Source organism: Butyrivibrio sp. XBB1001 (assembly GCF_000424505.1).
Lineage (GTDB): Bacteria > Bacillota > Clostridia > Lachnospirales > Lachnospiraceae > Butyrivibrio.
The window spans coordinates 57,672-115,342 of the sequence record NZ_AUKA01000010.1; the positions used below are offsets into that span (position 1 = coordinate 57,672).

A 57,671-nucleotide genomic window follows, 5' to 3' on the forward strand; every position below is an offset into this window, starting at 1 on the left:
CATCAAATCCATCATTTAATCTGTTAGAAACCTGATTTTGCTCTTCCATTAGTTTACCTATAACTTCGTAAATTGCTTTTTCCTCATATTTGTTCGGGTCGTAAAGTCATACTGCTTTTCATGCAAGCATGAAAGCAAATGACCTTCGACCCTATGTTCACATATGTATATGATATACGAATTGCTCCATAACTTCGTTATTCTCGCAATTCTGCAAATATTCGGAAACCGCTAATTTACTTCGTAAATTGCTTTTTCCTCATATTTGTTCGGGTCGTAAAGTCATACTGCTTTACATGCAAGCATGTACGCATTATGACCTTCGACCCTATATCATATACATTATAGCACGAAGGTGATGTATTATACGTTGAGCGAATAATTATTTATCGTAATTTAACAAATGATTTGGGTTGATTGGGGCGGATTTTCAGATACTTCACCCGTGTTGACATATCTTTGGAATATGCTAACGTAAATATTGAAATAAACACGGGTTTTGGCATATCTTTTGCCAAATATATATCCTGGGAGGAGAAATAATGGACTTTTCTGAAATAACTGCCCAGAGCAAGCAGGCCGTAACTGAAATATTAGAAGCTGCCGGCCTTAGAGAGGGCTCTATTTTTGTAGTTGGATGTTCATCCAGTGAAATATTAGGAGATCAGATTGGAACAGCAACAAATCTTGATTCTGCAAATGCTGTTTATGACGGAATAATTCCTGTTATGAAGGACAAGGGAATCTTTGTGGCAGCTCAGTGCTGTGAACACTTAAACCGCGCTCTTGTAGTAGAACGCGCATGTATGGAAAAATATGGATTCGAGCAGGTAAATGCTATTCCTCAGCCAAACCACGCAGGTGGCGCCTTTGCAACTGTATGCTATGAGAGATTTGATGATCCTGTTCTTGTGGAGGACATCAGGCAGAAGGCTGACGCCGGAATTGATATCGGCGGAACTATGATTGGTATGCATATGCACAGTGTTGTGGTGCCCCTTAGAATCTCTCTTCGCAAGATTGGCGCTGCTCCTATCATCTGCGCCCGTCACCGCCCTAAGTACGTAGGCGGCCAGAGAGCTATCTATGACGAGAAGCTGATGTAAGGAAGATAGTGCATGAAATAATTGCATTCTTGTACTTGCATCATTTAGTAGTTGATTTTTTACGAAACATATTGTATGTTTTAAGTGTCTGTACAACTGGCGGAAGTGGATAACCACATGGGAGTACGGATAATAATATTGAATGTCGACCGCCTGGGCAACCGCTTTTAGAGGTATGCTCAGGCGGTTTCTGTTTTATCAGAAACGCTTCGCATCTCCTCTTAAACAAGAAAAGGAGATATACAAACTTATGCAGAATTTAGCAGCAGAAATCGGTAGCACCACTTACCCAGGAAGAGGAATTGTGATCGGCACTACTCCTGATGGCAAATATGCAGCATGTGCATATTTCATCATGGGAAGAAGCGAGAATTCTCGCAACAGAGTATTTGTAGAGGATGGCGAAGGAATCCGCACACAAGCTTTTGATCCATCCAAGATGGAGGATCCAAGCCTTATCATCTACGCTCCAGTAAGAGTTCTTGGAAACTCTACTATCGTTACAAACGGCGATCAGACAGACACAATCTATGATCTTATGTCAGAGGGACAGACCTTTGAGCAGTCACTTAGAACAAGGGAGTTTGAGCCAGATACTCCTAACTACACTCCTAGAATTTCAGGAATCATGAACGTTCAGGACGGCAAGTATGACTTTGCCATGTCAATCTTAAAGAGCAATCACGGCGATCCATCATCCTGCCAGCGCTTCACTTACACTTACGAAAATCCAAAGGCTGGAGAAGGCTATTTCATCCACACTTACATGAAGGATGGAAATCCACTTCCAAGCTATGAAGGAGAACCTACACTTGTAAACATAGAAGGCGACCTTGACAGCTTCACAAACACTGTATGGAATGCCTTAAATGCTGATAATAAGGTATCTCTTTTCACAAGATATATCGAAATTGAAACAGGCAAGTACGAGAGCAGGATCATCAACAAGAACGTCTGAGACATAAAGCAAACAGAAGTTAAATGTATCATTCTATGTAGATGCCAGAAATATCTATCTAGTTTTTTCTGACACTATAAAAAGAAATCACACAAGGAGTAAAAATAATGAACGAGATTCAGTTAAAATATGGATGTAACCCTAATCAGAGGCCATCAAGAGTATACATGGAGAACGGCGCAGATCTTCCTATCGAGGTTCTCAACGGAAGACCTGGATATATCAATCTTTTAGATGCACTTAACGGATGGCAGCTTGTATCAGAGCTCAAGAAGGCAACCGGACTTCCAGCCGCTACCTCTTTTAAGCACGTATCCCCTGCAGGCGCTGCTGTAGGCCTTCCTCTTACAGATATTGAGAAAAAGATCTACTGGGTCGAGGATCTTGGTGAGCTGAGCCCACTTGCAAATGCTTACGCAAGAGCCCGCGGTGCAGACAGAATGTCATCTTTTGGTGATTTCATCTCTCTTTCTGATGTCTGCGATGCAGATACAGCAAGACTTGTAAAAAGAGAAGTCTCAGATGGAATCATAGCTCCAGGCTACACAGATGAAGCTCTTGAAATCCTCAAGGCTAAAAAGAACGGTAACTACGCTGTAATCAAGATTGATGAAAACTATGTTCCAGATGCTATTGAAAAGAAACAGGTATTTGGAATCACATTTGAACAGGGTCACAACTTCATTGAAATTGGCGATGAGATGTTTGAGAACATTGTTACTGAAAATAAGGAGCTTCCAGAGTCTGCAATCATCGACCTTAAGATAGCTCTTATCACTCTCAAGTACACACAGTCAAACTCTGTTTGCTACGTTAAGGGTGGACAGGCAATTGGTATCGGAGCTGGTCAGCAGAGCCGTATCCACTGCACTAGACTTGCAGGATCCAAGGCTGACAACTGGTTCCTTCGCCAGGCTCCACAGGTACTTAATCTCCCATTCCTTGATTCAATAAAAAGACCTGACAGAGACAACGCTATCGACCTCTACATCGGCGCTGACTACATGGATGTTCTTGCTGATGGCAAGTGGGAGCACATCTTCAAGGAGAAGCCAGCAGTATTCACAGAGGCTGAAAAGAGAGCCTGGCTTGATAAGAACACTGATGTTGCTCTTGGATCAGATGCTTTCTTCCCATTTGGCGACAACATCGAGCGCGCTTACAAGAGCGGTGTTAAGTACGTTGCACAGCCTGGTGGATCAGTTCGTGATGACAATGTTATCGAAGCAGCAAACAGCCACGATATGGTAATGGCCTTTACCGGACTTAGATTATTCCACCACTAATTATCATTGATATCAGCTGAAAAGAACAACTTGAAAGGGGCTTCGCCGAATATGGCGAAAGCCCCTTCCTTAATATGAACATGGAACCTATTTTTCATTATCCATTAAGTTATGGATTCTGATTTGGTGCCTCTTCCTTCTGTGTTGCTATATCTACAGCTTCTCCAGCAGTTGTCTGTGCTCCAGTAGCTGTGTCTACAGCTGCTTGTGCTGCATTTTTAGCAGCTTCAGCATCTGTAACATTAGCATCTGCCTCATCCTTCGCTGCCTGTGCATCAGTTACTTCTTGTCCAGCCTGTTCTACAGCAGCATCTAAAGCGTCAAGCTCGCCTTCAGCCTTATCTACAGCTGCAGCTGCTGCTCTTTGATCCATGTCTGCATTTTCAGCAGCTGTTTTCTTTTTGTTATAATCCTCCGTTATTATAGCCAGATTACCTTCTGCTTCAGTTTGGTCTGCCTTTGCATTATTAAGAGCAGTCTGAGCATTTGTAAAATCACCTTCTGCTGCGGAAACATCTGCAGCAGGTGTAACTAAGCCGTCGGTCTTATCTTTTTCTGCTTTTGTTTTATCCTGTGCTCTATCATCAACTACTCCCTGTGCTGTTGTTACGTCTGCGTCACAGTCATCTTTATAATCCGTAGCACTTGCTAATGTAGCTGCCTCATTTGCAGCTGTTTGAGCCAATTCAGCTTTCTTTTCTGTAGCTTCATCAATTTTAGCCTGCGCTTCAGCTTTCTGTTCAGAAGTATACGTTCCTTGAGTATCACCTACAATAGCCTGATTATCATCAATAATTTTCTGCTGTGCATCTACAGCTGCATTTGCCTGATTAACTACTGCTTGCTGTGCTGTAACTGCAGCTGCGGCCGCAGAAGCTTTATTCTGAGCCTTTGTAAGATTTTGCTCAGCAGTTTGAAGCGCTACATTTGCTGCATCTACAGCAGCCTGAAGTCTTGATTCCTCAGCGGCATATGCTGCATTTGCTTCATTTAATGCTATCTGTTTCTGTGAAACTGTAGCCTGTGCTGCTGTGACAGCATCTTTAGCCTGCTGAACTGCTGTTTCAGCTCCTGTTTTAGCTGATTCTGCCTGAGACAGTGCCTGCTGTGTTGCAGTTACCTGATCATTTGCATTGTTAAGAGCTGTTGTTAAATCTGCCAGCTCTGCATTTTTCGCATTTCGTGCAGATACAGCTGCTGTAGCCTTTGCATTTGCTGCAGTTACCGCCTCAGCAGCTTTTCCTGCTGCTGCAGTTGCTGCATCCACAGCCTGCTGTGCAGCTGTTGCAGCAGCATTAGCCTCATTTAAAGCTGCTGTTGCTTGCCCTAATGCTGAAATAGCTGCTGTCTTGGCATTACTGATTTCTTCCGGAGTATTTGCTGCATTAGCTTGCGATTTTGCGGTAGCAGCGGTGCTTGCAGCTGTATTAGCTTTTTGTCCAGCACTTGTTGCTAACTGAGTAGCTGTATCAATCTTATCATTTGCAACCTGATTTGCATTCTGTGCTTCTTCAATAGCTTTCTGTGAAGCATCCTTAGAAGGAGTTACACTCGATCCACCGCCTGAAGATGAATTACTGTCATCATCACTTGAAACTGCATTAGGTGTGGTAGTATTTGTCTCTTCTACTACATTTGATGCAATCACATTCTTTCCTGCGCCTGCTAACTTAGCATAATCACTTCCAGGATTAGTTCTACCTTCAGCTATTCCATATGTAACATAATGGAAATAATATAAAGCATATACATTACCGTAGGCTTTAGCTAAATCCTTATATGCAGCCTTATATAACTTAACATCGAAATTAGCATTTGGTTTTCTGCCTTCAAAAATACCAAAAGTAGTAAAGTGTTTATACAATGCCTCTGGGCTTCCTCCAAAAGCCTTTACTACATCTGGATTATTCTTTGCATAATAAGAAGCATCAAAAATTGCTGCCAAGCCCTTATTTGACCCATATGCTGTCATAGCTTCTTTTAGCATCCCTGCATAATCGGCAACTTCTGACGCATTAGCTGCTCTTCCTTCTTTTTTGCCATAAGTATCATAGTGTGCTTTTAATCCATCTGCAGATAATCCGTAAACAGCCACAACATCAGGATTCATGCTTGCATAAAATGAAGCATTGAAAGGTCCTGCTGCAAAAGAGGTAATAGAAAATGCTGACATAAGCATAACACTTGCAGCACTCGCAATAACTCCTTTAACAGTGTTCTTAGTTTTGTTTTCCTTTTCCCACATCATAAAATAATTTTCTCCTATTACTATGTATTTATGGTTAATATTCCTAACATCCAGCTAGGATGTTATCCATCTTATTGCTTAAGCTGTAGAATGAGTGAGGCAATAGGTCTGGCCGTTTTCTCCTAGAACCTTGCGTTCGTATGAAAGTCAGCCAACCAGCTCCTCATTCGCAGCATTCGTTTTACGCAGGTTGAACCTCCCGTTCGTGTGAAACACCCAATAGATTGAATAGGCAATGAGTAAAACTGGTATTGACCATTGCTAATATATCTCAAAGGAGTTTCTATCATGATGAATGCAGTTGGTATCGATGTTTCAAAAGGAAAGAGCACTGTCACAATCCGAAGGCCGGGTGATGAGGTCATTCTACCTCCCTGTGATGTCCGCCATACCCGTTCCTCTATTGATACTTTGATCAATGAGATCAAGAGCCTTGAGGGCGAAACCAAGGTATGCATGGAGTGCACAGGCAGGTACTATGAGCCTATGGCTACCTGGCTGACAGATGCAGGCCTCTTTGTGAGCACTGTTAATCCGGTACTTATCAAAGACTTTGGCGATGACTCCCTCCGTGCCCCCAAGACCGATAAAGCTGATTCAAAGAAAATCGCACGGTACACGCTTGACCGTTGGACTAAATTGAAGCAGTATGGTCTCATGGACGAAACACGTAACCAACTTAAAACAATGAACCGCCAATTCGGATTCTACATGGATCAGAAGACTTCGATGAAGAATAATCTCATCTCTCTTCTTGACCAGACATTCCCTGGCGCAAACGACTTCTTTGACAGCCCTGCACGTTCTGATGGCAGCCAGAAGTGGGTGGACTTTGTCTATACCTACTGGCACGTCGATTGCGTGGCAGGAAGGACGCTTGATGTCTTTACGGAGCACTACCGTAACTGGTGCAGTCGTAAGGGCTATAACTTCAGTGCAGCTAAGGCTAAGACCATCTATGATGTTTCTAAAGACCTAATTGCCGTATTTCCGAAGGATGACGTAACCAAGATGATAATTCATCAGGCCGTAGATCTTCTTAACGCAGCATCCAAAACTGTAGAGACTCTCCGTGCCAAAATGGATGAAACCGCATCCACGCTTCCCGAGTATCCCATCGTAATGGATATGAATGGTGTCGGTCCTACACTTGGGCCTCAGCTTATGGCTGAGATTGGGGATGTCATGCGTTTCGAAAAGCGGGGTTCTCTGACAGCTTTTGCCGGTGTTGATCCCGGTAAAAACGAATCCGGACAATACGCGCAAAAAAGCGTGCACACCTCAAAGAAAGGATCTCCGCATTTAAGAAAGACTCTCTTCCAGATCATGGACGGACTCATTCAGCGATCTCCTGTTGGTGATGCTGTCTATGACTTCATGGATAAGAAACGCGCTCAAGGGAAGCCTTATTACGTTTACATGACCGCAGGTGCCAACAAGTTTCTTCGCATCTACTACGGTCGCGTCAAAGAATATCTGGAATCACTTGAAACCAATGAATCCGAATAATCAATAGCACCCTTCGCTATCGCAGACCGGCATATATGGCGGTCTTGTTTTGACGTCTTAAATTCAACCTGTATAAAATTTTCAAAGTTCATCAATTTCTGCTTGATTTTTTATTTGCAGACTTTCAGAAAATTTACGTTTTTCCGTGTAAAGCAATCCTAACATGTTAGATGTGTAAATGCAACGTGGCATGTTTCATTTATAACCTGTCACGTTGTTGTTGAAACCCCAAGAATACCGTATTTTTGAGTTGTTCTTAAATAATTCTTAAAAAGTTCTAAATAATCTAGCAAAGGGGTTGCAGATGCAAAAGGAATATAAAGATCTTTACAAAAAACTTGGACTAAATATCGCATATTACAGAAAAGATAAAGGTTATTCACAGCTAGAATTAGCAGAGCTGATCAATATCAGCAGAACTCATATGTCAAGAATAGAGAACAATGATTGCGCTGTCTCGCTTGATGTTGTGTTCGCAATAAGCAAGGTCCTCGATGTTCCTCTTTCACAATTATTCACATTCAGATAAATCCTGCTTTGCCATAGAATAAAAAAAATCTGTCTAGCCACAAACCTATAAAAGCTTGTTTTATAACATTTTTATATGCTTTTTCTGCCATTATTTGTCTCTTTCGTCCCATAAGAAATGAATTTCAGGAATTTTATAGGTAGCATTTTGGGGAAAATCGCCGTTTTGATACGTATAAATTTCTTTACATGAAATTTTTATAGGTAGGGCCTTTGAAAACCTGGGCTAAAAAGCAGTATTTTGCATATAGAAGTTAGCAAATCAGCAATCTTATAGGTAGTAGTCGGTCATGAAAATACCGTCACGAAAATGCATCTGCCCAAAATCAAGCTAATATGCTATAATGGAAACGTTTCCGGAACTTATTTCAATAGCTACCATACAATCCATAATGCCGATATACTTGTATTACATGCGCATTATTGTTATCAGAAATTATAAGGCTTACAATGAGTGGTATAGTCTTAGGTATGCAGCAATGAGTGGCTTTATGTTTTTCTGAAAAAACAAAAGCCTATATGTTCCGAGGTTTCTGAAATTTACACGGAGGATGAAATTATGCCAGCATGGTTGAAAGATGCAGTATTTTATGAAATTTACCCACAGTCTTTTAAGGATACTAATAACGATGGTATCGGTGACATAAACGGTATCATTGAAAAGCTTGATTATGTAAAGGAGCTGGGCTGCAATGCCCTGTGGATCAATCCTATCTATGACTCTCCTTTTAAGGACGGAGGTTATGATATAAGGGATTATAAGAAGGTTGCGCCTAGATATGGAACTAATGAAGATCTCTACAGGCTTTTTGGAGAGGCGCACAAGAGAGACATCCATGTGCTTCTTGATCTTGTGCCTGGGCATACTTCTGAGGAGCATCCATGGTTTTTAGAAAGTAAGAAAGCTGAGCGCAACGAGTATTCTGACAGATATGTGTGGACAAACTGCTGGTTTTATGGAATAAATGGCCACCCTTATGTTGGAGGCGAGGCAGACAGAGATGGCACCTACATGCTCAATTTCTTTAAGTGCCAGCCTGCTCTTAACTATGGGTTCCTTAATAAAACTCAGGACTGGCAGCTTTCTCCAGATGATCCTGCTTGTATTGCCACAAGAGAAGCTATGAAGGATGTTATGCGTTTTTGGCTGGATCACGGATGCGATGGTTTCCGCGTAGATATGGCGGATTCTCTGGTAAAAGATGACGATGAGAACAAGTCAGCTACTGGCAAGATCTGGAAGAATATCAGAGAGATGCTAGATAAGGAATATCCAGAGGCAGCAATTGTTTCTGAGTGGTGCAATCCTCAGCAGGCCCTTAAGAGCGGCTTCCATGCTGACTTTTACCTTGATCATCAGGGCAACGGCTATAACACTCTTCTTCGCGATTACGAGACTCCTGGTGGAGATCACTCTTTCCTTAAAAAAGATGGAAATGGCGATATTATGCGTTTTCTTTTGGACTATCTTCCAAAGTATGATGCCACCAAGGAAGATGGCTACATTAGCTTTATCACCTGCAATCATGACACTCCAAGAGCCCGCAGGACTTTGGAATTAGATGAGCTTAAGCTTGCGTGGGCACTTTTCCTGACTCTTCCAGGTGTGCCATTTATATACTATGGTGATGAGATTGGTATGCGCTATTTTGAGCTTCCAACCAAGGAAGGCGGCTACACAAGAACAGGAACAAGAACTCCAATGCAGTGGACAAATGGCAAGAACAAGGGCTTTTCAGAAGCTTCAAGTGATATGCTCTACCTTCCTATTGACGAGTCAGAGGATGCACCAACTGTAGAAAACCAGGCTCAGGACCCTTCTTCTCTTTACAATACAGTTAAGGCTCTTACTGCCCTGCGCCACAAATATGCTGATCTTCAGGCCGATGGTTCCTTTGAAGTCATCTACGCAGAAAAGGAGCAGTTCCCCTTTGTGTACAGGCGTGGAAACCTGCTCATTGCAATTAATCCGTCAGGAAATAAGGCAAACGCAACTCTCTCAGATAAAGCCTTTGTAAAAGAAAAAGATCCTTCCGGCAGTCACTGCGCTTTAAATGAAGTTTACTCCATAGGTGGTTGCCAGATTAGTGGAAATTCCCTTACAATTAATCCACAGTCATTTGCAGTGTTTGAACTTAAATGAAATTGGTCAATACACGAGTTGGGGAGTAGCCGTATGTTCAGAATAAAGAAATTTAGAGTTATCATAGGTTTTATAGTATCAATAATTCTGTTTTTCTTGATGCCTCTTTCTTTTGAGGCTGTTTCTGAACATGGCTACTCTCTTTTTATTGCACCAAAAGGCTCTACTTTCACTTCTCCGCATATCTATCATGAGTCTGTGCTTGATTCTCCATACATCTATCAAGAGTCTGCACTTGATTCCCTGTACTTCTATCATGTATCAGCCGCTTCAAAGAAAGATACCCATGAGCTCACCGCAAGTTCTTTTGCTAAATCTATGAATGTTGGCTGGAATCTGGGAAATTCCCTGGACTCCCACTATCAGGAGCCCACAGGGGATGCAAACCTTGGCCAGGAAACAATCTGGGGACAGCCCAAGATTACCAAAGAGCAGATCGACTATGTAAAGAGCCTCGGCTTTGACACCATCAGGATTCCTGTGTCCTGGTACTATCACACCTATACTGATGCAAACGGAAATCTTCGTGTTCACCCGGACTGGCTTAAGAGGGTAAAAGAGGTAGTGGGCTACTGTTTGTCCAATGACATGTATGTCATTTTAGATTCTCACCATGATGGGAAGATTTTCCACGCAGGGGTCAGTGCCTCTGAGTTTGAGAAGATAAAAGCTGATGTCACTTCTATATGGGGCGACATTTCAATGTACTTTGCAGATACTGACACAAGAGTCATGTTTGAAGCCTTTAATGAGCCTGACAACTACGAGAAATATTGGCAGTTTGGTAAAAAGGCTGCATCTCAAATAAATGAGATGAATCAGCTCTTTGTAAATGTAGTAAGAAGTACAGGAGGCTATAACAGTGAGAGAATCCTTGTTCTTCCGACGCTCCTTGATGGAAATGGAGAAAAATTTCTTGATGCCTTTGTGCTTCCCAAGGACACAGTACCTGACAGGCTTATGGCCACTGTTCACTTCTATCCTCAGTTTTTTGACCAGGGAGTTGAGCCTGTCTTTGCAAGACTTGAGAGTTTTTCAAAAAGAATTGGAGTTCCTGTGATAATAGGCGAATGGGGCACCAAAACAGGCTACAAACCTTCTTCCCTTAGAAGTGTTCACGCGGGAAATTATGTAGCAAGAGCCAAGGCCCACGGACTTAATTGCATTTATTGGGATAATGGCAGCGATTTTGCCATCATAGACAGAAAGAAACTGACCTGCAACCAGGCAATGATAGATGCCATAATGCATCCTGCTGCCTTTACTTCAAACGAAGGAGAAACTTTCTCTGAGTGGAAGGATTTTCTTTTTATGACTGTCGATCAAAGTAGCGGCGCACTCAAGGAAGACCCTAACTGGGGCACGCTGGTATTAAGCCAAGACGGAACAGGTCTTGTGCCTATTCCGGAGGGCGCAAGCACAATGTCCCTGCAGCTTTTGTGCTATGGTGACATGAATACTCATGCCTTCCACTATGTTTATTTCTTTAATAAAAACAATGCACTTGTGGGAAATAAGAACAGTTGGGATGGCTTTACAGATAGCATGATAGAAATCCCAGAGGGGGCTGTAAGTGTCAGGATTGGCATAAACAGCGCCACTAGAAAGACCAAGAAAAAAGAGTACCAGGAGGCTATAAAGAAAAAGACTCTGGTACCCATTGTGAAATTCTACTGAAACTTTTGATTACTAATCACGAATTTCTGAGGAAAATCAGGAATCTATACATTTCCCGCATAGACGTAGTTTAGCTTCTCCCTTGCAACGTCCACCAGTTCATAGATAAGGCGAACTGAAGTGGCATCTCTGTCCATCATTTTAAAACGGGGGAAGAATCTTGAAATGTGAAGGGCGATGTTCTGCCCTATTGTCTGTCCGTCTTTGTCTGTCAGGCCAGCAATCCAGCTGCTAAGCTCTCTCATCTCATCTGGAGTGTCATTTTCTCCAGGGACTATCAGGGTTGTAAGCTCCACATGACAGTGTTTGACAGCCTCTTTTATAAAATCCATCACCATATACCTGTTGCCACCAAGGACATCCCGGTAATAGGTATCTGTAAATCCCTTGAGATCTATGTTCATAGCATCGATATAGGGGATTATCTCATCTAAAACTTCAAGACTTGCCATTCCATTAGAAACAAGCACGTTGACCATGCCCTTTTCATGAACCAGTTTTGCGCAGTCACGGACAAATTCATAGCACACAAGAGGCTCGTTGTAGGTGTAGGCAACTCCGATATTTCCATCTTTTTTATGACTAAAGGCAATCTGTGCAATATCCTCCGGCGTATATTCGTCAGCTCTTTTTCCAAAGGCGTACGCCTCTTCCGACCAGGAAATCTCATAGTTCTGGCAAAAGGGGCAGCGCAGATTGCAGCCAAAGCTGCCGATTGAAAGGATTCTGCTGCCTGGCATGAATCTGGAAAGAGGCTTTTTCTCTATTGGGTCCATGGCCATGCTGGTAATTTTCCCATAGTTAACAGGGGTTACCTTGCCGTCTTTGGTTTGTCTGACGCCGCAGAACCCCAATTTACCTTCCGCTATTTCGCATCTTCTGTAACACACTCTGCAACTTGCCATGGCTGCATCTCCAAACAGTCGTAATATAAGCGCTTGTCATCGCCTCTTCAGTAAATCTACCCCATCAAGAATTGCCTCTATAAGGTTATCCTCAGTATCATATACAAGTTTCAGGGAAAAGAACTTATGGCTCTCGGAGAGCTTACGTAAAAAGATCTTGTCGCCTTCCCAGAGGTTTAAGTCATATATTTTATCCTTGGGCACCCACTCTAGCTTGCCCTCATCGCACTCTTTTGGTTCTCCATCTGGTGCTGTAGCTGTAAAAAGAGACATTAGCTCATAGTCGCCTTTATGTGACACAAATGTCACAAGAGCCCTGAATTCAAGTTCAGAAAGAGGAATATCGTATCCTGTCTCTTCAAAGATTTCTCTTTTTATGCACTCCTCAGGGCTTTCCTCATCTTCAAGATGGCCTCCAACGCCAATCCACTTGTCTTTATTTATGTCGTTCTTTTTGCTGACTCTGTGGAGCATAAGATAATTATTGTCACGTTCCAGGTAGCATAGTGTTGTCAGGCCTTGTCTTCTCATTATGTCATTTCCTTTGCTGTTTTTTATGTATTCTTGCAGGGTATTGTTATTTTGTCGCAGAAAGTCATTCCTTCCGCGAACTTCTACTGATCTTTAAGATGTCTGTAAGGATATCCTTGGTGATCTCCATGTCATTTTCGCAGTCTCTGCTAATCTCAATACTGGACTGGGCAGATGCTGCAACCTCTTCAGAAGTCGCTGAAAGATTGCTGATGGCATCCATAACCTGAGTGTTAGCATCAACGCAGGATTCAACATTATCAGAAATCTTGCCTGCTCTGGAAGTAAGGTCAGATACTTTACTTAGGATTTCCTCAAATTTCTCTCCTGTCTCTGCAATGATTTCGCCCTGCTCATTTGCAGAGTCTACACTCTTTTGCATATTGGCAGATGCAGTGTTTACCTTGTCTATAAGGTCGTCTATTGTAGATGCTATCTGCTCAGCTGATTCCTTGGTATGTTCTGAAAGAGCTCTTATCTCGTCAGCAACTACCGCAAAGCCTTTGCCGGCATCGCCAGCTCTTGCGGCTTCTATAGATGCGTTAAGGGCCAGAAGGTTTGTCTGGCCGGAAATACTAAGGATTGTATCCACTATCTCTTTTACCGTGCCAGCTGACTGCTGAAGGTTAGAAGTCATATCCGCTGTCTCAGCGTTGATTTCAGAAGCTTCATGGGACTTCTTGGTAAGGTCTTTTACCAGGTTGTTACCTGCTGTTATGTTCTCTGTGACTTCATCTGCGTTTCGGCGCATAGCCCTGGACTGGTGAGCAATGTCCTCAAGAGACTTGGTAATATTTGAGTTCATCTCAGTCTGGGTCTGGATAGCCTCTGCAGTATGGGTGATAGCCTTTGATATCTCCTGTGAAGACTCCGCGCTTGATATGACTTTCTCAGAAAGGGATTCCATGGCATCGTTGGCTTCTTCAAGCTTTTCACCAATCTGGATACCAATATTCTTAATTACTTCTGCGTCTTTCTCCTGCTGAGCTGCATTTTCTTCAATTTCATCAATTACTTCTTTATTCTGCTTCTTGCTAAGTCTGGCGTAAAAGATTGCCATAAGCGAGAGCAGAACTGCGAAGATAGCATCTGTCAGCACCGCGATATGCCTGTCTGCAACTTCAACTGAGTATGCGTAAAAGAGAGGAATATACAAAATATTGACAGCCACCACAAAAACTGATGTTGCCAAAGTCAAAACCGGATCCGCGTAGAGAAGAACAAGGATCAAAAGAGCTGGTCCAAAGGCCCACATGTAGGTAATGTGCACAGATCCCAGCATTACTACCAGATAGCTTCCTGCAAGGCACCCCATTAGCAGGTACTTGCCCCTTGTGCGCTTGCTGTACATTACAAAGCTCACAACGGACGCAATGTAGATAAGTATCTGCAAAACAGACATTGAGACTGTATTCATAAATCCCACTCTCTGAGACTGATAGGCAACTGTTGCTATCAGCTCAAAGGCCTGTATTATGCAGGCAAATTTAAAGGCAAGAAGGTTACTCTCATAAATTTGTTTCTCCTGCAGACTCATAGTATCCTCCATTATGATAAATAAACGTAAATTTGAGTACATTATAATTATTTATCATAATTTATGGATATTCTAATAAACATTGTATAAAATTGATAAAATAACTAAAAAGCGATAATCAACTTCTCTTTCTAAATAATATCAGGAAATATTTTGAAATTAACATGCATAGCAAAACGGTAATTGCTGTGTTGATAATATATGGTCTTGGCAGGTGAAAGCTCTTTTCCGCAAGGATCAGCGCTGTCATAAAGGGCATAGGCGGATAATGCAGCACCATTATGTCAAAGCTGCGCCTGCCTATGGACTCAAATGCTTTCGTCCACTCGAATTCAGCAACGATAAGGCTGATCATCAGAATCATCAGTGTTCCTAGGGTTCCTGTCAAAAGAAATAGTGGCGTACTGGGAATATCCAGGGTGTGGAAATTAAACTTCGCATGGAAAAGAATTTCCGACACCGCAAGAATAACTCCGCACATAATGGCTATAAAAAGCCTTCCTGCATTTTTCAGGGATTTAAAATAGGCCCAGTTTCTGCCGATGCACTCTCCCTCTATCAGGAAGAAGACCGTAAGGGGGATCCTGAAAAAAGTTATCAAAAGATATCTGTAAGCGGTATTTTCTGTGCCTGGCAGCATTGCAGATAGCTTTTTAAAAATGGCAATAGAAACTAGCGAAATTGCGCCCAAGGCTAGTAGTACCAATACTCTGCTTTTTCTTTTGTCAAAAGAGACTGCTCTTCTGATAAGGTCATAGACGGTGCGGCCCAGGAAAAGCGCCAGTAAAAACCATATGGGTGCTATTCCCCTTCCTGTAACAAAGGCCAGAAACCGCTCAGAAAGTATGCCTGGCAGCTTGTCCATTTTCCCAGGAATCACGCCTCTTACAAGGATTATTGCAAGAAGATATATGAAACTCCAGATGATATAGGGCACAAATAGCTTTTTTAGGTCGCTTTTAAAGTGGGATGCAGCTCTTTTACCATATATCCCGTTGGTAAGGCCAGTCAGCGCAAAGAACAGGGGCATGTGGAAAAGATATATCACTCTTGCCACTGCAAATTCCGGCGCAGATTTACTTGTAAATTCAATATAAAAATGTCCATAAACCACCAGGATGATGCCAATTGCCTTGGCAATATCCAGCTCTTTTAAGTAAGATGCTGATGACCTGGAGGAAAAGTTAACGGTTGTTTCCATAGGCTATTTCCAGCTTTGCAATAAAATCCTCAAGAATATATCTGGAATCAACGTCAGTATAAATCCTGATCCTTGGGTTGTCTTCTTTGACTGCGGAGGAGGTGTCATCAAGAACAAGGGGCGCCACCGCCTCATGGTAATGGCCGCAGCCCGGGTTTATAGCAATGGCAATGGCCGGAGAATCTCCAAGAGACCAGCTCTCGCCCTGTGTCCAGCCAGCTCCCTCTGAGTTGTTGTAATCAACCATGTTTCTAAAAAGGTGCTGTCCTATCTTGCCACAGGGTGCTATGCGGCGCTGGATCTCGGAAAGTCCGATATTAACTGTAATGTAGACATGGGATGGTACAAGCCATATATTAGTCCCGCTCTGTAGCACGAAATTGGCAGCCTCTATATCATTTACTGAGTTAAATTCTGTGAAAGGCGCTGTGCATGGGGCCTCGCCATGGGTTCCAATCCAGATGACGGTTATCTTGTCCTTTATCTGGGGCTCAACCTGCAGAGCCTTGGCCACATTGGTTATTGCTCCCTGACACAGGATAAAAAGTGGCTTGTCGTCTTCTCTTTTTGCTTCTTTGATAATAAAGTCCACTGCCTCCGAGATTTCTTTATCCTGGCTAAGTGGGCCCTTCTGGCCGTGAAAAACAGGGACTTCTAAAGCCATGGCATCAAGGATAGTCATTATTTCGTCATAGCTCTTTTCCATGGAGCCAGGAATCTTGAAATGCTCAGCAATTATGCCCTTTACAATAAGCTTGGGGCTAAGAAGGGCATGGGCTATCGCGAAGGGGTCATCTGCCTCGCAGGCTGCATCCGTATCCACAATAACTCTGATTTTCTTGTAATCCGGTACATCAAATTCAAATGCCATCTCTTTTCCCTCCAACTATTTCCAAATACTATCCTATAGCAAAATGGCTAATCCTGACAATCCAGAATTAGCCATTTATACTTATGCTACATCGTTATTGAAGCTTACGCCTCTATTGATATCACCCTTGTGATTAACGCCAAAGTCATAATCATTACCAGGAAGGATAGCATTCAAAACAATTCCAAGTAAAGCTGCAATTGCAAGTGAAGTCAGTGTTACAGATATTGAACCAATTGTAAATGTGATACCATCTGAAAAACCAAGTCCTGATACAAGTATTACTGCTGCTACGATCAGATTTCTTGACTTTGTAAAATCAACTTTGTTTTCTACTACGTTACGAACACCTATTGCTGAGATCATTCCATACAAGATAAAGCTTATACCACCAATTATTGCTGTTGGCATTGTACCTATTACATCAGAAATTTTAGGGATGAAACTAACTACTATAGCATATACTGCTGCAAGTTCAACAACCTTGGGATCATATACTTTTGAAAGTTCAAGAACGCCTGTATTTTCACCGTATGTTGTATTAGCTGGTCCGCCAAAGAGTCCTGCTACTGCTGTTGCAAGTCCATCGCCCAGGAGAGTTCTATGAAGTCCTGGATCTTCAACGAAATTTTTATTTGTTGTAGCTGATATAGCAGATATATCTCCAACATGCTCCATCATCGTAGCTATTGCGATAGGTGCCATAACCAAAACTGCTGTAAGATCAAATTTGGCAATCTGGAATGGAGGAAGTCCTACCCAACTAGCTTCTGCCACAGGAGCAAAATTTATGATTGCGCTTCCATCTGCGTTAGTAAAGCCAATTCCATACATTATAAGTGCAACAACATATGAAATCACAACTCCCATGAGGATTGGGATGATCTTGAACATTCCCTTTCCCCATATATTAAAGATAATTACGACAGAAAGAGCAACCAGTGCCAAAAACCAGTTTGCAGAAGCATTTTTTACTGCTAATGGCGCAAGTGAAAGGCCTATACAAATGATGATAGGGCCGGTAACTACAGGTGGAAGGAAATGCATTACCTTTTTTACTCCTACTAACTTAATGATAAGAGCAAGTACCAGGTAAAGAAGTCCTGCAACTACAATTCCACCGCATGCGTATGGAAGCTTTTCTCCATATGTCATATTGGCATATTTACCTGTATTCAAATTAGCAACTGTGGCAAAACCACCAAGGAAAGCAAATGATGAACCTAAAAATGCGGGAACTTTAAACTTAGATAAAAGATGAAATAAAAGAGTGCCAATACCGGCAAAGAAAAGAGTAACCTGGACAGAAAGTCCTTCACCATTGAAATAACCATTAACTATAATCGGAACCAAAATAGTCGCTCCAAACATCGCAAACATGTGTTGCAATCCTAGTAGCGCCATTTTAGGTTTCCCCAACGTCGTGGCATCATAAATAGCCTGTCTTTTTTCTCCCATTTTTTCCTCCTCCAGGATGTATTTAATTTTTTATCATCGATAGTATATCATATACACCAAAAAAAGTATGCTCAGCATCGGATTTTTTTTGCCGGTGCTGAGCATAAAATAAACTACGTAGGAACTAAGTTACAGGCAAGCCTTGATCTTGTCGATCATCTGGCTGTATTCCTCGTCTGTAAGGAACTTCTTTTGAGGATTCATCTCGAATACTCCGCCCCACTCAAACTCGTCCTTGTACTTGGGGACAAGGTGCATGTGAAGATGGCAACCTGTATCGCCATATGCGCCGTAATTGACCTTGTCTGGGTTAAAGGCCTTGTGAATAGCCTTGGCAGCTCTGTTTACATCTGCAAAAAATGCATTTCTCTCTTCATCAGAAATATCCACAATCTCACTAACGTGATCCTTGTAAGCTACGATGCATCTGCCAGGATGGCTCTGCTCCTTAAAAAGAATAAGCTGGCTAACCTCAAGATCACAGATCTTGATACCAAACTTAGCAAGTGGCTCTCCGCCAACACAATATCCGCAATTGTTATCTTTTACCATGATTCCTCCTAAATATAACCTGGCTGGATTCACTTGAATTATCGTACTAACACGTGCAAAATAGCCGGGTTCTTTTGTTCATTGTAACATGTTTTTTAGGCCTATGTGCTATCTGAAAGCAGGTGTGCAACTATTTCCATATTTCTGATTATTTTCGCTTAGCCAGATTCCTCTATGATCTCCAGCTCGTCCGCTGTCACTCTGCACAGATAGAATACCACTTCAACTCCTGCTGCCCTGGCCTCAATAAAAGCCTTGGTAAACTCAGGATCCGTCTCCGTGTTGGGTCTGACCTCTCTGATGCCCTCTCCTTGGATTACAAAGGCAATCCTGGCATGGTACCCTTCTCTTGTCGCCGCAGCAAGCTCTCTTAGGTGCTTGGCTCCGCGCTCTGTTGGGGCATCGGGAAAATAGCCTACGCCATCCCTGAATAAAGTGCAGCCCTTAACCTCCATGAGGTATTTCTCGGATTTTTTCTCCATATAAAAGTCTACTCTTGATTTGCCATACTTGTACTCAGGTTTAATGTATGAGTATTGTTTCTGACTCACAAGATACTCTTTTACCACCTGGTTAGGGGCCTGGGAATCAATGTTGATGATACGGCCATCCTTCTCAACAGCCACCAGGTCATAGGGCGTCTTTCTCTCTGGATTTGCAGCCTTTTCAAGGTACACCGTGCAGCCTGGGATCAGAAGTTCCTTGCATCTTCCCGTGTTCTTAACATGAACAATAAGTTCATCACCCCCGATTTCAACGTGAGCAATGAACCTATTGGGCCTTTTTATGAACTTTGCCTTAGTAATATTCTTATATTTCATATTCAGTCAGTCCATTAGTAGCAATGATAGCATTGTAGGAAAGGGCCACCCATTTGGTCAATTATGAACGAGTCGCCCGGTGCTCTCTGTCAGCCCAGATAAGCGGCACAAGCGTCATCAGCACAATCATAACTCCCGCAAGGAAAAGAGTATTGGTAGGCAGATATTCTGTGAAGCCGTATTCATCTACAAACTCGCCGCTGTTCTTGATGATAGGGTTTGAAATAAGAGGCGCTACTACCATGGGAATCAGCACATAGAACACAATCCTGATTCCCTCAAAGCTGCCTCTTGCATCCTCAGGATACAGGCGCTTGGACCACACCGTGATGGTCTGCAGAAACAGAATGTAGCCTATTCCCACAAAAAGAACTCCTGCCAGAAGATGAGGATTCCATATGGTAGCAGTGTTCACATTCTCAGGGGATACGAAAAGCCCGATGATCAGAAGTCCTATGCTATTAAGTATTATTGCAATGAGGATTATCAGTGATGACCTGTCTGCCCGAATCAGCCTGATTGCTGGAATTGTGGAGAACATAGCTACTAAAAGCCCCACGCCCTCTATAAGTCCCATGGTATCTGCAGTAAATCCCAGATAATAGATCATGAAATTTCCCAGATGTGAGAAATATACGTTAAAAGAAACAAAGTAAACCGCCAGCATGAGATTAACCCACACAAGTTCTCTGTGCTGCAAGTACTCTTTTACATCAAATATGGAAAAGAACTGCTGAGTAAAGGTTCCTTTTTTAGAAGGCTTAAGTCCTGCCACGTCATGCATTCCAAATAGGGACACTATTCCAAGCAGGATAACAAGGCCGCCCATTACAGCAAAGAGCCTCATGTAATTATCATCTGCCCCCACAAGAAGTCCGCCCAGCACAGTTCCTGCTATTGTTCCAATAACAGGCTGAACAGCCAGCGACGCTCCCAGTCCCCCCGCGTTTTCTTTTGTCATATGATCGTTGATCCAGGCATTGTAGCCAATGTCATTGCCCATGGAGCCAAAAAAGCTCATGATGGCATCTGCCGCAACAACTGCCAGCGCAATCCCGGTAAATGCCGTCACATCGCTGTTCCTATGCTTTAAAAACTGCGTCGTTCCAAAGAGAATCGTAAACACGCCCCAGAGGATGTATCCAATTGACACCAGGCTCCGCCTGTTACCCATTCTGTCAGAGACGCACCCAAATAGGAATGTCGAAATTGTGGTTGCCAGCGCCGATATTGCCAGCATCCAGGATATTATCGTCGGATCCTTGGCTATCTTGGCATACACAAAAGTATTAAACCACTGATTCTCCATATTCCAGCACAACTGCCCCGCAAGGCCAAGAAGCCATACCATGGACCAGAAGGTTAGAGTGCTGGTTTTTGAAGTATTGGATTTCATCATTGGATTCCCCCATTTTGAAAAATTGCATTTCAAAACAACGACAACTGTTCATACTCCATTTCTTTTTCCAAAGAATTTCATATTTAATATGTCATACGTCAAAATCTTATTTCGTACCCTCATTATTTTATCCAAGTCCATTAGATGCGAGCACAGAACATGGCTTGTCATAAGTAATCTCCTGTCCATCAACCGTAGTAACTCTGCCACCTGCCTCTTTTACCAAAAGAGCCCCAGCTGCAAAGTCCCATGGAGATAGCCTGAGTTCAAAATATAGCTCCGCCCTCCCTGCAGCTATGCTGCACAGATCAAGAGCCGCTGAACCGCTACGTCTGATATCAAGAGCTTTCTTAAAATATTCAAAAGCCTTCTTGAAAGATTCCTCATTGAGTTCCTCATAATATGGCGACGTTCCGAAAAGAACAATTCCGTTTTCCAAAGGCTGCCTGGAAACCCTGATCTCTTTTCCATTGCAGAATGCCCCCTGCCCCTTCTGGGCCGTGAACATCTCATCAGAATATGGATTGTAAACTACGCCTATACTGGCCTCTCCGTCCTCTATAAGTGCTACAGAAATGCAGCTTTGCTTATAATCTTTGATGAAATTTGTGGTCCCGTCTATTGGATCGACAATAAAAAATCTGCCCTTATCAGAAAATAAAGCCTGCTCGCCCTCTTCCCCGATGAATCCTGCATCCGGCAAAAGAGAAAGCAGCTCTTCCCTTAGGATATTCTCAATCTTCTTGTCATATTCTGTGACAAAATTGGCAGGTCCTGCCTTTTCATCTATTCCAAGGCTCCTCCTGTCCGCACCCAGCATGATAGCTCCGCAGTTTTTTACTATTTGTGTTATGGACTCTAAGGTTGACATTTATTTTTCCTTCTTACTAACGTTCAAATGCTTGAAACGTCTATTACCTACAATTATCCTTACCAAGTAATAACACAAAACTGTCTTGTAAAACAACAGATATGTGTTACTATAAGAATATAAAAAGTGCTACCGATAGACGGTTAGCCCAATATAAACGATAGAAAATTAACCGCTCAACTTACCAGGCTGGGGCGGTTATTTTTGTGTCTTGGAATCATGCTTTCCAAACATGTAACCAAGACTAAAGAAAGTCGCACACAGTGCAAGCACTGCGATCAAGTCACTGATGGTTAGCATAAACAAGTTCCTCCAACAAAGATTTCTCATAAGAGATTTCTATGATTAACGGAGGTCACAGTCCTCCGAGCGAAGGACTAACCGCCTACCGAAAATGGTAGCACAAGGATAATTCTACCAAACATTTGTTCTTTTGGCCATGATTCTTATTTCGCATTATGGCCGGCGAAATATCAAACAATCAGTAAATTCCCAGTAATATCCTGAAATACTCTATAGTCCTGGCAAGTCCTTCCTCCAATTTCACAGTTGGCTCCCAATTAAGTTCCTTCTTAGCTACAACTTGGGGTCAGGCACCACTGTATTATATGTCATCCTTTGAATAACCATTAGTTATTCTCTTAAGTTGACGGTATTTTTACCACAGTGGGGTCAGGCACAAATCTTTGGTATTGCATTTTATATACCTCCTTTTTATTGAGCATCTTTTCCGCCCATTGACATGCTATGGAATACAAGGTTTCCTCCAGATGCAAGTCCCATCACGCAGCCAAAACTTTTTTACCAGAATACTTCTCAAGTCTAAAGAGAAATACCGCCGAAAGCGAGCAAAACACAATTTTCATCACTCCCGCCAGCATCAGCCTCGATGGCGTATCTGATGCTGGAATCTCAAAAAGCTCGTACGCTATCTTAATTGCCGGGGATGCACTCCCCCACAAAACGCAGCAGAAAATTGCTGTTATTACCACTATAGGCGTGTATGTCCAAAGGGATCTTTTTTCTGTCATAAAACCTCGAATCTATTTACACCTGCCAAAAAATTAAAAGCTTTTATTCTTATCAAAACGTGTTTTATCACCAAATAGGAAAGACACAAATCCATAAAGAAGTTAAATCCTATTACTACCATTGGAATTCTTATTCCCAGTATAATCACGATAATTGTACGGCTAAAAACAAGCCAATATCCATTAAGTAAATACAATTGTAAACTATATTTTCCATATTGCTCAAAAGCAGCCTTAATCACATCCCACAAAGAAATCAAATAAATTGTAATGATTCCTAAAAGAGCTCGCATATATTCTACTCCGCATAATTCTATTTGCATTGAAAACAGCCAAAAAAGCAAAGAAACCACAACAATAATAACTGTTTTTTTCTCCCAAATATAGTGGGTTCTTCTCCTATTCCTTTTCTTTATGAAATGTCCTAACTCAAAATAAAACAAATAGTATATTACACGGCTCATCGTGAAACAATCAATTTTGGGGAGAATTAAATGCAATGCCACAAAGACGCTCAACAGTATAAATGTAATAACAAAATGTACACTAATCTTATCTATAACGGGATAAATTAAAAAAATCAAAAACAGTGTGTATAAAAACCAATATTCTCCGCCTTCAAAAACAATCTTCATCAAAGAAGTTCTGATTCCCCGCGGACGATTTACAAGATTTATAAATATTGCTCTCGGAAAAATATCAAAAACATTAAATGCTACATATGGAATCCCAATTCTTTTTATTTTCTTAACTATATACTCACGATAATCACCTTTAAAGGAATAGCAAAAACCAGCGATACAAAAAAAAAGTGGCATATGAACACTAGAAATTAGAACGAATAAATACTCGCATACATTGTTTTGATGAAGATTAATTGGAAAGTATATTATCGAATGATCTAGAATTACTAGCCCAATCGCTATTCCTCTTAATGTATCTATCTGACTATTTCTAATCTTGTTAGTATCACTCATCTGTTTTACCCTATTGATCCTTTATCCCATAACAAATGGGTAAACTTCCCCTTGATTCTTTAATACAAAAACAAAATACCAGTAAAAAAGCAATCCCGCATACATCATAACGCGACCAATAAATTGTGATTTTCCATCATTAGATATGAGTTTGCACATATTTGGGAATACAAAAATAGAATATGCTTCAGGAAACAAAAAAACCCTATAAGCATAGTGACCTTGCCCTCCAATTAGTGCTCCTATCATAGCCAGAAGCATCATATATAAAAAAAAGTAATATTTATAAATATTTATATGTTTCTTCATAACAAGAGCTAAGGCAAGGATAAAAATAGCAGAAAAAATATACATAAATTTACTTTCGTAAAATCCTTCTTTAGATGCCCAAAACAATTTTTTACTAACCAAATACTTATTCAAGAATCCCGGAAAAACATCATTGAGCTTTAGGAATATCTGTCTATAATTCGTACTTATTGTATATATAGCTATAGATATAATTATAATTAAATACTTTTTTACACGTTCCAAATAACTATCGGCTATGAAATACAAAAACGCCATCCCAATTCCAACAACAGCTGATTTATGCAGAAGAATTGCAATGATTTGAATCAGAACTGCATTTAAATATTTTTTTTCTTCAATCAAAGTGACCATATATAACAATGCAGCCATAGCCATAGATTGTCTAACAATATCATATCCCCTTAAATAATAAACAAAAAGAAAACATGCTGTAGACAGCTGTACTGAAACATATTGTCTATAATGCCAGATTGCTTTGAATGTAAAAAAAACAATTATTGCTTCATTTATAAAAAACAACACATGTATGTCACCTATCCGTGACGCCAAATATGTAATAAGTGTATATCCAATTTCAAACCTTCTAACTGTTCTATTTGATAGATAATCAAAAATTGACGTATACTCTTTTGCAATCTTAAACAACGGCTTTTGGTAAGCATCCACATCGCTCCCAATACTTGTCGCTCTCACTCCTGCAACCCCAGATAGCAAAGCTAATGAAACAAACAATAACAGCCATCTTATCTTCTTATCTTCAACTTTGTCTGCCATATCTACCAATATTAGAACGGCAAAAAACGTCAATAAATAAATCACTCTTCACTTGCCCCCGCGAGAATATATGCAATCAGTAATAAATCTTTTCCATTGATTTGCAATCTTAGTAACTGAATAATTACTACGTATTTCAGCACTTCGTTTACGAAATTCCTCTGAAACTTCTGGATTTTTTAACAACCTTCTTACAGCAGTGACTATCGCATCTTTATCCCCAACTGGAACTAATATTCCAAATTTTCCATTCTCTAAGACCTTTCGCGCACCTCCTACAGGGCAGTCTGTTGCTATAGTAGGAACTCCTAATGCCACAGCTTCAAGCATAGCATTAGATATGCCTTCATAATCGGATGTCATAATATAGCAAAACGCATCTTTAATCTCCGAAATCACATTATTTACAACGCCTTCAAATATCACCTTTTCTTCAATTCCTAATTGTCTTACTTTCTTCTGTAATTCCTTTTCCAAATGCCCTTTGCCAAATATATGTAATGATAAATCTGGAAAATCCTGAACAATATCGTAAAAAGCCTCAATTAGTAATGGAATATTTTTTTGTGGTTCTAATCTTGCACAGCAAACAATATGCCTATTTTTCATTTCATTTCCAACCATATCATCGGAAACACACACAGGATTAGCTATCACAGCGCTTTTTATTTTTTTATCGAATAATTTTCTTGCGTCCTCCGTCTGAAAAACCACTCCATCACATTGTGAATACGCCCAGTTTCTACATACTTGTTTTATATAACTATTGGGATATCGTCTAGGATCGTTTCTTTCAGATTCTATTAAAACACATTTTGATTTAATATTTGCTAACGCCAAAATAACATCAGTCCTATATGTAGAAAGAGAAACTACTACATCTGGAGATAATATGATTATCTCTTTCTGTAAAAAGAAATATTCATTTATCATTTCTATATACTTATTTGTGTAGTTTTTTTCTAAATAATGAACATTGATATTATTGGGTAAATCATATTCTACTTCATCTCGAAAAAGAACGCATATATGTATTTCATCATCTATCCTTTTAGAAAATTCCGAGGCAAGAAGAACTGTAACTCTCTCTGCACCACCTCTTAATTGTTCTAACACAAACAATATTTTCATAACACACCTATACTTTTTTCTAAAACAAATAAAAAACACCTTACGGCAAAAGTTTATAATATGCGATCATATTCCTTATTAGTTTTACAGAATAGTATTCTTCCTTATTATCTACAAACATTTGCAAATCCTTATCAGAATAATATAATTCATCAAAATATCTAAAATAGTTTCGATATGTTGCAGAATTTGCGACATCATTATCTATTACGCCAGCCCTCTGAAATAATTGGAGATGTAATCCATGATGTGGTCTATAGCATATTGACTCAGGATTAGAATTCTCAATCAATCTTACTCCTTTGCATAAATCTGGCTGATAACTTGGTAATCCAATTTCAGAGCGTTTAATTAATTCATAGAGAATACTTTCATCATTAATAACACATGGATTCCAAATATTTGATTTCCACTTGTATGTCTTGTCTATCTCATCACACAAAAATTCAATTTCATTACTGACTTTGGGAATATAATCTTTAGGTTTAAAAAAATGCAAACCGCTTAATTGTTTCCATTCCTTCTTGCCCTCAACTACATTTCTTATTGCTGCATACACGCCAAAACTAATACTATTTCGAATAAAACATTTTAGATTTCTATTTTTTCTAATGGTTCTGACAATATTCGAATAAGGAAGCCCTATATAATCACAGTGACGCTGGTGTGCTTCAAACATATTCATTTCTTCCTTGCAAAGAAAGATATCTATATCTCCAATGTAGACCGTATCATATACCATAAGAGACTCGTCAAGAATTGTCCATCGTATAGCCCTTCTAACATAGTTATTACGCAACGCGCCTCTACTTATATTTGTCTTCTTTATGTCTATTATCCTAAATTCTACTCCTCCAGTGTATTTTGACCGAACATCTATTGTTTCTTTATACTCATTAGGTAACTCCTCATCTGAATATATAATAAAATGCGTTCCTGGATAGAGTTTATTAAATGAATATAGATACATAGGAACAAAAGAATAATATTTTTCTCCTCCAAAAACATATCCTATTACACAATTTTTCATGTAATATGTCTCCCAAACATTTTAGTCTTAATACTTTGTAATAACGAAAAAAGTATTTCTTTTTCAGAAACGGAATATACTATAATACTGACTCCTGAGAACACCAGCGTGAACAAAAGAGCATATTCAAACCAAATATAATATGATTTAACAATAATACCTCTAAATAACTTGTTCATAATAAGTGCAAACACTCCAACAACCACTACATCCTCAATAATTCTTTTCCCGAATATACGAACACATCTATTTAGAATATGTTTTTTTAAATATATAACACTTGCAAGCATTCTATATCCTACAGCCAGTAAAGTACCTATTGTCACCCCCACCAATCCATACCTTTGCGTTAATAAAATAGATATTATTACATTTACAAAAAATTCAATAACACAATACATCTGTGTTTCTTTGAAATGTCCTGCCGAAATTATAACTGTTGTATATGGGATTCTAATTATCAAAATGGAATATGATAAAACTATAAGATATGCAAACAGATAATTAATGTAATTTGTATCACTAATCCCCGCTGTATATATCTTAACAAAAGGCACTATCAACATTGCTGAAACACATAAAACCATATTACCTAAAAAATGAAATAACATCTCAAATTTAGTGAATTCTACATTAAGCGTTTCATGTTCTTCAGAAACTATTACTTGCCCAAAGAAACTCTTATAACTGCCTCCAACTGCAGTAACCATCCCCCTAATTCCATTCAGTGGAAAAGTATATACGTTATAGATGGAGATATTTTGCAATGTTGAAGCAAACGTCAAAATAATCGTATCTAAACTAAGAATCAATGTTGAGGCTAAATGTTGTACTAGACCGCTCCATTGCTGGGGGAGCCTGTATTCATTTTCTCCATCATCACTCGTAATATGATATTTTTTTATTACATAAAAATGAAGAATTATCGGTCTAATAAGAAAAACAATCGATGTGATTAGCTTTACAACTTGTATTCCATATTCACATTTTATCGCCCAGCATGTTGCTAACCCATTTGCACAGATTATAACTGTATCAACAATAGAATATATATATATTCGTTGGTCCGCAGCTAATAAAACCTGATCGGTAAGTCCAAACAGATATTGCCCAATCATACTCACCGAGATACTTAACACCAAAGCTACTGAGAAAAAAAACGAATACTTATCAGACCTTGAAAAACCATAATAAAAACATAAGGCCGCTACATATATAACTAAAATTTGCCCTAAAAACCTAAAATACTTCTTTGTAGCAGAATAGATCAATGATATTTCCGAATAATTCCTCTTTACCAACGGTTTATACAAAGCTGCCTGTGCTACAGAAGAGACTCCAAAGTCAAAAAATGTAATTACAGAAAGCATTTGCGTTATAGAATATACGTATCCATTTATTTCAGAACCGTATGTTTTCAAAATAAGTCTAGGAATCAATAACCCAAATATGACCGCCGCTATTTGATGCACTACAGAAAAAATCACATTGTTTCTTAGTTTTCTTTTCTCAAGGGTCATTTCTCTCTATATATCTCCTAATCTTCAGGCAGCCAAATCACAATGACATTCCATTTCTTTTCTCTGCTTATCTCTTTATCCCAAACCTAATCAAAATCCTCCTAAGCATAGAAAAAAAACATGAACCAAAAGCAAAAATATTTTTACCAAAATAAGAAATATTCGCAAGCATTCTTTCATACTTGGGGGCATCTTTATCCTTTGCCACTGTATCTCTATACTTCAATATTTCTCTCCAAATAAGATCTGTATCCTCCTTGAATTTGTATGCCTGCCCTATTACTATCCTATTAATTCTGAACGCCGCACAAGAAGCAGGATTTGTCAATTGGCGGTTTTTCGATGTAATATCTTCAAACAAACTCCTTGAAATATCAATGCAATCCAGTTTTTTTCTGGTATATCGTTCGTTCATTATACTGTCACTTCGGTATCGATAAGCATATAATGCTCTATTAGTAAATGCCATTTTCACACTTTTTTGTATAAACTTATATGAAGTCGCAGTATCTTCAAAATACTTTCCTTCAGGAAATGGAATACTCATTACCAATTCCCTTTTATACATTTTCAATACTGCCCCAGTAATAGTAGGTCTCTGATAGCATAACTTTCTCAATGCTTCAATACTATCCAGCAATTCCACTTCTTCGTGTGCATTTCTCACATTTATTCTGTCCTGTATTATTTTTTCATGCCCTTCCCAAAAACAAATTGCTTTGCAACAAGACATTTCAACTGAAAATGAAACTAACGCGTTATACAACGATTCAACAAACAAACAAGAAATAAAGTCGTCTCCATCAACAAACGTGATATACTCTCCCGACGCTATTTTCACCCCTTTATTTCTTGCTGCTGATAACCCGGAATTCTTTTGACTAACATACTTTACTCTACAATCTTTTCGTGCAAATAGCTCAATCAGATTACCCGTTCGATCAGTAGACCCATCATTAACGATAACTATCTCTATATCTTTATATGTTTGTGCAGAGATGCTCTCTAAACATTTCAAAATATACTTTTCAACATTGTATGCAGTTACTATAACGCTAATAAGCATTTTCTACCTCTATGCCAATATCCAAATCCTTAAATAATCTCCTATAAGCCTTTTCCATTGCATTTACGTTATATGTCTCAATAATCGACTTACGAGAATTAGCCCCCATCTCCATAATTATTTGAGGGTTTTCAAACGCACTTTCAATATGCTTAACATACTCATCGACTTTGCTACATACAAATCCATTTACACCATTCTTTACAACATCTCTGTTTCCATCTACATCGCTTACAATGCACATTTTTCCGACATACATTGCTTCTAAAAGAGCTATTGATAATGATTCCCATTTTGATGTAAATACCAAAATGTCACTCATCATTATTCTCGCCACAGCTTCTGGCCTTGATACCCATCCAGTTATTTCTACATTATCACTATTTAATTCATTTTCTAAAGGGCCACCACCTATCCATACAAAATGAATATCTCTCATTCTTTTTGCCACTTCATTAAAAAGGGCCGGATTCTTCTGGTATACCACCTTGCCAATCATACATACAGTTTTGGCTTTCGAGCTCGTTATCTGTCCTCTCTTTATTAATTTCTCAGCCTCATCTGTAATTTGATCCATTTCATTACAGTTAATCCCATTAGGAATGCAAATAGCAGTTTTGGCTACACCTTTACTAGCTTCCAATTCACTATCTATATCTGCTATTGTAATTACCCTTTTTCTATCAGAAATTTTCTCTATAAACTTATAAAAAGCTCTCTTCTGTTCACTACAATTTTCCATCAAAAAGCTATATGCGTGTGGAGAATACAGAATCCTATACTTATTACTATCAATAGCCCATCTCCCTATCACGCCGGCTTTAGTTGAATGAAGATGAATCAAATCAGGCTTAACCTTCTTAACAATTCTTTTAACATCTAAAAAGGCCTTTAAATCATCCTTAGGTCTTATCTCTCGTGTAAATCCATTTACCTTTATAAATTCAACCTTTTCATCAAATTGTTTTCTAAAATCCGCAGGTGTTTCAGGTCGTGTAGAATAAGCCACAACAACACGATAATCCTTTACTTGCCATGCGCATAAATTCTTTACATAGTATAAAACTCCACTTCCTAAACATTCTGTTATATGTAGAATTGTTTTCATTGAATAAGCACCTGTATTAAAACAAATGATTTTCGCCAAACATATGCAAAGTTCAATCACGGGATTGCATAAAGAACTGTTTCCGAAATGCTTCGCGAGTGATGTCTGACAAATAGTTTGTAGTCTTGGTTAAGTTCTTTAACATATGGAATAATGTCCAAATAATCAGCATTGCTATGATATATACATATCGCTAATTTAGGCTTGTTTCGTCTAATCGTCTCTGCCGCACCGCGCAACGCATCAAGTTCAGCACCCTCGATATCCATTTTGATATATGTTGCGTCACTACATTCTTTTATTCCATCGATAGGCACTAACTCTATCTGATCAGTTCCTGTTGCTTCTTGAGTTGTCCTAGCATAAGCACTTTCTCCTGTAAGATAAACACTCTTTTTGCAATCGGATACTCCTGCCTCAATCATAATAATTCGTTTATCCTTAGAGAAATAATTGCTTAATAAATTAAAATTTTCATGTTCCGGCTCAAGAGCAATTATTTTTTTTATTTTGATATGCTTTTTTTTCGCTACAACCAAAAAATTATTAATTGTATCACCAACAAAAGCACCACAATCCACAAACACCTCGCCATCATTGATATTCAAGAAATCATCAACAAAATACTGGTCCATTAATGAATAAATATTCTTTTTCAGTGGTAATTTTTTTATCCTATATTCTATTAATGCCAAATATATATCTCTACTTTTCTCATCAGAAAGCATCATTAGGTTACTATCTATACTGGATTTCTTATTTTGAAAAAAATCCAAACTAGTCATATTAGTTGTATTATCATTTTCATACTTTCTGCTAAAAAAATAATATGCAATTTCTTTTTCAATTCCTTTTCTTACCAAAAAGCAATTAATTTTAAAAAAAATTGGATTGGTATACATTTTATGATATAGAATACTTAGTATGTTCATATTAGTTATGCTTTCTCAAAAATCATTCAACTTTTATCTTGCCAACTATGTTTATTATCAGATCAAAACAATATTTGTCCTGTTAATTGATACTATATAGATTAATTATAAGCCATATATTGTACTTTTCATAGAAAAAAGCGTAGATTTTGTACCAATTCTACGCTTTTAATCTCATTTTATTCAGTTCTCTCAATGCTTTTAATTCTCTTTAGGTTCTTCATTCTCTAAGCTACTGAGATAATCGTCAATCGCCCCTCTAAAATCTTCTTTCAATTCCTTAAGTGTTTCACCTTCGTATGAAACAATATCATTAGTGTTTTTCAAGTTTTGAACATGCCCATATAAAATATCTTCCTGCATATCAATCTCGATGCTACCTATATATCCTTTATATTCAAGTACATTAGATATATTATTCAAATCAAGCCCTCCTTCTGCAAAAACAAGATTATATCCTTCACCGCATATCCTTTAAAATAGCAGTAATTATGTGGTTTATGAAATGCTAATCTGGCACCGCTTGGCGAAATCAGCATACATCTTGATCCGCTACCTTTTTGAGAAATGGAACATCCTAGCTTCGATGAAAGACTTCTAAGTTCAAAATAAGTGTAATCTTTAGGGACAGATAATAGTCTTTCTATCATCTTCTCTTTTGTTGACATAGTCTAATTATACTCCTTTCACAAATCATACGCATTCTTATCCATAAAGTACTCATGGTTGGAAAATAGCCATGCCTAGAGTTTTAATCGAAACAGTGCATTAGACACACCATTTGCATGACCGCTTGCTCAGAAAGAACAAGTAGTGAAAGGATATCATTTGCCAGAAAGGTTGTAAATGGCCTTAGAACAATCTTTAATAAATCTTAAGAAGTTTACTGTATTTCGAACAACATAGAAAAAGGGCAGCCAACTGGCTACCCTCTAATTCACTATTTCTTTTACCTATGATCAATATGCTCCATCCTTGCCAAATACAGCAGGAAATGTTCTGAAGATAAGTTCTATGTCCTTAAGAAGGCTCATATCCTCGATGTACTGAAGATCGAGTTGAACCCAGCGGTCCCATTTGATCTTGGCTCTGCCGCATACCTGCCAGTAGCAGGTAAGGCCTGGCTTTGCGATGAGGCGTTGCCTTTCGTAGGCATTGCACTCTTCCATCTGGTTGTAGAGAATAGGCCTTGGACCTACTATCGACATGTCACCTTTAATGATATTCAGAAGCTGAGGGAGCTCATCGATTGAGTATCTTCTGATAAATTTACCAACATGGGTAATTCTTGGGTCATTTTTAATCTTGAAAGCATGGCCTGTCTGCTCGTTCTGAGCCTGCATACGCTCAAACTGGGCTTCGGCATTTTTGTACATGCTACGGAATTTATAGATTTTGAAGGGCTTCATGTTCTGGCCTGCGCGAATCTGTGTAAAGAATACAGGGCCGCCATCTTCCAGCTCAATTGCAAGGGCTGTCAAAAGAAATATCGGGGAAAGTAATATCAATGCGATACTTGCAGCCACAATATCGAAGGCTCTTTTTGTCCACTTATAGATATTGGGCTTGTGGTCAAAGATTTCCTGATAATTAAGCTCAATTATCTTTCGTCCAACGACCGCATTGCTTAAAGATTCTGCCCTTAATGTTGCTGTTTTTGCCATATCATAACCCCCTCATAGGTTGTGAATGAGTCTCTAACAAATATATCGGCATATTGTATGAAAATTTAACAGTCAAAACTAAATTTGTTTGATTTTTTCTGAATTTCAGCAATTTTCAGGAAGTCAGTTGCATAAAAACTGCGCAATGTTCCATTTACATTTTATCAATAATACGATTATTCCACTAGTTAAATAATTATTAAATGAATATTTACGCATTATAAAAGCGTAGACTCTTTTGGAATCTACGCTCTTGCCATTCTTATAAAGCTTTTACTTTCAGCAGTTTTTCTTTTACCGCCTCTTCTATAAAGCTATTTAAAGATTGCTGCTGTGAAAATGCATATATAGCTGCTTGCCTATGGATATCACTTCCAATTCTAACATTCAGGCTCCCTTTGAATGCGACTTCCGGCTCTTTTCCTTCTTCTGCACATAATCGCAGATAATCATCTACTGCATCATGAAAATCCTGGACTAATTCATGTGCGTTTGAGCCTTCATATGATATCAATGACCGTATCCCCTGTACTTTTCCAAAGAAAACTTCGTCCTCTTCGGAAAATTCCACGCTTCCTACATACCCTTTATATAGCATTGTGTTTTTCATAGTAATCCCTCCTGCTCTAGCAAACTGATTACCTGTTTCATTTGATATACTTTCAATTCCTTCTGCGGATGAGGTTTATGCATGGTAATCTTGACAGCGCTAAAAGTCTGCCTAGTAGCTTATCTTTTTGACTCATTTCTTCTCCTTAAGTATATAATTTTCTAAACTATTTTGCAACTATTTTTAGTTGCATATCAAAGTGGGATTGCCAGCTAGTAAACTAAGCTGTGGGCAGAAGATTTTCGCCCCTGTGCCTGAAGGGCACAATGATTAGTCTATCAGGAAATTCTTAAGATTTACCATCGAAATTTATTAATGTTTTATGTATGTCAAAATTTTGATTTTTTATAATCGTAGTAAAAGCGTAGACTCTTTTGGAATCTACGCTTTTGCTAGTTTTATTATTCTGAAAATTATTTAACCTTCCTATTTCCCGCAAGCACTTCTCTATAGTCCTCAAGATTTTTCTTGAGGAGGTTAGGAATATCAAGCTCGTACGGGCACTTTGAGAGGCATGCGCCGCAGTGGATGCAGTCGTCAATCTTGTTCATCTCTGCCTGCCAGTAATCATTTAACCAGGAATCGCTTGGAGCGCGGCGGAGCATGAGGATCATGCGGTTGCACTGATTGATCTGGATGCCAACGCTGCAAGGCATGCAGTATCCGCAGCCGCGGCAAAAATCACCCATAAGGTCATTGCGCTCTGATTCGATAAATGCGCGGATTTCGTCATCCATAACCGGTGTGTTATCCATGTAGGAAAGCCACTCATCAAGTTCAGACTCTCTCTGGATTCCCCAGATTGGAACCAGGCCATCAAACTGAGAAGCAAAGGCCATAGCTGCCTTGGAGTTTGTGATAAGTCCGCCTGCAAGTCCTTTCATGCAGATAAAGCCTACGTTGTTCTTGTTACAAAGGTGGATAAGGTCTATTTCTTTTTCCGTAGCAAGGTAGCTCATAGGATACTGAACAGTTTCGTAGAGGCCAGACTCAGCAAGTTCAACGGCGACGCCGAGCTTATGCGCTGTACCGCCAATATGTCTTATCTTGCCCTGCTCCTTTGCCTGCTGCATACATTCGTACATGCCTGAGCCGTCGCCTGGTTTCCAGCACTGTCCCATAAGATGGAACTGATAGATATCAATATAATCTGTTTTCAGCTTTGCAAGTGAAGTTTCAAGATGCTGCCAGAATTCTTCTGGTGTCTTGGCTCCAGTTTTGGTAGCGATTATTATGTCTTCTCTTTTTACATAGCCATCTCCGAAGGCTGCGCCAAGCTTCTCCTCACTGTCGCTATATGCTCTTGCAGTGTCAAAAAATCTCATGCCTCCATCGTAAGCTTTTCTAAGTATCTTAACTGATTCCTCAAGGGAATCCCTCTGGATTGGAAGGGCTCCAAAACCGTTTTGGGGAACGCATATGCCGGTGCGTCCAAGTGTGACATTTTTCATGATGAAATCTCCTATGTCTATGAAAACTCCAAAAATGATTATTGGTGACAAATCGGTATCTCTTTTTTCATTGTAATGCATAGCGAGCAAATGTGGTAGTCCTGCATCATTATGATCATTTCTGTGATGCAGGGCGTACGATAATTCCAATTTTGCATCACTTGTCGCTGGGATTGTCATGCAAAACACTTGATTATTTTTATTCTGCATCACTTGTCGCTGAGAATGTCATGCAAATCACTTGATTATTCTTATTTTGCATCACTCGACGCCAGACTTGTCATACAAATCACTTGATTATTCTTAATTTGCATCACTTGACACTGAGATTGTCATGCAGAACACTTGATTATTCCAAATTTGCATCACTTGACGCCCGACTTGTCATGCAGAACACTTGATTATTCTTAATTTGCATCACTTGACACTGAGATTGTCATGCAGAACACTTGATTATTCCAAATTTGCATCACTTGACGCCAGACTTGTCATGCAGAACACTTGATTATTCTTAATTTGCATCACCTGCTGCCAGACTTATCATGCAGAACACTTGATTATTTTTATTCTGCATCACTTGACGCCGGACTTATCATGCAGAACACTTGATTATTCTTAATTTGCATCACCGGAAACAAGGCATATGCCACCCTGGATACATATCTTTTTTACATAGCCCTATTCTGAAAAGTCTGCTGAGTTCTAAGCTGGTTAACATATGTCTGATTCTGTGGTGTATAGCCAAGAAGTACCTCAGGGTTTCTAGCGCTTATAGTAGCAAAAATCTGATTCAGCACTTCTTCCTTGCCTCTTGCAGCTCCTGGCATATCAGCAATAGATACTGTTGAAAAATCTTTTTTCATAACCTTCATGTTGGTCAGGGTTGGCACCATATTTGTTCTCTGGTCATATCTGTATGCCCACAAAATATTGTTGTAAGGAACTATCTCCAGTCTGTTTCCAAGGCTCACTATGCAAGTAGAAGTCAGGAATACTCTACATTTCTTGATATATACAGTCTGTGGGCTATAAAGCTCATTGGTAATATACTGAGCCTGATACTCGCTAAGTCCATTTAAAGCTCTGTTGTAATGATAAAGTTCTAATCCTGCAGCTATTAGTAGTATCAAAGCAAAGATACCCACAAAGACTCCGCCGAGATATAGATTGCTGCTAAACTCTGTGCCTCCATTAGGATTAATGGCAACACCTGCAAAATAGGTATCAAAGTCTTCTCTGGTAATGATCTTATCAGGATCTGTTTCGCCTTCATTATAGGCTTCTATAGCGAATTTAATAGCATCTTCATCATCTATCTTTTCGATAACACCTACAAGATCATAATAGCCATCGCTATCTATGCCAGCTACTATTTCTTCATAGTTGCTTTCAACCGCTTTCATGATATAAATTTCATCACCGTCAGAAATAAAATAATAGCTGGGGCCTTCATCATAATATGCAAATTCATAGGGCTCTGTGGTGATTTCCACATATGCATAAATGTCATCTTCAAGTTTCTGTTCGTTATAAGCCTGTCCAAATGGGATAGCTTCATACATCTTATTTTGATTCCAGTAATAGCCTCCCACAAACATTGCAATTGTTACAGCTGTCAATATTGCGCCGATGATCACTCCGGCAAGTTTCCCGTTATAAGCCTTTTTAAAGGCTGGATGATCAATTTTATTCATTCTAGTTCCTCCCCAAAATATAATTCTTCCGAACCAAGTATCATCTTGGCTAAAATGATCTTCATTTTTTCTTGGACTGCAATTTTTCAGCGATGACGCATACTAAAATCATAATTCCAGCGAATATCAGTACTCCCCCTCGCATGGTAGCATAATATATTGGTTTTATTGATGTTTCAGCTGTTAATATTGCGATTATTCCAAGTATAATTGCCATTACAGCAAATACTACGTATAACCAATTGCTTTTCTTGTTTCCCTTTTTCATAATAAAGTCCTCCAATCGCACAAACGTTAAAAATATATCACGTTTCGTCCATCATATCAACAATACGCATCCGTTTTATGTTGCATGCTTAGGAAAAAAACAATCCCATGGCTTAACATTTGATCGAGTAAAAGACGGCTAGTCTTCCTACTCGTCTGCGAGCCGCTGGTCAGCTTAGCTGACATATTTCATATCAGCAGCTCTGCAAAATAAGCCATGGGATCTTTTCATATTTCTTTATGTTTGATTAGCCAACATATTTTTCAAGAGTCTTTCTAACTGCGCCAGTTCCTGCAATGAGCTCTACAAAGTAGCTGACAACTCTGTCTGCAAGGCCTACTTTTTCAAGGTCAACTCCAAAGATTGTTGCATCCTTAAGAAGCGGAAGAACCATAGCTTTGACTTTTGCCTCATCAGTTTCGCCAAGCTTTATATCTTTTACGAAGGCCTGAGCCTTTTCCAGAAGTGGATCTGGGCTTAGGTCAAAAGAGTTTCCGTTGTCATCAAGGCCCATAAGATAGCGGAGCCATCCTGCATAAACAAGAGGAATAAGCTTAAGATCCTGCACATCGAGCTTATCAGAAGCAGCATAAGCCTTAATTGTCTCGCCAAATCTGATCGGAAGCTTCTGTGAAGTGTCGCAGGCGATACGCTGTGGTGTATCTGGCATGAACACGTTAGGAATACGCACATTTACTACAGTGTCAATGAATTCCTGTGGTTTAATAACGCCAGGATCAGTAACAACAGGAAGTCCCTCAACGTAACCGATTGTCTTAACGAGTTTAACAAGTGTCTCGTCCTTCATTTCGTCAGAAATCTTGGTAAATCCAAGGATACATCCGTATACAGCCAGTGCTGTGTGAAGAGGATTAAGGCAGGTGCAAACCTTCATGCGCTCAACCTTATCCACAGTTTCTTTATCTGTAAAGATCACGCCTACCTTCTCAAGAGCTGGTCTTCCATTTGGGAACTTGTCCTCAATTACCAGATATTCGCTCTCCTCAGCGTTTACAAAAGGGGCAACCCAGGTCTTCATTGAGGTTACAACTGGCTCAAGCTCCTCAACACCGTCGTTTTTGAGGATTTCGTTAACGCTTTCGTCTGGTCTAGGTGTAATCTTGTCGATCATGGACCATGGGAAGGATACTAAAGACTCGTCCTCTATATATGACAGGAAGCCTCCATCTGCCTTGCCGTTTTCAGTCCATGCCTTGGCAAAAGAACTTACGGCAGCAAATAACTTATCCCCATTGTGGGAGCAGTTATCTGTGCTGACCATGGCAATTTTCTTTTTACCTGCAAGATATCTTGCATACAAAAGAGCTGAAACCTTACCGATGTAGCTCTGGGGTTTCTCCGGACCATTCTCAAAATCCGCTGCAACAGCTGGAAGGGTTTCCCCTGCGCCGTTTACAAGGCTGTAACCTTTCTCTGTGATGGTGAAGGTTGCAAGCTTTAGCGAATCTGCGGAAAAGATATCCTTAAGACGCGCAAACTCTTTTTCATTGTTAGAATCCAAAATGCAAGACTCTGCAATGCTCTCTACAACAGACTTTTCAACGTTTCCATCAGCCTTTAATGTAACAAGGATAGACAGATCGTCGTGTGGTCTGTACATCTTTTCAATGATTTCATAGTCAAAGCCCTCAACTACCGTTATTCCCTTGCTTGCAAAGCCTTCCTCAAGCATCCTCTGTGAAAGATTTGCCTGAAATGCTCTAAAGATGTTGCCCGCGCCAAAGTGCACCCACTCTGGATTTGCCTTGGTTTCTTCTATCATTTTATTTCTGTCAAAAGAAGGAACAAAATAGCCCTTCTCTTTCCAGGAATTATTGTTTTTTAAACTTTCATAATTGAGTTTCATTTTATAATATCCTCTTTTCGTTATTGAACTTATTCTCAGCGTTTCCCGCTTTTGCAGCGTACAAAGTAGGCGGCGTAATTAGCTGTTTTCCACCAGAATGCACTGGTTTATTCTTCTATCACACTCCGCGCTGATGTGATTTCTCAATAGCTTCCCAAAGTCCGTTGATGTATGTTGCACCAAGTGCTCTGTCATAAAGGCCATAGCCTGGCATAGCAACTTCGCCCCAGATCATTCTGCCGTGGTCAGGACGGATAGGGCCGTCAAAGCCTGTCTCATAAAGTGCCTTAACTATCTCGTACATATCAAAGGTTCCATCTGATGAAAGATGTGCTGACTCCTCGAAGTTTGTAGGAGAGATAAATCTAAGGTTTCTTACATGTGCAAAGTGGATTCTTCCTTCAAGGGCTCTGATCATGTGTGGAAGGTCGTTCTCAAGGCTTGTTCCATAAGAGCCTGAGCAGAATGTAACACCGTTGTGTACATCATCAACAGCCTTCATAAGCTTAAGGATATTCTTTTCGTTGTTGATGATCCTTGGAAGTCCGAATACTGACCATGCAGGATCATCTGGATGAATAGCCATCTTGATATCATATTTATTACAAACTGGCATGATTGCCTTGAGAAAATAAACGATATTCTCAAAGAGCTTGTCCTCGTCGATTCCTTTATAGATTTCAAAAAGCTCTTTTACATGAGCCATTCTCTCTGGCTCCCAACCTGGCATTACAGTTCCGTTTGTGTCGCCAGAAAGTGATTCGAACATTTTCTCAGGATTGATGGCATCAACTGCTTCCTGTGTGTAGGCAAGTACTGTTGAGCCGTCAGCTCTTTTCCTTGCAAGTTCTGTTCTGGTCCAGTCAAATACTGGCATGAAGTTGTAGCACACCATGTGGATATCTTCCTTACCAAGATTTTCCAGGGTGTCAATGTAGTTCTGGATGTGCTCATCTCTGTCTGCTGTTGCAGCCTTGATAGCATCAGATACGTTTACAGACTCGATACCTGCGATGTGCATATCCTCTGCAGCTACATCTGCCTTGAGGGCCTTGATTTCGTCCTGAGTCCAGAGCTCGCCTGCCTGTTTATTATAAAGAGTTGTGATAACTCCCTTTACTCCTGGGATTTGTCTGATCTGCCATAGTTTTACTGTGTCGTACTCTTTGCCGTACCAGCGAAGTGTCATTTCCATGTGATTGTTCTCCTTTTGTGCATAACTGCTATTGTCCCCCACAGACCTGTTTCTTCTGTAGCTTTGTAGTTGCAGAAGTGCTTGTCGTTAGCATATTTCTTTTTCAATAACACTTTACTTTTTTAGGGAGGGATTTGGAATTGACGGTCTTGTTTCTTATATTGCAAAAGTTGCGGTGCGCAGATATAATTATGGCTGTAGTTTTCCTGCAGGACACCTATAAAAACATGGGTTTCTACGATTTTATATGCTTTTAAGGCAGCTATAACTACAAATGTTACTCCAACTAGTCCACAACCAGAAGGATCACAAGATATGAAAAACAAGCTTCGCTCATCTTTTAACTCCAGACAGTACATGCTTTCCTCTGACTTTGAGGTGTACTACTACTCTGACAAGAATTTCCGAACACTTCAGCCACATGCCCACGATTACTATGAATGTTACCTCTTTCTAGAAGGGGATGTGACCATGGAAATATTTGGAAATCGCAATTTGGCTAAGGATGAAGATAATTCCGGAAAAGAAAGTGCTGCCTCCAGAAAGGGGCAAGATGATTTCCACAATTCATCAAAAGTCCAGCAATACAAAATGACCCCGGGGGATCTGATGATAGTTCCTCCAGGGGTTTCGCACCATGCTATAATGCACGAATCAGATGAATACTATAGACGATTTGTCTTTTGGATCAGCAAGGACTGCTGCAATAGTCTTATAAAAGAATCTGTTGATTACATGTACCTTATGCAGAGAGCGGAAGCCTTCAAGAAATACATCTATCATCTGGCTCCTGCTCAGTTTCATCAGGTGGAATCTAAGTTTCTGCGTCTCTTAGAAGAGACAAGTCAGGACCGTTATGCCAGCGATGCATTTCGTCATATCTGTCTTTGTGACCTAATCCTGACTATCAATCGCATAATCTACGATGAAGATCACAATAATGCTGGCAGCGATGAACTGACTCTTTTCCAGAATATCCTAAGCTACGTAGAAAATAACCTTGAAGAAAGCCTTAGCCTCGATGATGTAGCTGGGCAGTTTTTTGTCAGCAAGTATTATGTTGCACACCTGTTCAAAGATACTCTGGGCATCTCGCTTCATCAGTACATAATAAAAAAGAGGCTTTCAGAGTGCCGTGATGCCATAATAAGTGGAAAGGGCATCACCAGCACGTATGAGCGCTTTGGTTTCCGCGACTACTCTAGCTTTTTCAAAGCCTTCAAAAAAGTATACGGTATGTCTCCCAAAGAATACCAGAATATTTACATGAATAAGCTCCCTACATGAATGAGTTTCCGCTGATCAAGCACTCTGACATCTGCTCAGAGCGTCACATTCAGCCCTGAAGGCCATTGGACTGTCTGATCATATCTTCTACAACGATGTCGTAGATCTCACCAACTGTATTGCAGTATTCAAGCACCTTCCAGGGCTCGTTGGTATGGAAGTGGATCTTAACAAGATCCTCATCTCCTGCTGCAATAAGTGAATTGCCCTCGAAATTCTCTGTGATGTAATCTGAAATCTCGTCCTCATCAAGATCCTTGTCTCTGCGATCTATGAGAAGCTGAGTATCATAGCGATACGCAAACTGATCGTCCTCTGCATCAATACTGTTTACTGCCATTGTTTTGTCCTCCATTCTTTTCAATTAGCAAGTTATATAAAGTCTGTTCTGTGTGGAATTCCTTCATAAGGCTTTCCACTTCATCAAGGGCCTTTTGTCTTGCGCCCTTGGCGCCCATTGGCTTCTTGACGGCCCTTATCAGGATGTTCTTGGGAGTATGGGCGAAGTCTACAAACTCAAGAAGCTGCGTTCTGTAGCCCATATATTCCAGAAGATTTCCTCTTATGGCATCTGTAGCCAGGGCTGCAAATCTTTCTTTTATTATTCCATACCTGGTCAAAAGAGCTAGATCATCGCTTTCTATCTGCTTGTTAATCTCATGCTGACAACAAGGCACGGAAAAGATCATCCTGGCATTCCACTGCACTGCGTTATACAGGGCGTAATCGGTGGCTGTATCGCAGGCGTGGAGCGTAATTACCATATCCACATCAAATGGTGCCTTATAACCATTGATATCCCCAAGCTCAAAATGCAGATTCTCATAGCCGTACTTCTGAGCAGCCTGATTACACTTTTTTATCACATCTGCCTTAAGGTCAAGACCTATAATGTTGGCGGTAATGCCCTTTATCTCAGTCAGATAATAGTACACCACAAAGGTAAGGTATGACTTGCCGCAGCCAAAGTCTATGACGTTTAAATGCTGAAGCTTCCCGCTGTCTATCTCATCATCAAGAATTTCCAAAAAGCGGTTTATCTGCCTGAACTTGTCATACATGGACTTTACGACCTTGCCATCTTTGGTAAAGACGCCCATATCGACAAGCGGAGGGACATCTGAACCCTCGCTGATGATATAGTTCTTTTGCCTGTTATGGGAAGAACTGGTCTGGACCTTTTCCTCTGCCTTCAGGGCTCTGCGCTTGGTGCTAAGTTCGCCCTTTTTAGACAAAAGAAATATGTATTCATAATTATCAGTCCAAAGGCTCATCTGCCTCATCTCAAGGTCAGTTATGATTCCTTCAATCCGGCCTGCAAGGTCAGATGCGCTCACATTCTCGTGAAAGACCTGCTTCTGAGTGTACTTGGAAATCTGATAACTGCAGTTTTCGACAGACTTTTCGCTGCAACAGGAAGCATTGGTATTTCCTGATGTTCCAGTCTTGGCAGCTTCAGCATTCTTGCCGTCCTTGCCTGCAATCATCTGGATATCTATTTTCCTGTACTCAGATGATTTTGACTTGGGCTTACTGATTATTCCCCTTAGAATAACCTCTTCTTCAATTATCTTTTCTATTTTTTCTCTTATCACTACTTACAATCCTATTCCTTAAATCAAGACAGGGCCTCTATCTCGTCAATGATGCTGCCGATGTAGTCGATGGTATCTAGAAGAGCTGCATCAGTTGTTACATCAACGCCTGCCATCTTGGCAAACTCAACAGGAGTTACGCTTCCGCCAGCTTTAAGAGTCTTTTTCCAGTCATCTACTGCGCTCTGGCCTTCACGTCTGATTCTCTTCATGACCTGAGTTGCAATTGTAAGGCTTGCGCTGTAGCTGTAAGAATAAAGTCCCATGTAGTAATGTGGCTGGCGCATCCAGGTAAGTTCACAGCCTTCTGTAAGCTCAACTTCATCGCCCCAGAATTTCTGCAGAACACCCTTAAAGATCTCATTTAAAGTTTCAGCAGGAACTGACTCGCCCTTATCAACACGCTTGTACACTTCTCTCTGATAAGCAGCCTCTAAAAGGTGGGTTACAAAGTTGTGGTAGTAGGTATTTGAAATCTGAGAAGCAAGTACCCATCTGCGGAAGCGCTTATCCTCTGTATTCTTGTCCTTGAGATACTCAGCCATGAGAAGCTCATTTATTGTAGAAGGAGCCTCAACCACGTACTGTGAGCATTCGTTGTCAAAATAGCTCTGATGCTGCTGGCAGTTGTAGAAATGTCCAGCGTGTCCCAGCTCGTGAGCAAGGGTAAAGACATCACTCATTCTCTCATTCCAGGATAAAAGAATATATGACCCCTTCTGGTATGGGCTTGCACAGAAACCACCTGTTGATTTACCAACGTTCTGGGCAAAATCAATCCATCTCTCGTCGTAAGCTCTTTTAAGCATTTCCTGATACTCTGGGCCCATTATTGAGAGTCCGTCAAGAATATACTCCTTTGATTTCTCAATAGTAACCTTTGGGTTGTATTCTGGATCAAGAGGAAGCTTAAGGTCTGCGTAGGTCATCTTATCAAGGTTATGCGCTTTCTTGATAAGTCTTGCATATTTCCTCATGTGTGGAGCAAGCTTTTCCATGATAAGGTCAATCTGACGATCGTACATTTCCCTTGTAACCTTCTGGGAAAAGAGAAGGTGATCAAATACACTGTCAAAGTGTCTTATCTCAGAAAGTATCTTCTCAGAACGAACTCTTGCGCCGTACTGAGCTGCTGTAGTGTACATGTAGTCTCTTAATTTCTCAGAGAAAGCCTTAAATGCAGCTCTTCTGACTGCTGTGTCCTCTTCATATTCATAGTCATCCTCAAAAAGAGAATAGCCAAGCGGATATTTTTTTCCATTGACCTCAAAGTCAGGGAATTTCATGTCTGCAAGCTTGGTCTGCTCGTACATCTGATAAGGAGCGCTTGTTACCTCCTGCATTGAAACAAGAGTAGCCTCTGTCTCTGCACTCAGCATGTGTGGTTTAAATCTAAGAACGTCCTCAAGATAGTTCTTTGAGATAGTAGCGGTATCAATAGCCTCTTTTATCACATTTTCAGGAGCCTGAGCTATTTCACTGTCGATAAAAGAAAGCCTTGCAAGCTCCTTCATGTACTCACCAATTACAAATGCATCTGTCCTGGCATTTTCTGCGTCTGTATAATCCACTGAAAGATTGAGATTTGAGTAATTTGATACGTGATCTACCATGATCAGAAAATCATTGTACTTTGAAAGGCACTCATTTATTGTCTTACTGTCAGTGAGCTTTCCTTTGTAGTTTTTCTCAATCTCTGCGCTAAGGCTCTTTAGAGCATCAAGCCCTGCTTTCATATCTTCTTTTGTCTTATAAATTCTGGAAGTATCCCACTTTAAATTCTCTGGTACTTCACTTCTTTTCTTTAATGTCTCTGCCATCTGGTCTCTCCATTCGTCTCATGTTCTATTATCAAAAGAATTGACTCCTGCAGCATACACTGTATGAGCATTGTTCAGCACTCATATCTGTTTGCGCCGCAATATCATCCCAGTGCATCCCTGTAGATCTTCTCTACCGCTGCCGCATCAAGTGGTCTGATACGGGATAATTTTACAGTATCATTCATTGTAGCATCAAGTGAAAGAGCCTTCAAATCCTCATCAGTAGGGTTAACACCCAGCTCTTTAATGCTTGTTGGCATCCCAATTGATCTAAAGAAATCAACAGTCTTCTCAATACCTTCAAGAGCAGCCTTTGTGTCATCTTCTTCTGTTACATTCCAGACCTTTCTGGCAAATCTTGCAAATCGGTCTGTAGCGCCCAGGTAAAGCTCTTTTGCCCAAGAGCCCCAGACAGCTGAAAGTGAAGCTCCGTGAGTTGAGTCATAGCGGGCTGACAGCGCATGTCCCAGCTTGTGAACTGAAAAGTCCTTGCCGCGGCCAACCTCTGTAAGGTTGTTGTGGGAAAGACTTGATGCCCAGAATACTTCACACATTGCATCGTAGTCTGAAGGGTTTTCCACAATTATCTTTCCGTTCTTTATCACAGTGCGAAGAAGTCCTTCTGCAATCTCATCTGTCATGTCGCACTTGATTCCCGGAATAAAGTACCTCTCCATGGTGTGCATGCAAATATCTGTAACGCCTGCTGATAACTGGTTCTTTGGAAGTGTCATGCCAAGCTCAGGATTAACTATTGCAAATCTGCAGCGGTTAAAATCAGTGTTGATACCGGCTTTTTTGCCAATTGCTTCGTTGGTGAGGACTGCAGAATCGCTCATCTCGCTTCCTGCAGCGGCAATTGTAAGAACTGCGCCCACTGGAAGAGACTTTGTAAGGGGCACCTTTTTAGTCCAAAGTTCCCACAGGTTCTGGTCCTTGTTGGCTGTTCCGTGGGCAATTGCTTTGGCAGTATCTATGGCGCTTCCGCCGCCAATACCAATTATTATATCTGCTCCAAACAAAAGAGCTTCCTTTATTCCTTCCTCTGCATGAGCAAGAGTTGGATTTGGCTTGGCTCCGCCAAATTCCTTGTATTCAAGGCCTGCTGCCGCAAGAGATTTCTCTACTCTTTCAAGGAGTCCGCTTTTAATTACGCTACCTTTTCCAAAAACAAGAAGCGCTTTCCTGCCATATTTAGCTGCAGTTTCTCCGGTATTTTCCTCAACGCCTCGTCCGAAAACCACTTCTGTTGGTGTATAAAGTTTGAAGTTTTCCATCTCCTGTTCCTTTCTTTTATTACTTTGCTAATTTCACACGATAAAATTTCGCCTCTGTAACCATCTTTTACAGCTTATATTTCACATAAAATTCCATCATTCCGAAGAACTCTCTGACGCAGTAGTGTATACCCACTGGGAAAAGAGTTCGTGCAGGAACTGAGTACACATTTTTGTAGCCGACCTCTCTGGCAATTGACATAGCGCGAAGTTCATGGAAACCATTAGTCACAATTCCTACAGATGCATCAGCATCGCCTATTATCTCAAGGCTGAACTTGAGATTCTGCTCTGTGTCAGCTGACTGGTCCTCCAAGATAATGCGGCTCTCATCAATCCCATAAACTTCTGATAGCCTGCGCTTTGCAGCCTCTGCTTCACTGATATCCTCATGTCTTCCCTGTCCGCCAGAAGCCACAGCCTGTGTGCCTTCATTTTCATTAAGGTACTCTGCTGCCTTCTCAATTCTTGCTTTAAAAGGATTTGAAGGCTCAGTTCCACGAAGTCCCGCTCCAAGAACAATGATATAATCAAGGTTCTCCTGTGGTTTTGCCGTCATGGCACCAATTATCCTTACCTCAGTAACAATGAATATTCCAAGGCAAAGTGCAAATACTACCCTGTATATCCATTTAAGTGCCGCAGGAATCTTTATCTTTTCCCGGCCCTGGAGCCTAGCCTTTATCATCCCTACTCTGGCAAAAGAAAAAACGGCTATGAGGATCCATATCCAAACCCAGGAGAGCTTCGGGCCTCCGCCATAGGCAAGGCAGGTAAAGAAATACAGAACTGACCACACTCCCAGAACAAAGTACAGGTAAAGGCTGATCTTGGAAAATGCAATGCCCGCCTTACTCATATGCCTTGCAGTGGAATTAGCATCATCACTACCAATATTTTCCATTGGTCTTGTCAGTTTCCCAAGTCCCGCATATCTGCTAGTCTTATCTTTATATGTCCTATAGTCTTCTCCGTAAACTTCCTCAAGGAATTTTTCCTCCTGAAGGATCTGCAGATGAAGCATCAATATAGCCCAGACAGTTACTGCGCATAGGACTGGATTACCAAACATAAGTAGTATTCCAAGGTACACAAGATCAAACCCTAAAAATGCAGGATTCCTGGAATACTTGTAAATGCCTGCGGTAATGAGATTTCTTTTGCCTGTATCTGTCTTGGCAACTCCCGCTCTCCAGCTGTCCTTCATGGTCCAGACAGCCATCAGGAACACAAGGTCCCCAAGGAATGCCAAATGCATGCCAATTACCCTGAACATGATGGTGAACATGCTCCTGCCATAGGCTATTGAGATAACCTCTGTAATAGGTGCTGCGATTGTAGCAATCTTCATCACGGCTTCGATGTAAAAGCCCCTGTCGTGAACCTTACTTTTGGCTATCTGATTAGTCACTATGCCCTTTTGCCTCTGCAAAAGCATCTTGGCGAAGTAAATTAAATAAAAAACAGCAATGAAAAATAAAGCAATTAAGCGATAAGTCATTTTCTAGTACAATTCTCCCGTCTTTTTCATACCATTACTGGCTTGTGATCATGCGATAGGAAGCGTCAGCTCCGCATGGGGCTCAGCTCACTATGTCTGCGAAAGTAGCCCTTATAAGAGAAACAATATCACCTGGTGCTACTTCTATCTGATAACCAACCTTGCCGCCGCTGACAAAGATTTTCTCATAGCCCTCTGCTGTCTCATGTATAAATGTGGGAAACTGCTTTTTCATGCCAATTGGAGAGCATCCGCCGTGTACATAGCCTGTAAGGGGCAGTAGCTCTTTTTGCTTTATCATGCTGACAGCCTTCTCGCCTGCTGCCTTGGCAGCTTTCTTAAGATCAAGTTCTGCCTGTACCGGAACTACGAATACATAGTAGGCCCCGCTCTTGCCCTGGGTTACAAGGGTCTTGAACACTTTCTTAGCATCCTCTCCTAGTATCCCTGCTATTTCTTCACCAGTAAGTGTTGCGTCCTGCTCATATGTATGGCTCTCATACTGTATTTTCTTGCCATCAAGGACACGCATCACATTCGTTTTTTCTTCTTTCTTCATCTCTTTTGCTCCAATTTCTCTGTATCTTACTGTCTTAGAGTATCACGTTTTGGGAAAAGAAAAAAGAAAAAGCCAGACAGTGCGAACTATCTCCGCAATGTCTGACTAAAGATGAACCGTTGACTCCGTCCCTAGTACCATTTTGGCTTAGAACGTATATGTTGCTACGTACTCAGTCTGCTCTGGAAGTGCAAGACCAGGGTCTTCTACAGAAAAGACTGGCTTTCTTCCTTCTTCTGTTAACTGGGTTTCAAAGTGGTATAGTGCTATTCCAATATCTATCTTCTGAAGGTCATAGTCAGGAGTCTGAAATCCCTTGTCCTTCTTTTCAAAGAAGTGCGCCTTGTTTCCATCAATGACGATTCTCCAGGGCTGCTTGTTAACTGCAGATGGTGCAAGTCTTACTACTTCAAGGTCGTCAAAAAGGCCATGGCTCTTAGCATAGCTTTCTGTCATTGGAGTGTCGAAACTTCCAACATAGAAGAGCTCTTCGAATTTGTATCTTGTATCTGCCTTTACACCTTTTCTCACAAGAGTCTCTTTTACAGTCATCTTTTTAGCTGGGGTTCCAAGAGGGCTCATGCATGGCATGATCTCGCCATCTGTAAGGCCTGAAGCCTGCTCAAACTTATCTCTTGGCATTGTTCCGCCAATCCATACATTGCCAAGTCCCAGCTCCTGAGCCTTCATAAGAAGCTTTTCAAAGCTGTAGCCGTAAGCTTCTTCTGCGTGCTCCTTCTTGGTTGTTACGGCGCTGACATAGCATTTTTCACCAGAAAGAACAGGGCTTGAAAGCTTGTTCTTATCTGCATCAAGAAATACAAATCTAACGTCAACACCATAGGGGTTTGTTATGTCCTTGGCATAGCTTACCAGTGCCTCAAGGTCTTCTTTTTTAGGAGCTGAGCCATCAAAAGTTCTGACGCTTCTGCGCTCTTTTACAAGGTTTAAAAAGTTACTCATTGTTTTTCCTCCACTTAGTCAAATCCCACAAGGATTATTATTCACACTTCTTCGCATATATAGATTTTCTTTTCCCTTAGCCATGAAAGTGCATTTTTCTCATCAGTAAAATCAGTGCCTGCTGCCTTATTAAAGGCCTCAAGGTCAGTAATTTTGGCCATTATCACAGGATTATCAGGGAGAACTTCTCCGCTACCTAGCTTTCTTAGTTCATCCTCTCTTTTCATCCTGCGAAGGTAGGCCTCATCTCTTATGCAGTAAACGTCATTCTGAGACTTTATCCTGTTATAGTCTGTTTCTTTTTCCTCCGAAAAATCGCATATCTTTTCAAATCCCATCCAGGAATAAATAGACTCATCCACAGGCAAAAGAAATACAAATGGAATATGTTCCTTTTGTAAAAGCTCAAAGGTCTTTTCAAAGACTCTACTCATGTGGCCCTTATGGCGCTCATTTTCAGTGGTAGCCACGGCGACAATGTAGTAGCTTTGTACAACACTCCTACACATGTTCATCTTATAGGGATTAAGATGCAGCATAGATACTATTTTGCCGTCCTCAAGGCTGACGATAATCCTGTTATCAAGGCATTTTTCTTCATAGTAGTAATCAACAAATACCTTGGGATCGTCGAAGGCTTCCTCATAGAGGGGCCTCGTTTTTTCTTTATCCGTAAGTTCTATTATCATAAGATAACCGCCTATTTATATCTGACATAGGTTAGTAAAATCCATTACATGCTGTCAGCTTTTTCAATAACCCTATATTTTCTGGCATAACCTACAGGGTTATAGCTCTCTTTAGCGTGTCTAAGTCCCTCCAGACCCATGTCGTCTTCTCTGTTGACAATCCTGGCATCTTCATAGGAATTTAAAAGAAACTGCTGATTTATGACCTGATATATTCCAGGTATTTCTGAGTTGGCTTTTTCAATACTGATAACTGCCATCTGCTCTCTACTGTTGTATGAACCTATCGTGAAGGCTTCCAGCATCTCATCTATGAAAAGACCGCCAACTCTGAAGGTTACCTTGTCACAGTTTCTAAGGATGTCTATTACTCCGTCTTTCTCTACGATAAGCGTATCCTTACTGTCCACGCCCTCTGAAAGTCTTATTTCAACCCATTTTTCCATGAATTTTTCAAGGAAGTATTCGTCCATACAGCACAGGGTCTTGTATTCCCATCTGCCTTCATATTCCTTCATGAATTTGTTCACCAGGTTTCGTTTTTTCTGGAATTTCTTGCCTGCAAGGGTTCTAAGTTCCTGTGCATCGTAGAGGTAGTCCTTGAAATCAGTTTCCTCCTCTATTACAAAATCCGGATCATCCATAAGTCCCAATGCATTCAGGGCATCTTCATCAGCAAGGTCTATCCTTAGCGGTGCATTTAATTCTTCATTGAAGTAACTTCTAAGGAGTTTGAAATACTTAGGAAGATCTTCCGCACTACAATAGGGCATTGCTGCAAAATAGCCTTTTTCATCCTTCATAAGGATAAGAGCTGCCTCTTCCTCAAGATAAACCTTTGTATCATAAAGGTCTTTCCAAATATATGTATCTAAAACCGTGCTATCGCAGGTCTTATTGTCCCTAAGGGCATAAATTCTTGATAGCTCTGCTGCTTCTTCAAATACTGGTTTGTGGAAAACAAGTTTTTTATCCATAATATCTCCAACTATTTTTACAGTAAAAGAAAAGTCTTTCTTCTACTAGTGCGCTGAATTGTTACCTGTTCCCCAATCCAAGAAGTGCTTCAACTTCATGTCTTTTTTCATACAGTACGCATCCTCCTGCGTGGTCATCAAGGAGTGTACCTTCGGTCTGAAGAGCTTTGAAAAGCTTGGAATTCATAGCCTCTCGAAGAGATGTCTCTTTTACGTTTATATCTGAATATGGTGAAAAAGGACATGGCTCTGCGCCGCCGTGAGAGTTGATATGGAAGAATCCTCTTCCTGCCGCGATGCAGCCTCCTGAACTCTTCTCATCGCCAGGGAAAGAAACAAATACCATCTCGGGATGCTCTTTTCTGAGCCTTGCAATCTCGCTCTTTAGATATTCTCTTTCTTCATCCCCAGGTGCAAGGCTAGCTGCATCATCTGTAACCGGAACAAACTCAACAAAAATAACTGCCTTGCAGCCCTTTGCTGAGAGCTTGCCGATAAAGTCCTCGGATGAGACGTCTTTTAAATTTTCTGTGGTGACAGTTACTGAAGCACCATAGATCAAGCCACGGCTGTTAAGCTCATCCATGTTTGAAATAAGCTTGTCGTAAACGCCTTCGCCGCGCCTATTGTCTGTTGCCTCTTTTTCACCTTCGATACTCATGATTGGTACAAGGTTTCTGTTCTTGTCAAAGAGATCGAAGTACTTGTCAGCCATGTATGTTCCGTTTGTAAATATAGGGAAAAGAATATCCTGCCTCTGTCCTGCTGCCTCGATGACGCCCTTTCTAAGAAGTGGCTCACCACCTGCAAGAAGGATAAAGCTAACGCCCAGGTCACTGGCCTCATCGAATACCTTGAGCCACTCTTCATCTGTAAGCTGGCTTACAGGCTCTGTATCCTGTGTTGCGTTGTTGCATCTTGAGTAACAGCCTGCACAATGGAGGTTACAGCTACTTGTAATGCTGGCGATGAGAAATGGTGGAATATGTTCCCCTTCTGCCTCTAATTTAGCTCTTTTCCTGGAGGCTGCCTTGGTGGCAAGGGCAAACTTGGCCATATAGGCACTTTCCCTTGGGTTCTTAAGAGTTGCCTTTATGGCGTCAGAAACTACTCTCTCAACCCCATGTGTCATATATTCCTGAATATCGAATTCTTTATCCATGGTATGTTCCTTTCCTATCACCGTTATAACTTCTTGTGGACTTAATCAGAATATGTCCACAAGAATCTATAGATTTTTGCCATTTTATGTCAAAAATCTTGGATTGCTCTTATATTGATGCGTTTTTACGATTCCATGGATAAGATTATACCACATTTTTGATTTATTGCAATTGGATTGTTTACAACCTGTTAAATTATTAGTGGAAGGAAACAACCTTGTCGTAGTCGTAACCCCTGTCTGGAGTGAAGCTTCTCTTAGTAAGTGTAAAGTACACAACGCCATTTTTTCTAACAAGAATCTTTATGAGTGTCTCGCTATCATCAGCCTTCACTACGCTGCTCTCAACAAGGGGCCAGGCTGCGCTCTTTATAAGCTCAGTCTCTTCTCTTGTTGGATATGCTGGCTCGCCAAGGTCATGCCAGAGTTTCAGTGGGTTACAGCAAGTTTCATCAACAGTCTTGGTCACGAGAGTATATTCTTCTGCATCCTGCCTGCCAGATGTATCCTGTCCTGACTTGTTTAGCTTTTCTCCAAAGGCAAACGAAATCTCTTTTACCTGATCTTCCTCATCAATATTCCAGAGAATTCCAGAGTAGCCTCTATCACTCTTAACAATTACAGCATTGTCATCTCTATATACGCAGTCCTGGCTAAAGAGTTTAAGCTGCTTGAAGAAGTAGAAGGTCCAGAAGGTGGGCTTTGGGATATTGCCTGCTGCCACCATGCCAAAACCGCCGTGGAATAGTGAGTTTTGAACTCCCTGCTCTTCAAAGACATCGCCGAATGTCCAGTAAGAATAAGCTTCGTTCACATCTCCAAGGCCTGACAACTGTCTTGCAAGATAAGCTGCATTGAGGTTAGTGTCATGAATGACGCCTCTTGGAGTATAGGAGGTGCTAAACTCTGTGAGATGGATGGGAAGCCCCTTAAACTCTTCATAGGAATCAACAATATCTCTTGTAGACTGAAGGTTTTCAAAGCGCATTTTAGAATCTTCAAGCTTGGAGTAATCGTAATGACCGATTCTCTCTGGAAACTCTATTGTGTAGTGGTGTCTCGTGATCCTGTCTGGGCAAATTCCCTCTTTTTTGCAAAAGTCCAAAAAGCCCTTTATCCACTCAGCATCCCTAACGCCGCAGATTGCGGGACCGCCGACCTTGAAGCGGCTGTCGAAGGCCTTGATTGCAAGAAAAGTTTCCTTGAATAATTTGAAGTATTCCTCCATGTCTGCCTTGTACCAAAAGCCTGGAAGATTAGGCTCATTCCAGACTTCTATAGGCCAGGATGTAACTTCCTGTCCGTAGCGGTTTTTCAGGTGTTCAAGCAGTGCGATTACCATATCTGTCCACTTCTTGTAATCCTTGGGCGGAGTGGTATTTCCTTTCCAATAAAAGATAGTCTGGGTGCCGCTCGCAAGCTTTTCTGGCATAAAGCCAAGCTCAAGATATGGGCGGATTCCCAGCTCAAGAAATCTATCAAAAATTCTATCAATGTAGGTGTAGTTGTACTCTACCTTGATCTTGCCATCTTCCTCATACTCCTGATAAATAGCCACGTCGTCTGAAAATAGACCATGGCCTCTGATATAAGAAAAGCCGATCATGTCCTGAACAAATTTAAGTTCTTTTAGATATTCCTCTGTAAGAGCAAGGCCAAGTCGGCCTGTTCCTACGCAGTAGTCAACATTGTTATTGAAAGTAGTTTGATTGTTTGAGTTTACAATAATTTTCCCCACTAGTTTCTCCTCTTATTCTGTTTTATCAAGAATATCTTATCATTTTCTGTCCCATAAGCATGGCAGATATTGCTCTTGTTAATGTACTTGTTGCTGTCTTTTATATACCATTCTATCGCCTTAGATAGTAGGAAATGATGAGTGTTTATAAGTGCCTTTTTTCTGCTATCGCCATAGAAAGTAGTAGATTATAAGTGTTTATAAGTGTCTTTTTTCTGCTGTCGCCATAGAAAGTGGTAGATGATAAGTGCTTATAAGTGTCTTTTTTCTGCTGTTTTCATGCCGGAGATATTTTATCTATATTGCGTGCAGTTTTTACTATTGTTTTCGGCTTTTTACAAAAACAGCAGTAAGGCAAATTTTGCACTACTGCTGAATAACCATTTCTCAAGATTTTTTAGTAATGCTACGATTGCAATTGTTTAGGATTTTCGTGCATTTTCTTGAAAAATCTGTCAAATCATATCTAATTTGAAGGATAAAACAAATATAAGAGGCAAATTCTTTAGATACATCCGCTTATAATACTGCTCAGCACCCATGATGTTACTATAAAAATTCCTTTTTTCTGATTCTAGCAGTAGTGAAAAAAATAGGCTACTGCTAAGTTTCTGAAATGCGTATTGCAGCAGTAAAAAATGTGCGTAATATTGGCACATTATTATCGCCGCCTTTTTTGCTGTCCTTATCACCATCCTTATTGCAGTCCTTATAACCATTCTTATTGCAGTCCTTATAACCGTCCTTTTTGCAGTCCTTATTACCGTCCTTATTGCTGTCCTTACCGCCGTCCTTAGTTCCCCACATTAGGCACTAAATAGCACTTACCATGAGTCGTGAAGCCATAGTCATGCTCTATTCCATTTCCTATACTCGTTCTCATCCAGATAGCAAATGTATAGGTCAGGCTCGCCCTCACCGCCAAACAGCTTGTATAGCATATCCCTTACTATGCGCCAGTCACCTCCGGCAAGGCCGCATCCTATTAGGCCAGGTACACCGACAGAGAGCATGGGGTCACTTCTCTTTGCATAGTTTCGCACTTTCGCGATGCTGTGCATAAGAGCATCATAATCAGTATCCTTGCCTTTTCCGGTAGGAATATTTTCTCCAAAGCAGTTAGCAATAATGCGCCCGTCTGGTGCCTCGAGAAGCTGTGTCTTACCCATAAGGTCAGAGCCCTGTTCCTTGCATATTGACTTATATTTCTCATAGGCATCAGAAGTAAGCAGCTGCTTTTTTATTGCAAGTGCTACTCCTGCTCCCATGTTACCCATACAATTCGTCTGGTGAGCAACAATATCCACAGGTTGTCTTAAAAGATCTCCTACTATTTCCTTTACCATATGTCCGTCCCTCTTTTCTTATTATTCACAAAATCATCTTAGTATCTCATCGATGGTGGATACTGTGCTAAAGCTTCCTGAATGTGTGGAGATGATATCCTTCATAAGTGGAAGCTCAAAAAAGCTTATGTAACAGATAAGAGTGTTGTTCTCTCCGGCAATTGCGCCGCGGGAATCCATTATAGTGCAGGTTTTGTTTAGCTTTTCTTTTATGTCACGGATTATTCCATCGGGGTCCTGAGTAATGATTGTGACCTGCTTGATAGCTTCAAAATGGTCAGTGTAATGGTCAATAACTGCTGTTGCCACCACATAAACAAGAAGGCTAAGAAGCGCTGCTGTTGAGTCTATAACTACAAAGCAGGTGATGTACACCAGGGCGTTAAAGATCAGCAGGATAGGTGTCAGGCTGTAGTTGCGTCCCGTCTTATCAGAAAGCCTTTTGACCACGATATTTGCCAGTATTTCTGAGCCGTCTATGCATCCGCCATTTCTAAGTATCAGGGCAAGACCAGCCCCCAGGATAGCCCCTCCAAAGGCCACTGCCAGAAAGTGCTCTGTATTTAACTCAAATGGTATGTTCTCAAAGATTTCCAGTCCCAGCATGTAAACTACGGAGCCAAGGGCGGCTTTTATAGTAAATTTCTTGCCAAGGAAAAGAAATCCTGCAACCGCAAAGGGTAAAAAGACAAAGAGAACGCAGAGGGATAATTGGAAGCCCGTTAGCTTACTGATAATAATGGCAACGCCTGCTGTTCCATAATCTATGGCATCGTTAGGCAAGAGAATCAGGGCAACAGAAAAGCTTGCCATGATTGCTCCTAGTATAATAAATGCGTAAGATAGTATTCCCTGCTTTCTCTTCATCATTTGCCTTCCTTTGTTATCTGTTTATCACCAACCCAGATATTATAAAAAACAGCCTTTGGCGGATCGGGTCTATAACACTTTGTTTCATCGCACTCCTATACATTCCATTTTACACGCAAATACGTTTCTATGTCGATTGGATAATGTTTTTAACCATAAAGAAGCCTCCAGTGAGGGCTGGAGGCTTCCTAAACTTTATTATTTTCACAATTATGCGAATATCTTTATGCCATAAGCATGCGGAACATTTCAATTACCTGCTCTTTGGTTGCTTCTCTTGGGTTTCCAGGATAGCAAGCATCGTTAAGAGCATCGGTTGCAAGAACGTCAAGGTCTTCCTCTTTGATTTTATCAAGAGTCTTAGGAATACCAACGTCCTCAGAGAGTTTTTTAACTGCGGCGATAGCTGCATCTCTGTACTCTTCCTGAGTCATGTTATCAACACCTTCTACGCCCATAGCTCTTGCTACTTCTCTAAGTCTTTCACCAGTGTACTCACGGTTGAACTCCATGGAAATTGGAAGGAACATAGCGCAAGCTACTCCGTGAGGTGTGTCATAGTGAGCTGAAAGTGTGTGTGCCATAGCATGGTCAATTCCAAGACCAACGTTAGAGAATCCCATACCAGCGATGTACTGGCCAAGAGCCATCCCTTCACGGCCTTCCTTGGTGTTCTCAACTGCGCCTCTAAGGTTCTTTGAAATAAGTCTGATAGCTTCGAGATGGAACATATCTGTCATCTCCCAGGCAGCTCTTGTTGTATAGCCTTCAATAGCATGTGTAAGGGCATCCATACCTGTTGCAGCTGTAAGTCCCTTAGGCATTGATGACATCATCTCAGGGTCTACAATAGCTACGATTGGCATATCGTGAGTATCTACGCAGACAAACTTTCTCTCTTTTTCCACATCTGTGATAACGTAGTTGATTGTAACCTCTGCTGCTGTTCCTGCAGTTGTAGGTACTGCAATGATAGGAACGCAAGGATTCTTGGTAGGAGCAACACCCTCAAGTGAACGAACATCAGCAAACTCAGGGTTTGTGATGATGATACCGATAGCCTTGGATGTGTCCATTGAAGATCCGCCGCCAATAGCGATGATGCAGTCAGCGTCTGACTTTTTGAAGGCTTCAACACCATTTTTTACGTTCTCGATTGTAGGGTTTGGCTTGATATCTGAGTAGATTTCGTAAGGAATCTGTGCCTTGTCCAGAAGATCTGTAACCTTGGCAGTTACTCCAAATTTGATAAGATCAGGGTCAGATGCTACAAAAGCCTTTTTAAAGCCATGGTTATTAAACTCGTTAACAACCTCATTGATAGCACCTGCTCCATGATAAGATGTTCCGTTTAAAGAAATTCTGTTAGCCATAATACTAGTCCTCCACAAAACTTTTGTTTACGTTACACGGATTAACATAATCCATAAAAAGCATAGCATTATGGCTATTTTATTGTAAGTTACACTTTGCCTGATTTGTTCCAAATAAGACTTAGAATATCACAAAATGTTCATAGTCCTGAATAGCTCATCGAGCCTTGCTGGCATGGCCTCGATCATAAGGTCGGCCAGTTCCTCTTCAGACTCTTTTAGCCCCTTTAAAACCCACTGAACAGTCATATAAATAGAGGACTGACAGTACATTTCAAGG

General features: G+C 40.6%; 54 protein-coding genes and 1 riboswitch (2 of these 55 cut by a window edge). Of the genes, 8 read left to right on the plus strand and 46 right to left on the minus strand.

What is annotated here, in order from left to right; genetic code table 11:
• Window positions 1-49 carry the 5' end (the start) of a bifunctional diguanylate cyclase/phosphodiesterase gene (locus tag G631_RS18835; RefSeq protein ID WP_051197125.1) on the minus strand. The gene continues 2,108 nt to the left of window position 1, outside the view, so the window shows 49 of its 2,157 coding nt (coding positions 1-49); it begins with the start codon at window positions 47-49; its stop codon lies off the left edge, out of view.
• A 493-nt stretch (window positions 50-542) separates the two neighbouring features.
• Here G631_RS18835 and G631_RS0110190 point away from each other — a divergent pair, with 493 nt between their 5' ends.
• The 3 genes from G631_RS0110190 to G631_RS0110200 all read left to right on the plus strand — a co-directional run bounded on the left by G631_RS0110190 (window position 543) and on the right by G631_RS0110200 (window position 3,350).
• The gene (locus tag G631_RS0110190; RefSeq protein ID WP_026489352.1) at window positions 543-1,106 is read left to right on the plus strand and encodes a TIGR01440 family protein; all 564 of its coding nucleotides are present in this window, start codon (window positions 543-545) and stop codon (window positions 1,104-1,106) included.
• A gap of 82 nt (window positions 1,107-1,188) precedes the next feature.
• Window positions 1,189-1,272: riboswitch (ZMP/ZTP riboswitch) on the plus strand.
• A gap of 84 nt (window positions 1,273-1,356) precedes the next feature.
• Window positions 1,357-2,064, plus strand: coding sequence for an IMP cyclohydrolase (locus G631_RS0110195; RefSeq protein ID WP_035789646.1), 708 nt, complete (start codon window positions 1,357-1,359; stop codon window positions 2,062-2,064).
• Window positions 2,065-2,171: 107 nt separating this feature from the next.
• On the plus strand, window positions 2,172-3,350 hold the full coding sequence (locus G631_RS0110200) for a phosphoribosylaminoimidazolecarboxamide formyltransferase (RefSeq protein ID WP_026489354.1): 1,179 nt from the start codon (window positions 2,172-2,174) through the stop codon (window positions 3,348-3,350).
• Between the two features lie 109 nt (window positions 3,351-3,459).
• On the opposite strand, the gene G631_RS0110210 is transcribed toward G631_RS0110200, so the two are convergent.
• Entirely contained in the window at window positions 3,460-5,598 is a 2,139-nt protein-coding gene (locus G631_RS0110210) for a hypothetical protein (RefSeq protein WP_026489355.1), read from the minus strand.
• Between the two features lie 291 nt (window positions 5,599-5,889).
• On the opposite strand from G631_RS0110210, the gene G631_RS0110215 reads away from it, so the two are divergent.
• The 4 genes from G631_RS0110215 (at window position 5,890) to G631_RS0110235 (ending at window position 11,455) form a co-directional block, all read left to right on the plus strand.
• A complete protein-coding gene (locus G631_RS0110215; RefSeq protein WP_155833916.1) occupies window positions 5,890-7,107 on the plus strand; it encodes an IS110 family transposase in 1,218 nt (405 codons plus the stop codon).
• A gap of 304 nt (window positions 7,108-7,411) precedes the next feature.
• A complete protein-coding gene (locus tag G631_RS0110220) occupies window positions 7,412-7,636 on the plus strand; it encodes a helix-turn-helix domain-containing protein (RefSeq protein ID WP_026489357.1) in 225 nt (74 codons plus the stop codon).
• 558 nt (window positions 7,637-8,194) lie between these two features.
• Window positions 8,195-9,778: an alpha-amylase family glycosyl hydrolase gene (locus G631_RS0110230; protein WP_026489358.1), complete on the plus strand. Its 1,584-nt coding sequence runs from the start codon at window positions 8,195-8,197 to the stop codon at window positions 9,776-9,778.
• A gap of 33 nt (window positions 9,779-9,811) precedes the next feature.
• The gene (locus tag G631_RS0110235) at window positions 9,812-11,455 is read left to right on the plus strand and encodes a glycoside hydrolase family 5 protein (protein ID WP_026489359.1); all 1,644 of its coding nucleotides are present in this window, start codon (window positions 9,812-9,814) and stop codon (window positions 11,453-11,455) included.
• Window positions 11,456-11,499: 44 nt separating this feature from the next.
• On the opposite strand, the gene amrS is transcribed toward G631_RS0110235, so the two are convergent.
• From amrS to uxuA, 28 genes are all read right to left on the minus strand, one after another.
• Window positions 11,500-12,360 carry an AmmeMemoRadiSam system radical SAM enzyme gene (gene amrS / locus G631_RS0110240; protein ID WP_026489360.1) on the minus strand — a complete coding sequence of 287 codons (861 nt, stop codon included), beginning with the start codon at window positions 12,358-12,360 and terminating at the stop codon, window positions 11,500-11,502.
• 36 nt (window positions 12,361-12,396) lie between these two features.
• Window positions 12,397-12,891, minus strand: a complete 495-nt coding sequence (locus G631_RS0110245; protein ID WP_026489361.1) for an NUDIX hydrolase — start codon at window positions 12,889-12,891, stop codon at window positions 12,397-12,399.
• A 64-nt stretch (window positions 12,892-12,955) separates the two neighbouring features.
• On the minus strand, window positions 12,956-14,428 hold the full coding sequence (locus G631_RS0110250; protein WP_026489362.1) for a methyl-accepting chemotaxis protein: 1,473 nt from the start codon (window positions 14,426-14,428) through the stop codon (window positions 12,956-12,958).
• A gap of 118 nt (window positions 14,429-14,546) precedes the next feature.
• Entirely contained in the window at window positions 14,547-15,629 is a 1,083-nt protein-coding gene (locus G631_RS0110255; protein WP_026489363.1) for an acyltransferase family protein, read from the minus strand.
• The gene (locus G631_RS0110260) at window positions 15,613-16,500 is read right to left on the minus strand and encodes a nucleoside hydrolase (RefSeq protein ID WP_026489364.1); all 888 of its coding nucleotides are present in this window, start codon (window positions 16,498-16,500) and stop codon (window positions 15,613-15,615) included. The genes G631_RS0110255 and G631_RS0110260 overlap by 17 nt, the downstream gene beginning before the upstream one ends.
• Window positions 16,501-16,581: 81 nt before the next feature.
• Window positions 16,582-17,958 (minus strand): uracil-xanthine permease family protein, encoded by a 1,377-nt coding sequence (locus G631_RS0110265; RefSeq protein WP_026489365.1) that lies wholly within the window; start codon window positions 17,956-17,958, stop codon window positions 16,582-16,584.
• Between the two features lie 129 nt (window positions 17,959-18,087).
• Complete coding sequence (locus G631_RS0110270) at window positions 18,088-18,510, minus strand: HIT family protein (protein ID WP_035789647.1); 423 nt, start codon at window positions 18,508-18,510, stop codon at window positions 18,088-18,090.
• A gap of 158 nt (window positions 18,511-18,668) precedes the next feature.
• Window positions 18,669-19,331 carry a DNA/RNA nuclease SfsA gene (sfsA, locus tag G631_RS0110275; RefSeq protein ID WP_026489367.1) on the minus strand — a complete coding sequence of 221 codons (663 nt, stop codon included), beginning with the start codon at window positions 19,329-19,331 and terminating at the stop codon, window positions 18,669-18,671.
• 61 nt (window positions 19,332-19,392) lie between these two features.
• Window positions 19,393-20,730: an MFS transporter gene (locus tag G631_RS0110280; protein ID WP_026489368.1), complete on the minus strand. Its 1,338-nt coding sequence runs from the start codon at window positions 20,728-20,730 to the stop codon at window positions 19,393-19,395.
• Window positions 20,731-20,857: 127 nt separating this feature from the next.
• Window positions 20,858-21,601, minus strand: coding sequence for an inositol monophosphatase family protein (locus G631_RS0110285; protein WP_026489369.1), 744 nt, complete (start codon window positions 21,599-21,601; stop codon window positions 20,858-20,860).
• 782 nt (window positions 21,602-22,383) lie between these two features.
• A complete protein-coding gene (locus tag G631_RS0110295; protein ID WP_026489370.1) occupies window positions 22,384-22,632 on the minus strand; it encodes a hypothetical protein in 249 nt (82 codons plus the stop codon).
• The gene (locus tag G631_RS0110300) at window positions 22,629-23,609 is read right to left on the minus strand and encodes an acyltransferase family protein (RefSeq protein WP_026489371.1); all 981 of its coding nucleotides are present in this window, start codon (window positions 23,607-23,609) and stop codon (window positions 22,629-22,631) included. The genes G631_RS0110295 and G631_RS0110300 overlap by 4 nt, the downstream gene beginning before the upstream one ends.
• 21 nt (window positions 23,610-23,630) lie before the next feature.
• Window positions 23,631-24,740 (minus strand): EpsG family protein, encoded by a 1,110-nt coding sequence (locus G631_RS0110305; protein ID WP_026489372.1) that lies wholly within the window; start codon window positions 24,738-24,740, stop codon window positions 23,631-23,633.
• Between the two features lie 3 nt (window positions 24,741-24,743).
• Window positions 24,744-25,826 (minus strand): glycosyltransferase, encoded by a 1,083-nt coding sequence (locus tag G631_RS0110310; protein WP_026489373.1) that lies wholly within the window; start codon window positions 25,824-25,826, stop codon window positions 24,744-24,746.
• A gap of 40 nt (window positions 25,827-25,866) precedes the next feature.
• Window positions 25,867-26,856, minus strand: a complete 990-nt coding sequence (locus G631_RS0110315) for a hypothetical protein (protein ID WP_026489374.1) — start codon at window positions 26,854-26,856, stop codon at window positions 25,867-25,869.
• Window positions 26,853-28,376: a lipopolysaccharide biosynthesis protein gene (locus G631_RS0110320; RefSeq protein ID WP_026489375.1), complete on the minus strand. Its 1,524-nt coding sequence runs from the start codon at window positions 28,374-28,376 to the stop codon at window positions 26,853-26,855. Before G631_RS0110320 ends, G631_RS0110315 begins: the two co-directional genes overlap by 4 nt.
• 67 nt (window positions 28,377-28,443) lie before the next feature.
• Window positions 28,444-29,442: a glycosyltransferase family 2 protein gene (locus tag G631_RS0110325; RefSeq protein WP_026489376.1), complete on the minus strand. Its 999-nt coding sequence runs from the start codon at window positions 29,440-29,442 to the stop codon at window positions 28,444-28,446.
• Window positions 29,432-30,550, minus strand: coding sequence for a glycosyltransferase (locus G631_RS18840; protein ID WP_051197127.1), 1,119 nt, complete (start codon window positions 30,548-30,550; stop codon window positions 29,432-29,434). The genes G631_RS0110325 and G631_RS18840 overlap by 11 nt, the downstream gene beginning before the upstream one ends.
• A gap of 56 nt (window positions 30,551-30,606) precedes the next feature.
• On the minus strand, window positions 30,607-31,482 hold the full coding sequence (locus G631_RS0110335; protein ID WP_026489377.1) for an FkbM family methyltransferase: 876 nt from the start codon (window positions 31,480-31,482) through the stop codon (window positions 30,607-30,609).
• Between the two features lie 201 nt (window positions 31,483-31,683).
• Entirely contained in the window at window positions 31,684-31,905 is a 222-nt protein-coding gene (locus tag G631_RS0110340) for a hypothetical protein (protein WP_051197129.1), read from the minus strand.
• Window positions 31,902-32,150 (minus strand): hypothetical protein, encoded by a 249-nt coding sequence (locus G631_RS0110345; RefSeq protein ID WP_026489379.1) that lies wholly within the window; start codon window positions 32,148-32,150, stop codon window positions 31,902-31,904. The genes G631_RS0110340 and G631_RS0110345 overlap by 4 nt, the downstream gene beginning before the upstream one ends.
• A 291-nt stretch (window positions 32,151-32,441) precedes the next feature.
• A complete protein-coding gene (locus G631_RS0110350) occupies window positions 32,442-33,146 on the minus strand; it encodes a sugar transferase (protein ID WP_081671316.1) in 705 nt (234 codons plus the stop codon).
• Between the two features lie 262 nt (window positions 33,147-33,408).
• Entirely contained in the window at window positions 33,409-33,756 is a 348-nt protein-coding gene (locus G631_RS0110355; protein WP_026489381.1) for a type II toxin-antitoxin system HicB family antitoxin, read from the minus strand.
• Between the two features lie 413 nt (window positions 33,757-34,169).
• Entirely contained in the window at window positions 34,170-35,207 is a 1,038-nt protein-coding gene (locus G631_RS0110360; protein WP_026489382.1) for an aldo/keto reductase, read from the minus strand.
• 668 nt (window positions 35,208-35,875) lie between these two features.
• Window positions 35,876-36,901: a hypothetical protein gene (locus G631_RS0110365; protein WP_026489383.1), complete on the minus strand. Its 1,026-nt coding sequence runs from the start codon at window positions 36,899-36,901 to the stop codon at window positions 35,876-35,878.
• Window positions 36,902-36,962: 61 nt separating this feature from the next.
• Entirely contained in the window at window positions 36,963-37,169 is a 207-nt protein-coding gene (locus G631_RS0110370) for a hypothetical protein (protein WP_026489384.1), read from the minus strand.
• A 247-nt stretch (window positions 37,170-37,416) separates the two neighbouring features.
• Window positions 37,417-39,036: a mannitol dehydrogenase family protein gene (locus G631_RS0110375; protein ID WP_026489385.1), complete on the minus strand. Its 1,620-nt coding sequence runs from the start codon at window positions 39,034-39,036 to the stop codon at window positions 37,417-37,419.
• 118 nt (window positions 39,037-39,154) lie between these two features.
• A complete protein-coding gene (uxuA, locus tag G631_RS0110380; protein ID WP_026489386.1) occupies window positions 39,155-40,231 on the minus strand; it encodes a mannonate dehydratase in 1,077 nt (358 codons plus the stop codon).
• 315 nt (window positions 40,232-40,546) lie between these two features.
• Here uxuA and G631_RS0110385 point away from each other — a divergent pair, with 315 nt between their 5' ends.
• Window positions 40,547-41,518, plus strand: coding sequence for an AraC family transcriptional regulator (locus tag G631_RS0110385; RefSeq protein WP_026489387.1), 972 nt, complete (start codon window positions 40,547-40,549; stop codon window positions 41,516-41,518).
• Window positions 41,519-41,567: 49 nt separating this feature from the next.
• Here G631_RS0110385 and G631_RS0110390 read toward each other — a convergent pair whose 3' ends face one another.
• From G631_RS0110390 to G631_RS0110465, 16 genes are all read right to left on the minus strand, one after another.
• Complete coding sequence (locus G631_RS0110390; RefSeq protein WP_092061452.1) at window positions 41,568-41,858, minus strand: hypothetical protein; 291 nt, start codon at window positions 41,856-41,858, stop codon at window positions 41,568-41,570.
• Complete coding sequence (locus G631_RS0110395; RefSeq protein WP_035789648.1) at window positions 41,839-43,113, minus strand: class I SAM-dependent methyltransferase; 1,275 nt, start codon at window positions 43,111-43,113, stop codon at window positions 41,839-41,841. Before G631_RS0110395 ends, G631_RS0110390 begins: the two co-directional genes overlap by 20 nt.
• 23 nt (window positions 43,114-43,136) lie before the next feature.
• On the minus strand, window positions 43,137-44,933 hold the full coding sequence (gene pepF, locus G631_RS0110400; protein WP_026489390.1) for an oligoendopeptidase F: 1,797 nt from the start codon (window positions 44,931-44,933) through the stop codon (window positions 43,137-43,139).
• 104 nt (window positions 44,934-45,037) lie between these two features.
• Window positions 45,038-46,213, minus strand: coding sequence for an iron-containing alcohol dehydrogenase (locus tag G631_RS0110405; protein WP_026489391.1), 1,176 nt, complete (start codon window positions 46,211-46,213; stop codon window positions 45,038-45,040).
• A 67-nt stretch (window positions 46,214-46,280) separates the two neighbouring features.
• Window positions 46,281-47,624, minus strand: coding sequence for an ElyC/SanA/YdcF family protein (locus G631_RS20695; protein WP_242829092.1), 1,344 nt, complete (start codon window positions 47,622-47,624; stop codon window positions 46,281-46,283).
• Between the two features lie 172 nt (window positions 47,625-47,796).
• On the minus strand, window positions 47,797-48,273 hold the full coding sequence (gene ybaK / locus G631_RS0110415) for a Cys-tRNA(Pro) deacylase (protein ID WP_026489392.1): 477 nt from the start codon (window positions 48,271-48,273) through the stop codon (window positions 47,797-47,799).
• Between the two features lie 147 nt (window positions 48,274-48,420).
• On the minus strand, window positions 48,421-49,236 hold the full coding sequence (locus G631_RS0110420) for a nitroreductase family protein (RefSeq protein ID WP_026489393.1): 816 nt from the start codon (window positions 49,234-49,236) through the stop codon (window positions 48,421-48,423).
• Between the two features lie 41 nt (window positions 49,237-49,277).
• Window positions 49,278-49,925: a GNAT family N-acetyltransferase gene (locus tag G631_RS20260; RefSeq protein WP_026489394.1), complete on the minus strand. Its 648-nt coding sequence runs from the start codon at window positions 49,923-49,925 to the stop codon at window positions 49,278-49,280.
• 44 nt (window positions 49,926-49,969) lie between these two features.
• On the minus strand, window positions 49,970-50,902 hold the full coding sequence (locus G631_RS18855) for a DUF2156 domain-containing protein (protein ID WP_035789650.1): 933 nt from the start codon (window positions 50,900-50,902) through the stop codon (window positions 49,970-49,972).
• 61 nt (window positions 50,903-50,963) lie between these two features.
• Window positions 50,964-52,064: a radical SAM protein gene (locus tag G631_RS0110435; RefSeq protein ID WP_026489395.1), complete on the minus strand. Its 1,101-nt coding sequence runs from the start codon at window positions 52,062-52,064 to the stop codon at window positions 50,964-50,966.
• A 199-nt stretch (window positions 52,065-52,263) separates the two neighbouring features.
• Entirely contained in the window at window positions 52,264-53,802 is a 1,539-nt protein-coding gene (locus G631_RS0110440; RefSeq protein WP_026489396.1) for a GH39 family glycosyl hydrolase, read from the minus strand.
• Window positions 53,803-54,405: 603 nt separating this feature from the next.
• The gene (locus G631_RS0110445; protein WP_026489397.1) at window positions 54,406-54,609 is read right to left on the minus strand and encodes a hypothetical protein; all 204 of its coding nucleotides are present in this window, start codon (window positions 54,607-54,609) and stop codon (window positions 54,406-54,408) included.
• 41 nt (window positions 54,610-54,650) lie between these two features.
• Window positions 54,651-55,148, minus strand: a complete 498-nt coding sequence (locus G631_RS18860) for a macro domain-containing protein (protein ID WP_051197131.1) — start codon at window positions 55,146-55,148, stop codon at window positions 54,651-54,653.
• A gap of 33 nt (window positions 55,149-55,181) precedes the next feature.
• Window positions 55,182-56,018: a YitT family protein gene (locus G631_RS0110455; protein WP_242829093.1), complete on the minus strand. Its 837-nt coding sequence runs from the start codon at window positions 56,016-56,018 to the stop codon at window positions 55,182-55,184.
• A 224-nt stretch (window positions 56,019-56,242) separates the two neighbouring features.
• A complete protein-coding gene (fucO, locus tag G631_RS0110460) occupies window positions 56,243-57,391 on the minus strand; it encodes a lactaldehyde reductase (RefSeq protein WP_026489399.1) in 1,149 nt (382 codons plus the stop codon).
• A 129-nt stretch (window positions 57,392-57,520) separates the two neighbouring features.
• On the minus strand, window positions 57,521-57,671 hold the 3' end of the coding sequence (locus G631_RS0110465; protein WP_026489400.1) for a TetR/AcrR family transcriptional regulator C-terminal domain-containing protein. Its footprint extends 395 nt past the window's final position; only the last 151 of its 546 coding nucleotides appear in the window; its start codon lies off the right edge, out of view — the gene reads right to left on this strand; its stop codon occupies window positions 57,521-57,523.

Excerpts from the sequence above, each read along its gene's own strand:
- G631_RS0110345 (WP_026489379.1), bottom strand. The coding sequence starts at position 32,150 with ATGTCAACAAAAGAGAAGATGATAGAAAGACTATTATCTGTCCCTAAA.
- G631_RS0110300 (WP_026489371.1), bottom strand. The coding sequence starts at position 23,609 with ATGAGTGATACTAACAAGATTAGAAATAGTCAGATAGATACATTAAGA.
- G631_RS18860 (WP_051197131.1), bottom strand. The coding sequence starts at position 55,148 with ATGGTAAAGGAAATAGTAGGAGATCTTTTAAGACAACCTGTGGATATT.
- G631_RS0110280 (WP_026489368.1), bottom strand. The coding sequence starts at position 20,730 with ATGATGAAATCCAATACTTCAAAAACCAGCACTCTAACCTTCTGGTCC.
- G631_RS0110320 (WP_026489375.1), bottom strand. The coding sequence starts at position 28,376 with ATGACCCTTGAGAAAAGAAAACTAAGAAACAATGTGATTTTTTCTGTA.
- uxuA (WP_026489386.1), bottom strand. The coding sequence starts at position 40,231 with ATGGAAATGACACTTCGCTGGTACGGCAAAGAGTACGACACAGTAAAA.
- G631_RS18840 (WP_051197127.1), bottom strand. The coding sequence starts at position 30,550 with ATGAAAACAATTCTACATATAACAGAATGTTTAGGAAGTGGAGTTTTA.
- G631_RS0110190 (WP_026489352.1), top strand. The coding sequence starts at position 543 with ATGGACTTTTCTGAAATAACTGCCCAGAGCAAGCAGGCCGTAACTGAA.
- G631_RS0110315 (WP_026489374.1), bottom strand. The coding sequence starts at position 26,856 with ATGAAAAATTGTGTAATAGGATATGTTTTTGGAGGAGAAAAATATTAT.
- G631_RS0110295 (WP_026489370.1), bottom strand. The coding sequence starts at position 22,632 with ATGACAGAAAAAAGATCCCTTTGGACATACACGCCTATAGTGGTAATA.
- G631_RS0110405 (WP_026489391.1), bottom strand. The coding sequence starts at position 46,213 with ATGGAAAACTTCAAACTTTATACACCAACAGAAGTGGTTTTCGGACGA.
- G631_RS0110235 (WP_026489359.1), top strand. The coding sequence starts at position 9,812 with ATGTTCAGAATAAAGAAATTTAGAGTTATCATAGGTTTTATAGTATCA.
- G631_RS0110355 (WP_026489381.1), bottom strand. The coding sequence starts at position 33,756 with ATGAAAAACACAATGCTATATAAAGGGTATGTAGGAAGCGTGGAATTT.
- G631_RS0110445 (WP_026489397.1), bottom strand. The coding sequence starts at position 54,609 with ATGTGGGGAACTAAGGACGGCGGTAAGGACAGCAATAAGGACGGTAAT.
- pepF (WP_026489390.1), bottom strand. The coding sequence starts at position 44,933 with ATGGCAGAGACATTAAAGAAAAGAAGTGAAGTACCAGAGAATTTAAAG.
- G631_RS0110325 (WP_026489376.1), bottom strand. The coding sequence starts at position 29,442 with ATGCTTATTAGCGTTATAGTAACTGCATACAATGTTGAAAAGTATATT.
- G631_RS0110385 (WP_026489387.1), top strand. The coding sequence starts at position 40,547 with ATGAAAAACAAGCTTCGCTCATCTTTTAACTCCAGACAGTACATGCTT.
- G631_RS0110285 (WP_026489369.1), bottom strand. The coding sequence starts at position 21,601 with ATGTCAACCTTAGAGTCCATAACACAAATAGTAAAAAACTGCGGAGCT.
- G631_RS0110420 (WP_026489393.1), bottom strand. The coding sequence starts at position 49,236 with ATGAGTAACTTTTTAAACCTTGTAAAAGAGCGCAGAAGCGTCAGAACT.
- sfsA (WP_026489367.1), bottom strand. The coding sequence starts at position 19,331 with ATGAAATATAAGAATATTACTAAGGCAAAGTTCATAAAAAGGCCCAAT.
- G631_RS0110365 (WP_026489383.1), bottom strand. The coding sequence starts at position 36,901 with ATGAATAAAATTGATCATCCAGCCTTTAAAAAGGCTTATAACGGGAAA.
- G631_RS0110435 (WP_026489395.1), bottom strand. The coding sequence starts at position 52,064 with ATGGATAAAGAATTCGATATTCAGGAATATATGACACATGGGGTTGAG.
- G631_RS0110350 (WP_081671316.1), bottom strand. The coding sequence starts at position 33,146 with ATGGCAAAAACAGCAACATTAAGGGCAGAATCTTTAAGCAATGCGGTC.
- G631_RS0110255 (WP_026489363.1), bottom strand. The coding sequence starts at position 15,629 with ATGGAAACAACCGTTAACTTTTCCTCCAGGTCATCAGCATCTTACTTA.
- G631_RS20260 (WP_026489394.1), bottom strand. The coding sequence starts at position 49,925 with ATGATAATAGAACTTACGGATAAAGAAAAAACGAGGCCCCTCTATGAG.
- G631_RS0110200 (WP_026489354.1), top strand. The coding sequence starts at position 2,172 with ATGAACGAGATTCAGTTAAAATATGGATGTAACCCTAATCAGAGGCCA.
- G631_RS18855 (WP_035789650.1), bottom strand. The coding sequence starts at position 50,902 with ATGGATAAAAAACTTGTTTTCCACAAACCAGTATTTGAAGAAGCAGCA.
- fucO (WP_026489399.1), bottom strand. The coding sequence starts at position 57,391 with ATGGCTAACAGAATTTCTTTAAACGGAACATCTTATCATGGAGCAGGT.
- G631_RS0110195 (WP_035789646.1), top strand. The coding sequence starts at position 1,357 with ATGCAGAATTTAGCAGCAGAAATCGGTAGCACCACTTACCCAGGAAGA.
- G631_RS0110390 (WP_092061452.1), bottom strand. The coding sequence starts at position 41,858 with ATGGCAGTAAACAGTATTGATGCAGAGGACGATCAGTTTGCGTATCGC.
- G631_RS0110270 (WP_035789647.1), bottom strand. The coding sequence starts at position 18,510 with ATGGTAAAAGATAACAATTGCGGATATTGTGTTGGCGGAGAGCCACTT.
- G631_RS0110230 (WP_026489358.1), top strand. The coding sequence starts at position 8,195 with ATGCCAGCATGGTTGAAAGATGCAGTATTTTATGAAATTTACCCACAG.
- G631_RS0110215 (WP_155833916.1), top strand. The coding sequence starts at position 5,890 with ATGAATGCAGTTGGTATCGATGTTTCAAAAGGAAAGAGCACTGTCACA.
- G631_RS0110220 (WP_026489357.1), top strand. The coding sequence starts at position 7,412 with ATGCAAAAGGAATATAAAGATCTTTACAAAAAACTTGGACTAAATATC.
- G631_RS0110360 (WP_026489382.1), bottom strand. The coding sequence starts at position 35,207 with ATGAAAAATGTCACACTTGGACGCACCGGCATATGCGTTCCCCAAAAC.
- G631_RS0110335 (WP_026489377.1), bottom strand. The coding sequence starts at position 31,482 with ATGAACATACTAAGTATTCTATATCATAAAATGTATACCAATCCAATT.
- G631_RS0110210 (WP_026489355.1), bottom strand. The coding sequence starts at position 5,598 with ATGATGTGGGAAAAGGAAAACAAAACTAAGAACACTGTTAAAGGAGTT.
- ybaK (WP_026489392.1), bottom strand. The coding sequence starts at position 48,273 with ATGAAGAAAGAAGAAAAAACGAATGTGATGCGTGTCCTTGATGGCAAG.
- G631_RS0110455 (WP_242829093.1), bottom strand. The coding sequence starts at position 56,018 with ATGATGAAGAGAAAGCAGGGAATACTATCTTACGCATTTATTATACTA.
- G631_RS0110260 (WP_026489364.1), bottom strand. The coding sequence starts at position 16,500 with ATGGCATTTGAATTTGATGTACCGGATTACAAGAAAATCAGAGTTATT.
- G631_RS0110310 (WP_026489373.1), bottom strand. The coding sequence starts at position 25,826 with ATGAAAATATTGTTTGTGTTAGAACAATTAAGAGGTGGTGCAGAGAGA.
- G631_RS0110245 (WP_026489361.1), bottom strand. The coding sequence starts at position 12,891 with ATGAGAAGACAAGGCCTGACAACACTATGCTACCTGGAACGTGACAAT.
- G631_RS0110250 (WP_026489362.1), bottom strand. The coding sequence starts at position 14,428 with ATGAGTCTGCAGGAGAAACAAATTTATGAGAGTAACCTTCTTGCCTTT.
- amrS (WP_026489360.1), bottom strand. The coding sequence starts at position 12,360 with ATGGCAAGTTGCAGAGTGTGTTACAGAAGATGCGAAATAGCGGAAGGT.
- G631_RS0110375 (WP_026489385.1), bottom strand. The coding sequence starts at position 39,036 with ATGAAACTCAATTATGAAAGTTTAAAAAACAATAATTCCTGGAAAGAG.
- G631_RS0110265 (WP_026489365.1), bottom strand. The coding sequence starts at position 17,958 with ATGGGAGAAAAAAGACAGGCTATTTATGATGCCACGACGTTGGGGAAA.
- G631_RS0110370 (WP_026489384.1), bottom strand. The coding sequence starts at position 37,169 with ATGAAAAAGGGAAACAAGAAAAGCAATTGGTTATACGTAGTATTTGCT.